Here is a 57,671-nt window from a genome sequence, read left to right on the forward strand (position 1 = left end):
AATTGTTTGTCTGCACCACTGTGTTGATCGATTTCTGGGTGTTCATTCAGTTCAAACCAATAACCCACTTGGGTATCACGCACAGTCGATTGTGCACTGAATTTTTTCGATTGTAGCTCGTGGTAGCGCGTTAGGTTTTGATTCAGTTTTTCAATTTGGCTATTGGATGAAGCCGTAGCTTGGTCTTCGCCTTTTAAATCTTGCATCCATGCAGGGCTGATATGCCATGCTTGCTCCAAACTTAAGCTGGCATTGTCTTGGCTTTGGCTATGCTGATGTTTGCTTTGAACTGAACCTGCGCCTTCTTCTTGGTTTAGTCCATCGGCTTGCCAGCGCTGCACATGGACCGCAGTCGGTTGAATGCTACGCTCACCGATCAAGCTGGTGATGCTGTCTTGTTTTTCAGTGGCGCTAGAACGATGAAAGCGGATACTACGACGGCTGAGCGCTTGATATTGGCTATTGTCATCAATCAGGCGGAGTTTTTGTTTTTCAATTNGNGCTGAGGAATGCGGCACTTTCAACTGTGCTTCATCNATGAGCCANTTAATGCCTTCACTGCGCCAAAGTCGCGTTAAAAAGTCATAATCGCTTTCATTCGACTGCATGATGAAAGGTCGTACATCATAGTTTTGGCTTAAACCGCTTAGATCTAGCGTTAGACTGGCAGCAAAGAGCGGACTTTTGCTTTGCCATTCTTTAAAAAGAGTTTCACTGACATCACGCACCGATTTGTTCATAAACACACGGCTGTTCCTGCGTTTATGCCACAGCGATGTTGCATCTTCTAAAGTGAGTTTATACAGCGTGAGTGAACCGTCACTCTGCCCTTGGGTGGCTTCGGTAATAATACCCGTGGTACGGAAGAGTTCGCCCTGATCGGTCACTTGATCAACCGCGACCTGTGCGCCAATAAATTGTTTTAGTGGAATAAGGGCATTGGTAGATAGGCAAATCAAAGTCGCTTGCACGCCTTGGTTTAAGACATGCTCTCCATCAATACGTTGAATAAAAAGCTCGTCATTCAACGCAGGGTTGGAAAATTGCACATGAATGGCACGTTTTTGGGCGGATAGACCCAATTGTTCTAATACAGCAAATATTTTGCCTAACATAATAAAAATTCTAAATTGTAATCATGGAAATAATTTTGCTGCTAGTTTAGTCAAATTCATCAATAAACTTAATGCTTAAAACCATAGAAGATGTTTCGTTATGTAAAATCCACGATTAAAAAATTCACTTAAAAATAAAAAGCTGAGAACCCACGCACTAAATACTTATTGCATATAAAATATTCAAAAAATGGTCTTAGACCATGCACTTGCATCCAACACGTAGCGTCACTCACATAAATGTAAAAATAGTTTTATCATCTAATTTACATCGAGCTTAATGATCAATTTTTTAATATTATCTTTAAAAATAGTGGATTAATTTAAACTTAAGCTAGATTAAAAAACACACAAACCTTTCTTTCCTGTCTTGTAATTCACCTAAGATCCCCTATAATTCAAAAAAAACAGACAAGTCTGTCTATTTTGCTGCAAAAACCGAATGAATTTAGCATTCAGAGGGTAAAAATATAAATGAGAGAAAACGTATAAAACGTTCGAAAATCAAATCATTGACTTAAGCTAACAAAGTGAATGATTTGAACGCACAATTGTCAGCAAAGCGCGATTACCCCAAATAATCGCGCTTTTTATTTTCTTAGAATCTTAAAGCATGTGAAAAAAATTGATGGTTAATCAATACAAATATGTCGTCTCTAGATTTAAAACCCAGATGCCTACAAGCAAATTTTAAGCGGCCAATTCCAAACGAATTAAGGTTTCAACTCGCTTCCAATAATCTGCTAAATGCACTTGGTTGGGGTCAATTTGGGCTTGAATGGTCATGCCATCCAAAATACTACTCAGAAATGCAGCAAGTTGTTCAGTTTGCTGAATGCCCAGATTTTGCAAGGCAGTACTTAGTTTTGATTTAAGCCACTCTTTATAGTCGATCGCAGGTTGCAATGAAGACGGATAAACTTTAGATATTTCTTCTACTGCTTTTTGAAACATACAACCATTAAAATCTGCGGTATGAAACCAAGCATCGTACCAAGCAAAAATGGTTTTAATATGCGAAAGATGGTCTTCTGGATCACATTCTGCAATAGCAGCTTCAAGTGATTCCTGTAAATTAAGATTTCGAATCACGAGACATTCTTCAATTAATTTGGCTTTAGAGGGGAAATATTTATAAAACGTCATTTTAGCAACGCCCGATTCCCCAATAATTCGATCTATACCAATCGAGTTATAGCTATAAGAATTGAAGAGTTGGAGCGCAACGTTAATGATGTCTTGCTTTTTCGACATTTAATTTACCTGATGCACCAATGGGGCCTAAACATAAAGCTTTTAAGGTAGAAAACCTAATTTTTAAACATGATTTTCGCGCGCTATTGTAAAGCATAACTTAATTGGAGTCTGCAGATAAAACCTCAGCATCCCATTAAATATCGTCTGATTTCAGAAGATTTATCGATATAGCAGTCAGGAAAATTTCGTATAAAACTGACGGCTATTTTAATTTCAACTAGCGATTTAACGTCTATTCATCTGCGTTAAAAACATGGATAAAATGAATGCCATTAACGGTGGATTTAAGAGCAAGGGGTACTCAGAATATCTTTTTGCTTACGCTCTTGCAGTGCTTTTCGAATCACCTGATAACCGCCCGTTAAACCTAAAATCGCCATGATTGCGGCCACGATCAAATCTGGCCATAGACTGCCTGTACCAAATACCCCAACAGCCGCCAAGATCACCGCGACGTTACCAATCGCATCATTACGGCTACATAGCCAAACGGATTGCATATTGGAGTCACCTTCACGGAAGGCATATAAGACGTATGCACAGATGACATTAGCGGCTAAAGCCAAGATACCAATCACCCCCATGGTGATCGGTTCAGGTGCGATCCCATTTGCATAGGCATAGAGCACTTTGGCAATCACAACGATCCCAAACGCTGCCATGACAAAACCTTTCACCAAGGCAACTGTTGCACGCCAATATAAACTGGCGCCTAGCACGGCTAATGAAACTCCATAATTAACAGCATCACCAAAGAAATCTAACGAGTCCGCCCAAAGCGCAGAAGAATGTGCATAAGCCCCGCCAATCAGTTCCACCAAAAACATCATGGCGTTAATGATTAAGGCGATCCAAAGCGCGATACGAAATTTACTGTTGGGTTTGCTTGGTGCTGGCTCATGACTACATGTACATGCCATAAATGTGCTCCAATTTAAAAATCAATGGATATGTATTATTCTTATTCAAAACTATGGACTCACTCCAAGGTCAAGCATGAACGTACAAAAACATTATTTGATTAAAGAATTGTCCACCAAATCTGGGGTAAGCGTTGACAGTATTCGCTTTTATGAAAAGAAAAAACTGCTGAAACCTAGCTTCCGCGCAGACAACAATTATCGCTATTATGATGAAGAAATGTACAAACGTTTGGTTTTTATTAAGCGCTGTCGAAACCTCGATATTTCTCTCACCGAGATTCAAACCCTGCTTGAACTTGAGCAATCCCCTACACAAAGCTGTCATGCTGTGAATGAATTAATTGATAATCACATTCGTCAAGTTTCTGAAAAAATTAAAGAATTAGAAAATTTTAAAATACAGTTAAGTAAGCTCCGTGCCAGTTGTAATGAAACCAGCCAAATCAATGATTGCCAAATTTTAAAACATTTGGAAAACGGAATATCTTGAAAACCCAACTAAAATACTTGGTTGAATCCTTTTTTTAGATCACTACAATAAAGCCATAAATTTTTTATGCCTTTATTGACATGACGATTCAACACGTAACCGAACTCCTCTCACCTGCTGGCTCATTGAAAAACATGCGCTACGCATTTGCTTATGGCGCAGATGCCGTGTATGCAGGTCAGCCGCGATATAGCTTACGTGTGCGCAATAATGCTTTCGACCATGACAATTTAAAAATTGGCATTGAAGAAGCTCATGCCTTAGGTAAAAAGTTTTATGTGGTGGTAAACATCCAACCGCATAATTCAAAACTGAAAAATTTCATCCGTGACCTTGAACCTGTGGTTGCCATGAATCCTGATGCACTGATCATGTCTGACCCTGGTCTGATCATGATGGTGCGTGAACATTTTCCAGAAGTGTCCATTCATTTGTCTGTACAAGCCAATGCGGTGAACTGGGCAACGGTTAAATTTTGGAAAAATATGGGACTGACACGTGTCATTTTGTCACGTGAATTATCAATCGAAGAAATTGAAGAAATTAAACACAATGTACCTGATATGGAAATTGAAGTTTTCGTACATGGTGCATTATGTATGGCTTACTCCGGTCGTTGCTTACTTTCTGGCTACATGAATAAACGTGATGCAAACCAAGGTGCATGTACCAATGCATGCCGTTGGGATTATAAAATTCACGATGCAGTTGAAGATGAAACTGGTGATGTTATTCCAGTCACACAAATTGAAGAATCATCATGCTGCAATAATAAAAATGCCGATGAGCAACACGCCCTAAAACAACACCAATTCGGCGAGCCGGTTTTATTACAACGCAATGAAGAAGACATGTTTGCTGCCGAAGAAGATGAACATGGCACTTATTTCATGAACTCGAAAGACTTGCGTGCTGTACAGCATGTTGACCGTTTAACCAAAATGGGCATTCATTCTTTAAAAATTGAAGGCCGTACCAAGTCTTACTTCTACTGTGCGCGTACCGCTCAAATTTATCGTAAAGCCATCGATGATGCCCTTTCTGGTAAACCGTTTGACCCTGCTCTCATGTCTCAGCTTGAAGGTCTTGCGAACCGTGGTTATACCGAAGGTTTTCTACGCCGCCATGTTCATAGTGAATATCAGAACTATGAAACCGGCTCTTCACGTTTTGATCATCAACAGTTTGTAGGTGAAGTTTTAGAACGCAATGGCGACTCTCTTAAAATCGAAGTGAAAAACCGTTTTGTTGTAGGTGATTCTTTAGAACTGATGACCACTTCAGGCAACATCACCTTCGTTTTAACTGAAATGAAAGATAAAAAAGGTAATCTAATTGACGATGCCAAAGGTTCAGGTCATATCGTGGATATTCCTGTGCCTGCCGATGTCGATATGCGCTATGCCTTACTGATTCGTAACTTACCCAATTCGACAGTGGATATTTCGGCTTCGTCTTTAGCGTATCAGGCTTGAGTTCGCTTTATGGCTTTGTTGATTACAGATAAATGCATCAATTGTGACATGTGTCTACCTGAATGTCCCAATGATGCCATTTATGAAGGCTCAAAGATTTATGAAATTGATGTCGCACGTTGTACTGAATGTGTCGGTTTCTATGAGCACCAAACTTGCGTTTCAGTTTGTCCGATTGAGTGCATTATTCCGCATCCGGAGCATATCGAAAGCCAAACTGATTTATTGGAGAAGTTTAAGGGTTTGAATTTATTTAAATCTTAAATGCTTGGTGTGATTGGCGTAAGACTTGCTTAATCCACTTTATATAGAGAAACAACCTTGGGGAAAGTATAAAAATAAGGTTGTAAAACAAAAATAGCTGGGCAACGAATAGGATTCAAAATGTGTGGGGACATTTTTGAATCCTAATTTTGCAGACAAAAAAAGGAACTCCGGTGTTAGCGTCCAAAGTTCCTATAAAACGAGAATATTAAGAAAAATAATATTCTAATGACAACATTCAGCGCGGCCAGCGTGTTTCTCGAAACACACTGGCCTTTCTTTTATTGACCCGAACGGATGATGTAATCAAAAGCAGACAATGATGCTTTCGCGCCTTCACCTGTTGCAATGATGATTTGTTTGTAAGGTACTGTTGTACAGTCACCTGCGGCAAATACACCTTTCACATTGGTTTCGTTACGTTCGTTAATTACGATCTCACCACGGTTTGAAAGTTCAACTGCTGTTTCTTTTAAGAAATCAGTGTTTGGTAACAAACCGATTTGTACAAAGATACCAGCCAATTCAATCGTTTTGATTTCATCAGTTGCACGGTCTTTGTAGTTCAATGCAGTCACTTGTGAACCATCACCGACCACTTCTGTAGACAATGCATTCATGATCACAGTGGTATTCGGTAAACTGTTTAACTTGTCTTGAAGGACTTGGTCAGCACGAAGCTTAGTATCAAACTCAACTAGCGTTACATGTTCCACAATACCTGCAAGGTCAATCGCCGCTTCGACACCTGAGTTACCACCACCGATCACTGCAACACGTTTACCTTTAAACAATGGACCGTCACAGTGTGGACAGTATGCAACACCACGAGTACGGTATTCTTGTTCACCCGGAACGTTCATTTCTCTCCAGCGTGCACCTGTTGAAAGAATCACTGTTTTAGATTCAAGTTTTGCACCATTCTCCAAAGTCACTTCAACTAAGCCATTGGCTGTTTGGTCAGCACCTTTGATGTCAGATACACGTTGCAAGTTCATTATGTCCACACCGTATTCACGTACATGTGCTTCCATTTCAGCAGCAAACTTAGGACCTTGAGTCTTTTGAATCGACGTGTAGTTTTCAATGTCCATGGTATCCATCACCTGACCGCCCATGCGTTCAGCCACGATACCTGTTTTGATACCTTTACGTGCTGCATAGATTGCAGAAGTATTCCCTGCAGGACCACCACCAATCACAAGGACATCAAAGGCTTCTTTGGCATTTAACTTTTCAGCATCTTTTGCAGAAGAGTTAGTGTCTAATTTGGCAATGATTTCTTCCAAGGTCATACGACCTTGACCGATGTGATTGCCGTCTTGGAATACCATTGGTACAGCCATGATTTTGCGTTCTTCCACTTCGTCTTGGAAGAATGCACCATCAATCATGGTTGCAGTTGTACCCGGGTTGTAAATTGCGATCAAGTTAAGTGCTTGAACCACGTCAGGACAGTTATGGCAGCTTAAAGATACAAACACATCAAAGTCAGTTTTAAGACCTAGACCTTTGATGGTGTTCAGTACTTCGTCAGAAACTTTCGGTGCATAACCTGAAGTTTGTAGCAAAGCTAGAATCAAAGAAGTGAACTCGTGGCCCATCGGTAGACCTGCGAAGAATACACGTGGTGTTTCACCTGCTTTTGCAATACCAAAGCTTGGCGCACGGCTGTTGTTACCGTCAAAACGTGCAGTCACTAAATCAGATAAAGCGGCAACTTCGGTCACCAATTCTTTAATTTTGTCTGATTTGTCCGTGCCGTTTAAAGTCGCGACGATTTCAATCGGGCCTTCAAGGCGTTCAAGTAAGGTTTTTAATTGAGCAGAAGTATTTTGATCTAACATTGCTAACGTCTCCAGAGGAGTAAATTTATTTGATGAGAGAATGATAGAACAAACCATTAAATAGGTGAAACGGTTTGTTTTTATAAAATTAATCGGTTTTACAAATCAAATGATTAAATTTCTTTCTAAATCATAAATATATGGTCGCATATTAACATTAAAATGATTTGTTCATACACATATATCGTGACAAATTCCTCATTTTTTTCTTTTTTATTGAAATCACACCAAGCCTGCGCAAGACCCACTTACGCCCTGATCAATTACAAAATCTTTATAAAGCTTTAAGTTTCAATTCAGCAAGTCGGCATTAAATCAAATGAAATATCAGGTGATTTGACTGCTTTTGAGATCCATCAATAAAGCCGCAATCTATTCCTTGCATCAATCAGCCATCGATCTACATGTATAAAAATCAACAGTGAGCAGAATAATGAAAATTGAATTTGTCTTTGATATTGTTTATCCCATGAGTTATGTGGCGTTTCAAAAGTTGAAGCAAAACTGGAATGAACATACCGCAACGCGTGTAGAGCTATTGCCGATTCAGCGTGTTCCTGAAATTCCTGAACAAGGCTTAGATGTGCTGCAGTATTTAACCGATAAGTATGGCGCGAGTGCCGCAAATCGAAAACTCGAAATGACAAAGTTTGCCGCTTATAGCGAAGATGTGATTGTCAATATTGAACACATGAAACGTATGCCAAACAGTCAACTGGCACATCAAGCTATATTGGCCTTGGACAATATTCTGGACCAATATGCCCTGACCCAAGCCCTATTCCATGCATTATTTGCACACGGTCAAAATATTGCTGATATTCACGTTTTAAAAAGCATCATTGAAGGCATTGGTTTAGATGGCTCAAAAGTACTGCGCTCAATTCAACATAAAGATATTGCAGACCGTCAGCATGAAATTACACAGTATGTAAAATCAAAGGGACAGCACCCGATTCCTTTTTACCTTGTGGATGGCGAAGTGAATGATCAGACTTTTTCTACACAGGAACTTCGACAACTGTTTCATCGCGCAAGTTAATCTACCCAAGATCAAAAATCCCCATACAATGTGATGGGGATTTTATTCGAAGACAAATTACTTATCTGAAAAGAACGCCACTATTTGTTAATGAAGTCCCTGCTCAATTCGAATAATCCGTGATTTGAACTGCTGAGAAAGCAGATACAAAATTAAGCTCAAAATCAGCGTGAGTACTATCACGACGATCAACACCCAACGTACAACAACTTCTACTACATTGGCTTGCTGAACTTGTTTTTCCACGCTTTGCGCCATCGGTGTCATGGTTTTATCAAATAGCTGATTTTGCATCGCCCAGAGCTGTTCAGGCTGAAAACCGTATTCACGGAATTTTGCTGGATTTTGTTGCTCGGTATTGATTAAGGATTGCACCAAAGGAATTGCTGTCGCACGATCTACAGGCTTATGCATCAAAGCAGCTTGTGCAAGTAAATAGGCTTGCACGGGTTTTGCCAATTGTGCATCTTCCATTTCGAAAGCCAGCTGGCTTTCCTGAATATTTTTTTCATAATGTACCAATCTTTGATCTGCTGCACGATCATCATGATTAAGGTCATATTGCACATAGGTTAAGCCTGACCAAAGCACAATAAACGATAAAATCCAGCCGACAAATTTCAATACAAAAGATTGGAATCGAATTCTAAAAAATTGAAATTTTTTTAGAAAACCAACCAAGAAAAATGCGCCAATAAATGAAACGATGAGTTTTAGAAATAACCAACCAATAAAGGATAAAAAGTTTAAAAAATAGTCGGAAGACTCACCAAGTTGATATGTCAAATCACCTGCACTAACGGGAATATGCAGTTGCTGTACGCTAGAACTTAGGCCAAAAAAGCTATAAACCATATCATGCTGAATAAACAACATCACAGCTGAAACGATCAGCACAGAAACACTGGTTAAGGTCAATAACGTCAAATTGCGTTGACGCTTCTTAATGGTTTGAAGCCCTGTTTCCAGTTGCTGCGGATTTAGCGCATATTCATCAATGGGAGGCAAAGACATACTCCTTCAGATTATATTTTCACCTCCCTCACCGTTTATGAAGAAGGGTTTGAACCACTCGATTCAATTACTAAATGATTCAAATTGTTTTGTAAGGCACGAATACGTGTCGTCGCTTCTTCACGCTTTTGTACACCTTCTTTCTGAATTTGAATCACATCATTAACGGTTTTAATGAGGGTATTTTGCACATGTTCAAGTGTTTCGATATCAATCACTGAACGCTGATTGGCTTTTGCTGTATCGACAGAGTTTTGATGCAACAAATCTGCATTGCGTTTTAACAGGTCATTGGTCGCATCATCAATGCTATTTGCCAATTGCACGCTGTTCTTTTGTTCTTGCAATGAAATCGCCAAGCTAATTTGGTTTTTCCAAGCCGGTAATGTGATGTTTTTAATTGCATAAAACTTATCGACCAACATCAAATTGTTGGATTGAATAATACGAATCATCGGCAAGGTCTGCATCGCAGACTGTTGCAAGATCTGTAAATCACTCACACGTTTTTCAAGATTATTTGCCAAATGATTGAGGTCATAGATTTTTTGCGTAGTGGTTTGATCTTGAACTTGAGTGGTTAAGCTTGCAATTTCCTGTTGAATTTCTTGCTCTTTCAACTTACCTGCGGCGATATACACCCCTAATTGTTTATATTCGTCTTGTACGCCTTCAAACATTTTATCTAAGGTATTTACACGCGCTTTTAAGCCATTTTGCGAAGTTTCAATTTCTTTGACCAAAGCATCAATTTGCTCTTTGGTGGTATTAAAGTGCTGATCAAAACTTTGCTTGGCACCTTTAAATTTACTCAGTAACCCACCAAAAAATCCTGAGCTTTTAGATTTATTTAAAATGCTCGTAGTGTTTAGCTGCTGTGCGACTTGTACCACCTGATTGAGCTTTTGACCTGTCGCATCTAGATCTTTATTTTGCACCAAATTTAATAATTCATCGGTATAGGTCGACGTCTTGGTGGCAATGTTTTTACCATATTCAGCAACACTATTATGACTTAAATCTGCCAATTCCTTACGTGCAGCTTCGACTTCGTGAAAATCGGAAGTTTGTAAGCCAATTTCCTGCAAATTGAGTTGCTGAAACTTTTCTTCAGTCAATTCTTTGCTAACTTCAACGGGTAAATTTTTGGCATCTAAATCGGTCATAACTCACCTTATATTTCTAAGACTTAGAGGAGTTCTCTAATGATTTTTTTAAAGTTTTAATCAAATTTTCACGGCTATTATCAAGCTTTTCCAATGAACTTGTCGAGTTACTTTGACGACTTTGTTTCACATGATATTGCCATGCTGGAATCAACACCTGCTGAGCTTCCTTATATCGATCTAATAATTCAAAAGAAAGCTGCTGAGAAAGCTGCATTTGCGTAATCGCAATATCATTACTGGCTTGTAAGGTTTGCAACGTATTCACCTTTTTCGATAAACGTTCTGCAAAGTTGTCAAGCGGATGCTGATTTTTCACAAACTGTGGGTATTCCACCAAGAACTCTTCAGCCGCGACGATATAGCGCGCCATTTGCTCACGTAAACCCTGCAATTGATTAAAACGTGCTTGGGACTTTTGAATTTCTAACTGTAACTTTTGGCTCAGATGATTTGCCCGATCAAGTAATTGATCTAGATTTTTATAATATTCAACTTGTCCGGACCCATATTCCAAATCGATGCCTAACCATTTTTGCAGGGCATTAAATTTGCGTGTCTTTAAATATTTTTTTGAATTGGCTAAGGCTTGAATCAGCTGCTCAATGGTTTGACTAAGTTGTTTCGTCAACTGAGGGTCAACACCGTCTAGCAGCACCGACTGTGCTTGAATTAATTGATCTGCATAATGATTTAGACGATATTGATCGGTCAGTAATGGCACAAGGTCATTCCGCTTAATCGAAAGCACTTCCGCCCGATCTACCGTAATATCCTTTAACGGCACCAATACATCAATTTGTGACATAGCCAATTAAACTCAATAAAATCATTTTTATACTACAAGTTCTGCCATAAAAGTCTTGTAGTATTTTGCAAAAAATACATCTATTTCATCGGTCAAATTTCGTTATTAAATTCAACCGTTGCATATAGAACCGCCAAAGCAGCCATACAGCTTCATTTCTACTGATATGATGACCTACACAGATGAATTCAAGCTTAAGATACCCAAAGATTCAATCTAGATTTAAATTAAACAACTGACTCTACATGAATTATTATTAAAATTTAATCCATATACTTTAGAACCAAATATTAGATCAATAATTTTAGAGGCTTAAATGGAACGTTTTTTCCATAACACAATGTATGCAGCACGTTGGATTCTGGCTCCCGTGTACTTTGGTTTATCCTTTGCACTGCTACTGCTCGCGATTAAATTTTTCCAAGAAGTCATTCATGTCCTTCCGCATATTTTAGAATATTCAGAAGCTGACCTGATTTTAGTCATCCTCTCTTTGGTCGATATGACTATGGTCGGCGGACTGATTGTGATGGTGATGTTTTCTGGCTATGAAAACTTTGTTTCCCAACTGAAAATAAATGAATCGACCAATCGCTTGAACTGGCTCGGTACTATGGATGCCAATTCATTAAAACTCAAAGTTGCAGCGTCAATCGTGGCAATTTCTTCGATTCATTTATTACGTATTTTTATGGATGCGAAAAACATCCCCAATGACAAAATCATGTGGTACATCATCATGCATTTAACCTTTGTTTTTTCTGCTTTTATGATGGGATATTTGGATAAAATCAGTAAGCACTAATCTAGATAAGGTTAATGAAGCCATTTGCGATAATGGCTTCTCGTCAAATTTTAAATCTAGTTATTCATCAAGTTCACTCATTCGCCTTAAACGCCCAAGATCCAAGATCACGATTTGTCCATAATTCCACGCGATCACCTGTGTTTGAACAAATTGCTGCAGATGTTTATTCAACGTTTGGCGTGAAATATTAAAAGACTCTGCAAATTCCTGCTGACTGAGTCTCAAAGGAATTTCCTGCCGACAGCCATATTGTTCATAGAGTCGAATCAAATGTCTAGCAATACGCTGCTCTAGCGTTGCTGTTCTCAAATAACGATTATGCTCAAACATCAAATACATGCGTCGACTGAGAGATTGCACGACATTCCAAAGCGCCTGTGGATCTCGCTGTAAAACCGCTAAAAACGTTGTTCCAGAAATGATCGCCACCTCGACGTGTGTCGCAGCAAAATAATCATAATTCAAAGGCTTTTGTTGTAAGAGTGCGACAAAATTAAATACCGACTGGCGACGGATATAGTCATTTACAATCAATTCACCATTATTTTGCAACCAACCAATTTGTAGCGTACCTGAAAGCAAAATATAAATATCTTGCACGATTTGTTGTTGTTTTAAGATGTGCTGCTGCGAATGAAACCGTGAATATTTCACCTGTTGCACAAGCTGTTCTAAAGTCTGATCGCTAAAGCCCTGAAAGATGTCTTCATTACGCAAAATTTGCAACAAATGTTGTTGGGCGGTGTTCTTTTGATCGCTCACGTCTATAAAAAAATGCCTAAGATCTCATCGATCTTAGGCAAGTGCTGAAAAATGTAAAACTATTGTTTTTCGCATTATTTATCTGTTTTTATGCTGTTTTAAATGACGCTCTCATACTTAAGATGCTTTCTCATAAATACGACCAGCTTCAGAACGCAAGTTTGAAATATCCGTGTTTTGAATATTTTTCAGCACGGTACTCGGCTGACCATTTACATCGACAGGTACATCGCCCTCGATAGTGACACGTGAGGCGATACGTAGCTCATCACCATAGTCATTGATGGCACGGTGCTGCGTCGCACGATTATCCCAAATCGCAACATCACCAACCGCCCAGCGCCAACGCACAATATTTTCCCATTGCACGATTTGCTCTTGAAACAGTTCAAATAGGCGTCGTGACTGTGCCGGACTATATCCACTGAAGCGTTTAAAGAAGTGACCCAAAACCAAACTTTTTTCACCTGTTTCAGGATGTACACGCACCAAAGGATGCTCAGTTTCCACTTCTACCGCGGTACGGAATAAATGGCGACCTTCTTCATTGTACTGACCTTTCGGCGCCGCATAGTCATAACTATTACTATGCACCACGCGTAATTGTTCCGCCAACTTTTGCAGCTCAGGACTTAAATCTTCATAAGCGGTCACGGTATTGGCCCAAACTGTATCGCCACCATGTTCAGGTGCAACTACATTTCTTAAAATTGTGGCTTTAGGATAATTGGGCAAAAACGTAATATCGGTATGCCACGAATCTGCGCGCCCACCACGTGAGTCAATTGACAACGTATGTGCTGTACCATCTTTGAGTGGCACACTTGGGTGATTCAACGGATTTCCTAAAAGTCGTGCAAAGGCTTCTTGTTCTAAATCTGTGAGATCTTGCTGTCCACGCACAAATACAACTTTATATTTTAATAGTGCATGATTAAATTCATCGACCACGCTTTTGTCTAAATTTCCAGACAACTGAATGCCAGAAATTTCCGCACCAATACGACCGGTTACAGGTTTTACTTCAATATGCTGATATTGATAGTCTGGATTGTAATGATTCGATTCTAATTGTGTCATAGGGCTCTACCTTATTCTTCAAATTATTAAGCAACGATGGTGTTGTTGAAATAAAGTGTGCCGACTTCGTGCCCATGACTCTGTCAATTATTTGACAGTTTTCCCAAGTTAAACTGCTATGGTTGTAATGAAATCTGCTTAACAACATTTGCACATTTCATATCTAAAAATGCAATAAAGAAAAAATAAAAAAGCCATCGGTATCGATGGCTTTGTGTGCGGATTTTATCTGTATATCACAGCGGAATTATAGATAATTCCCTTCACGCTCAGGTTGATAGAGCACTTTAATGATTTTGACTTTCATGGTATGACCATCAGGCTGCGGCCATTCTATTTCCTGCCCTTCAGCCAAACCTAAAATGGCAGCGCCCACTGGAGCCAAAACATTGACTTGACCTTTATCGCCACGAAAATCATGTGGATAGACCAGTGTAATTTCGGTTGCTTCTGTCGCAGGTGCAATGTTAATGAGAACTTTGGCATTCATACTCACCACATTGGCAGGGACATCTTGTGGAGCAACCACTTCAGCGCGCGCCATCTCATCTTCCAAATGCTCCATTGTCGGCGTCAACTTAGACTGATGCTCCAACATGGTTTCTAAGCGATGTAAATCTTGTTCTGAAAGAATAATATTGGGTTTTTTCATATAAAGTTCCTTTGCGACCTTGCCAACAGATCTATAGCGATGGGCAAATTTTTTGTTATCTCTTATTCCGTTATATCAGAAATATAAATGTTTAGATAACTTTTGAATTTTTCTGATGACATAAAAAAAAGCCCCCTTGAGGGGGCTTTCTCAAGTCAGACTTATTTTGCGTAAACTGGGAATTTAGCGCAAACAGCAGCAACTTTTTCTTTCACTGCAGCAATCACAGCTTCGTCACCTTTACTGTCTAGAACGTCAGCGATCCAGCCTGCAAGGTCACGTACTTCAGCTTCACCAAAACCACGTGTTGTTACAGCAGGAGTACCGATACGGATACCAGAAGTCACGAATGGAGAACGTGGATCGTTTGGTACTGAGTTTTTGTTCACAGTAATGTGAGCAGCACCTAACCAAGCATCGGCATCTTTACCAGTAATGTCTTGTTTAATTAAAGATAATAAGAACAAATGGTTCTTAGTACCGCCAGAAACAACATCATAACCACGTTCGATTAGAACTTCAGCCATTGCTTGCGCATTCTTAACAACTTGTTGTTGGTAAGCTTTATATTCAGGCGCCATTGCTTCTTTGAAGCAGATCGCTTTAGCCGCTACAGCGTGAACTAAAGGACCACCTTGATTACCAGGGAATACAGCTGATTGTAATTTTTTCTCGATTTCTTCATTTGCTTTCGCAAGAATTAAACCAGAACGTGGACCACGAAGTGTTTTATGTGTAGTCGTTGTAGTTACGTCAGCAATTTGTACTGGGCTTGGGTAAACACCAGCAGCAACTAGACCAGCTACGTGAGCCATATCTACGAATAAGTAAGCACCAACTTTGTCCGCGATATCTCGGAAACGTTGCCAATCAACAACTTGGCTATACGCAGAGAAACCAGCCACGATCATTTTTGGCTTGTGTTCTTCAGCTAAACGTTCAACTTCTTCATAGTCGATTTCGCCAGTTTCTGGGTTCAAACCGTATTGAATTGCGTTGTAAGTTTTACCAGAGAAACTAACTTTAGCACCGTGAGTCAAGTGACCACCGTGAGCCAGGCTCATACCTAAAACTGTATCGCCTGGGTTAAGTAGCGCAAGGTAAACTGCAGAGTTTGCTTGTGAACCAGCGTGTGGTTGAACGTTTGCATAATCAGCACCAAACAATTCTTTAGCACGGTCAATGGCCAATTGTTCGATCACGTCTACATACTCGCAACCGCCATAGTAGCGTTTGCCAGGGTAGCCTTCTGCATATTTGTTAGTAAGTTTTGAACCTTGAGCTTCCATTACTGCAGGTGAACAGTAGTTTTCTGAAGCGATTAACTCAATGTGCGCTTCTTGGCGAGCATCTTCATTCGAGATCGCTTGAGCTAATTCAGGGTCAAATTGAGCAATAGAGGTGTTGGCAAACATTAGCGAGGTCCTATTAAATTAGGGCTTTTAAGCCGTGCTAAGATTGGCGCGTATTGTAGCATGAAGTTTTAGAAATGAGAGAGGGAAGTTTGTGCTGTTTTTAAATAAATAATGCCCGTGTTGAATCTGCACGAGCACTATTTAAGTCAAATCAACTTATTGATTTGGCATGAGAGTCTCTACATCTTGCACAAAATTTGCCAGATTATCGGTATAAATACTAATATGATCTGCTGTCGCTTGCTCACGATAGTCAATCGATGTTCCCGGCTTAGCAAGGCTAATCATAAATTTAGTCGCATCTGCTGGAATGGTTTGATCGGCTTTACCTTGATAAATGATGATCGGCGTTTTCACCGCTGTCGTTAAAGGCTGTGAACCTTCACTCATAAAGTTTTGGATTGGCTTTAAAGTTAAGAAATCAGACTGCGTGCGGCCATAGTTATCCAAAGTCGTGTTCTGACTCGCATAACTGAGCATGTCATCTTGAATTAACTTGGTTAACTCGCCTGAACACACTGTTTCAGCCTGAGGTGCAATCGCAGCCAGATGTCCACTAAATACTTTTGAATAATCCACACTGTTTTTATGCCCTTGCATACCCGCAATGATCTGCGCAGTAAAACTGTCTAAAGGTGCATAAATCATACTTTGCACGGTTGCAGGTTTACCTACTGCTAACTTCTCGCCTGCGTCAAGAATGAGCGCAAGATTATTTGCAGGTGCTATGGCAATCGTTCCCTTATAATTTAAGTCAGCACGCGATGCGAATTCAGCTGCACCTAATACGGCTTGACCACCTTGAGAATGTCCGATCGAAAGCCAATCCTTCGACACCGTTTTACCTTGACTGGTTAAGTAACTTCGAGCAGCGACAACGGCATCGGTAATCGAAAAGGCTTCACTTTTTAGATTCAGATAAGGATGGTTTTCACGTCCACTAGGTTCCCCTAATCCTTCATAATCGGGTGCCACAACGACATAACCCTTTGCCAATAACATTTGCAATAAATATTCAGTGCCTTGCAAACCTTGTCGGCTCGGAGCGCATTTATCAGCCACACCGGTCGTTCCATGTGCCCAAGCCACAATTTTCCAACCACCTGCCGGAGCAACTGTTTTTGGGGTAAAGACTAAGGCTGTGGCTTGAACAACTTTGCCATCTACTCCTAGCATTTTATAAGTCATCAATCGGCTGTCTGCACTCACAGCAGGCATATTGTCTTGACTATAGGCTGTTGTAGTTACCACCGGATTTTTGATCTGATTGAGATCAGCATTTGTTTCAGGATTACTAAATTGTTGGTCATTACTATCATAACCGCAGGCTGCTAAAAATAGCATACTGCTGACTAAAACCGTTAAACGCAGCATTTTCATTCCATGATCCTTTTGTTTGTTGTTTTAAAGTCAATTTTTCATTGAATATGAATCATTAAATACATGGAACAAACTTTTGTTCAAGCCTAATTTTTAAGCAACTACTCTTATTTTAATTTATCAAATTTAAATAGAACTAAAACTTTGTTTTAGCTCGATATGTATTAATAGCATTCAAATACATCAGCCACCCTGATCTCAGAAAAATGGCTGAACTTATATTTCTGATCATTGGATACAGATTGGGCTATTTTTCGGAGGTTAAAGCAAAATGTAAAATCAACAAAAATGCTGTCCCCCCTGCCAACTACACAATCATATGCACAAAAGTAAAGCCGAAAAACCACCATGCCATTGATCGTAAACATATTCTAGTGCTTAATCCACTTAGCGACATTTTTGGATATCACGATGGACAAAAGCCTTTAAAATAAGTCGATTTAGAAGATGGTTTAGCTTTATCCCGCTGTAAAGGTTTTATTTCGGCAGATGCGATAAAAGCAGATTATTTAAACACTGCGCAGCCATCTTCATAATATTCCTACAAATAATCACAGCATGGGTTTGTCAGTGTGGATGTGATCATGTACATTCATAAACATTATTCAACATGCTGGAACTGGACATGCAAGCCATCATTCTCGACACAGAAACCCATACACTAAATGGACAACCCATCGAGATTGCCTATGCTCCAATTCAGGTGGCAGATGCCAAAATCACCTTAGATAAATCTAAAATTTTTGATCAACTATATCGTTGTGATGAAGCTATTTCTTTTGCAGCGATGGCTGTTCATCATATTTTAGAATCAGATCTTGAAGGTCAGCCCCACTACAGCAGTTTTGAACTCCCATCAGAGACGACATATATCATTGGGCATAATATCGACTACGATATTCGAGCGCTCGAAAAATGCGGTGTAGATAGTTCAAAAATCAAAGCCATTTGTACCCTTGCGCTAGCTCGTCGTGTTTGGCCTGATGCAGAAGCGCATAATATTTCTGCCTTGATATATATGATCACCAAAGGCAGTGAAAAAGCCCGTGAAATGATCCGTAAAGCTCACCGCGCAGATATGGATATTATTTTAACTGCCAATATTTTGATGCATATTGTGCATCACTTAAAAATCAACAGCATCGAAGAATTATACGAAGCTTCGGAAGATGCTCGCATTCCACGCAGTATTAATTTTGGTAAACACCGTGGTACCGCAATTGCAGAATTACCTGCGGACTATGTGCAATGGCTATTACGTCAAGATGACTTAGACCCTTATTTGCGTAAAGCTTTAGAAAACTCTGCTGTCATTACTCTATAAATCATTGATTGTTTAATATTTTCTTAATATTACTGTCATTATCACTGCATAGGATTGCCTTAATTCTTTTGAGCTATGGAATTAAGGCATGTTCAACTATCAAAAAACTGAGCTGGGTTTTCAAACTTTAAAAGACCGACAGCTTGCATTAAATGCAAGACAACGTCGTCTGCTACTCTTAATTGGTAGTGATGACTTTAACCAAATGCCAGTGCATTATCAGCAGCGGATTGCTGAAGTGTCCTTGCTCGAGCAACTGATGGAACTTGGGCTGATTCAGCCAATTACAGCACATGATCATCAACGCCTTCAAAAATCCGATTTTTCTGCTTTTAATACACCTAAAATAGCGTCAACAAAAACATCCGATCGCATAGCGCAAGAAAATGTCACACTTGATAAAATTTCAATGCCAACGATGGAAGTTCCTCATACTCATTCACAGCACGAAATAACTGACTCCCTGCCAATGGATGCAATTGGCTTTATACCCCATCAATTTAATCAAGCCATACCTGAAAACATAACATCAAACAACCCTGTATTAGCAGAACAAATCATTAATTTCATCGAACATGATTTTGATGAGTTACAGAATTTTATGTGCAGTTACTTACAGCGTTATTGTGGACTGATGGCAAAAAAATTAATACTTAATATTCAACAGGCCACGGACATTGCAGAATTAAAAGCCTGTCAGATGCAATGGATCACCTGTCTAAATGAATCCAATATTCAACCTAAACTCTTACAACATGCATTACAGCAAATTAATTACAGTCTAAAAAATCTGCAACAACTGATTTAACTTAGAGACTTTTCCTCACTTCTCATTCAAAAAACAACTTAATGAGGTGAGTTATTCTTCACACATATCAATATAAAGAATTGAATTTTATTAACTTTATCGATTCACTTATTTCATTTATGGTTTTAACTGCTGTTTTATACGACCTTCCCCTAATGTCAATCAACAGTAAAAAATCGCAAGAATAAAACCGATCTCCTAGCGTTTGAGCATGTCAATGTCACAACAGTTTTGTTTAGAATTTGATTCTTTCGATAATCCTATGCAACTCAGCAAAATTGGCAATTGGGTATTTACCTTCTTAACCTCACAAGACGAATTGCCTAATGTTCAATTGGCCATTACCTATGTCTTGCCACGAAAAATTAGTGATGACTTACAACCTCGACGTGTGGTCATTCAAAATACAGCCATTGAAACAATTTGGCGTATAGAACAAGTCGAATGCTTTAACAGCCAAACGAACCAAGAACTCACCTTTACAGCAGCGGAACCTCAAGCTCAATTGATTTTAAACAGTATCATTGAAGAATTTGCCCGTTATGATGTCCCATTGCTATTCAAGCCGCTTTAATTTAAAGCGAATTCCAACTTATTTTTCATAAAGATTTAAGCTGTCTCAATGATTTAACCAAAGTTAGCTAGATAGACATTAAATGAAAAATAATCCATACAGATTATTGTTGCTCAATTCATATACACTATTCCTGCTCAATAATTTTTGACCATGGATAATAAAAATGAATTTAGCCAATTATTCTAATGATCAGGCACTCATCCTTTTCAACCTATATAGCAGCCTTGAACAATGTCTAGATGCGATTGGACATCTGCACCTTGGACCAAAACTAGTGCTGACCGACCATGATGTATCAAAAGATCATATGATCGTGCAACGTTTTCAAGCTGGAGTTTTAACTCAAGAAATTCAAGTGCGTAAACAAGACGTTGAACTGTCTTCTAGCAATCCGATGACGCGATATCAGTTACTCTCTTATATTTTGAATCAATTTAAAGTAGATCAAACAACTTAAATTTTTAACTCTAAAATAAAAAAACTCACCATAAGGTGAGTTTTTTATTCATTCAATTTATGCTTCTAAAAGTTTGTAAATACTGTCCGATTTTTGACTTTCAAAAAGTAGTTCGATACTGGGTAGGATGATTTCACCTGCAATAATGATATGTTCAATGCGATGAAACAGCGCTCTTGAATCTTCTTCTGAAGGATTACGCACCAAAGCTTGTGCTTCATAAACCTGACTAAATTGGTCCTTCACTTTAATATCGATCATCTGTGTCATAGTGACGTCTCTACTTGTTTTAATAATTGAATTTTTTATATCACACCTTTACGCAACAACCTGCTTTGTAAATGTTAGATTTCATGGCAATGTAAACTTATTTTACTTTAGTAAATATATATCAATAACATAGGTTGACTATTTAATTATTGTTTGACAAAAACACTATATTTTCACATTTTGAAAGACATTAAAAAGCCCGCATTGCTGCGGGCTCTATGTTGGAAGGCTAGTGCTGATTTATTGTCTGCAATATCTTAAGACTAAAATATTACGAAACTCAACGAGCTGTCATTGATCCGTCCAACTTATTGGTAGCGTCGTTTTATGACCTACCGTGATTTAAATATAGCACTTTCAATTCTCTTGCCAAGCCTTGCTAACACTTCAAAACAATTGATCAAATAAAATACAATTGAATATCTCATCTTATAAGAAAATAATATGTTCTCAATTGGATGTCTTAACTAATATTTATGCAACCATTTGTTTTTAAACATCAATCATTTTAAAAAATGCTAAATGTTTAGCCTGGGAATATTCCTCGCTCTTTACGCGCTTTCAAGATACGTTCACATGCCAAAATATAAGCTGCTGTACGTAAGGTACAGCTATTCTCTATAGCACATGACCATACATCTTCCACCGCTTGAATCATCAATTTATCTAAACGGTCATTAATTTCGGCTTCACTCCAGAAATAGCTCGCCATATCTTGTACCCATTCGAAGTAACTGACTGTCACACCGCCTGCATTACAAATTACATCTGGCACAATCGTAATTTGACGTTCAGTTAAGATATCATCCGCTTCAGGATAGGTCGGTCCGTTTGCTCCTTCCAAAATCATTTTGGCTTTTAAACGCTGTGCGCGTTCTACTGTAATCTGACCTTCTAAAGCTGCAGGAATGATAATGTCCGTCTCAATATCCCAAAATGCTTCATTGTCAATTTTGTCTGCACCGCTAAAGCCTGCAACGCCTTGGGTTTCCTGCACATAAGTGTGTAGAGCATTTAAATCTAGTCCACTTGCGTTATAAATCGTTCCAGTATGATCTTGAATACAGACAATTTTCGCATTCGATAAATAAAATAAATTGGCTGCTTCACTACCGACATTACCAAAACCTTGAATGCTCACTTTGGCATTTTCGATATTCAAACCGATTTTTTCTGCTGCCTGACAGCCTGTAATATACACACCGCGACCTGTAGCCTTTACACGGCCTAAAGATCCACCTAAATGTACAGGCTTACCTGTAACCACGCCAGTAACTGTATAACCTTGACCCGATGAATAGGTATCCATCATCCAGCCCATAACATTTGGATTTGTACCTACATCTGGTGCAGGAATATCCTTTTGCGGCCCAATAATATGTGCAATTTCACTGGTATAACGACGAGTTAAACGCTCTAGCTCACGTGCTGATAGTTTACGCGGATCGACGCGCACCCCCCCCTTTGCACCACCAAAAGGTAAATTTAACACCGCAGTTTTAATGGTCATCCACGCTGAGAGCGCCATCACTTCGTTTAATTCAACTTCTGGATGAAAACGGATACCGCCCTTGCCCGGTCCACGTGAAAGGTTATGCTGTACACGATAGCCTTCAAAGTGCTGAATAGATCCATCATCCATAATAATCGGCACATCGACAATTAAGGCACGTTTGGGGCGTTTTAACGTATCAACATAATCGGCCAGATCTTCACTTAAATAAGGCGCCACGCGGTCTACCTGCGCCAAAAAAGTTTGCCATGCACCGTTGCCGCCATTAGCGTAAGAGAGATTAGACATTATTGTTCCTGTATTTTTAAATTATTGTGGGTTAAATATATAACTGTAGGCAATGAACGCTGCAAGCCTTGCTGTCATTGCATCCTGATCGTATTTTGGATTGCATTCTGCAATGTCCAACAACTTGATTTTTCCACTGCCCTGAATATGCCGCATCAGCTGTTCAAACATTTTTAAATCTATGCCTCTGACCGCCGGCGCACTGACACCCGGCGCAATCGATGCGGCAAAAACATCGAGATCGACCGTGACATATAGCCAATCGACCTCTTGTATAAATTGATCAATTTTAGATAAAACATGTCCCAGCTGAGCTGCTTCAAGCTCATGATCAAAAATACACTGACTGCCTAAACACGCCGCTGTATCAAACAACTTTTTGGTATTGGAATGCTGTGCTGCGCCAATGCAAAGATAGTGAAAAGATTTAGCGTGCTGTTCGCTGAGCTGAGCCGATTGTAAAAACGGTGTGCCAGAAGTTGCATGCACGTCTTCACGTAAATCTAGATGCGCATCAAAATTGATAATGCCGATGTTTTTTTCTGGATGCGTATTTTGTGCATATTGGAAAATGCCGCTAAAACTGCCAAATGCGATCTCATGTCCACCGCCAAACACGATTGGTTTTAAGCCTTGCTGTAAAGACATTTCGACTTGTTCGGCCAAAGCAGCTTGGGCATTTTCCAAGTCACCATTGGCACACACCACTGTACCCAAGTCACGAATTGAAACTTGTGAGTGCACAGGCAAATTTGCCAATTGTTTACGGATTAAATCTGGTGCTTCTGCTGCGCCGATACGTCCACGATTGCGGCGCACGCCTTCATCTGAACTGAAGCCTAAAATCGCAAATTCGGCTGAATCGGATTGATTAACGGTGTGGAAAATACGCCGATGTTCTGCGCCTTCTCCATCCTGCCGCCCTTGCCATTGAAAAGAATGATCCATAATGAATACCGTCTTTAAATCTTCAACGCTTTAAAATAAAAAACTCAGGATTAAAGCGAAGCTCAAGCCTTGGGTTTAAAAATTGAATGACACTAGAGTTCTTTGAAAAAAAATGATCATTAATCAGTATTTAAATTATCAATGAAAATCCCTTCTCCCTTTGGGATGAGGAGTATGCTCCGCAATAGGATGAGGGACTTTAAGCATAAAACAACCTCTCCCTAACCCTCTCCTGAAAGGTGAAGGAACTAACATCATTATTTTTAAAAGTTCTAAAAATCATTTATGAAAGAAGTCTCCTATTCCATTCAAACCTAGATCTGTACCTGCTGGCCTTTATAGATCACTTTTTGATTAAGATCTCCGCCTAGCCAATAGGTAATTTCAGAAGGATGCTGAATATCCCACGCTACAAAATTGGCGAATTTTCCAGCCTCTAAACTGCCATGCATCTTGTGTAAACCAAGCGCTTGCGCAGCATGAATCGTGACTGCCGCCAAAGTTTGTTCTGGCGTCAAACGGAACAAGGTACTGCCCATATTCATCATTAAACGTAGTGACAAAACAGGAGAAGTTCCTGGATTCAGATCTGTCGAAATCGCAATTTTCACCCCATGTGCGATTAAGCTTTCTATGGGCGGAAATTGTGTTTCTCTAAGCAAATAAAATGCGCCCGGTAACAGCACGGCAACAGTGTCTGAGGCCGCCATAGCTTTCACATCATCTTCAGTCATATATTCCAAATGATCTGCAGATAACGCGTGATACGTAGCCGCTAAACTCGAGCCGCCTAAGGCAGACAACTGTTCAGCATGCAATTTAACGGGGAGATTCAATGCTTGTGCGGTTTGAAAAACACGTTCGACTTGTTGGGGGCTAAAAGCCAAATGTTCACAAAAAGCATCCACCGCATCAACTAAGTTTTCAGCATGCAGCTGCGGCAACATTTCACTGCAGATGTAATCAATATAGTCATCGCTGGCATTTTTAAATTCTGGCGGTAAAGCATGTGCAGCCAAACAGGTGCTTCGTACCGTCATTGGTAAAGCTTCCCCTAACTGACGAATCACTTTCAGCATTTTGCGCTCATTGGCTAAATCCAGCCCATAGCCCGATTTAATTTCAATCGCGGTGACGCCTTCACGCTGCAAGTTTTGAATCCGCTTATAAGCAGATCGATACAGTTCAGCTTCTGTCGCCTCGCGTGTTGCGCGCACCGTACTGGCAATACCGCCGCCATTTTTCGCAATTTCAGCATAGCTCACACCTTGCAAACGCTGCTCAAATTCAACACTGCGGTTGCCACCAAATACGCTATGGGTATGACAATCGATGAGTCCGGGAGTCACCCAAGCACCTTTCAGATCAATGCGTTCTACAAATTCTTCATTTGGAATTTCACTGTGCTTGCCAATCCAGTGGATCAGTTCACCTTCTGTAACGATTGCTGCATCTTCAATACTGCTGTATTGACCATTCTGCATTGTCGCAATATGACAATTCAACCAAAGCTTCATTGTTGTATTTCCTGTTCCGCCGCAGCATTTGCCTTGACGGAAACATGTATAAATTAAGAAGTGTTATATTAAGAGTTGGATTCAAATTGCTGTGCAGTAGAATTCGCCTGATTCAAGTTCATTTTTGGACGTACTTTGACAATGTAGGCAATCCATAGAATCACTAGCCAAGCTGCACCTACATAGATTGCAGGTCGAGAGTCTGGGAAATACGCAATGATGCCTAATACAAACAACATGAAGACCACTGCAAATGCAGGCGCATATGGCCAGCCCACAATAGGGAAATCTAAAGCTTTAATTTCTGCTGTAGATAATTTGCGGCGCATACCCATTTGTGACAGCAGAATCATTAGCCACACCCATACCGTCGCAAAAGTCGCAATTGAAGCAATAATCATGAATACATTTTTAGGAATCAGGTAGTTCAATACGACACCGACTAGAAGTACGCCGGCCATCACCACAACTGTCATCCACGGCACACCATTTTTAGACAGCTTGGTAAATACTTTCGGCGCTTGTCCGTCTTGCGCCATGCCGTACAACATACGTCCCGCACCAAATACATCACTGTTAATGGCCGACACTGCTGCTGAAATCACCACAATATTTAAAATCGTAGCAGCAGACCCAATCCCTAGATTTTCAAAGATTTGTACAAATGGGCTGCCCTGCGTACCAATTTGGTTCCAAGGGAAAATCGCCATGAGCACAAAAATAGTCAGTACATAGAATAATAGAATTCGTACAGGAACAGCATTAATCGCTTTTGGAATAGATTTTTTCGGTTCTGCTGTTTCGCCAGCAGTAATACCAATAATTTCAATACCGCCAAATGCAAACACCACTACAGATAAGCAGGCAATCAAGCCGCCAATGCCATTTGGCATAAATCCGTCATGAATCCATAGGTTTTGTAAGCCCGAAACTGCTGCACCATGATCTGAATGGAAGCCATAAAGCATCAGACCGAAACCTCCAATAATCATGGCAATAATGGCGGTGACCTTGATAATCGATAACCAAAACTCTAACTCACCAAAGACTTTGACATGAATTAAGTTAATTGCACCTAAGAACATAATCAGCGAGAGAATCCAGATCCATCTCGGTACATCGGGATACCAGAAGCCCATGTAGATACCGAACGCCGTGACATCAGCCAAGGCCACGATAATCATTTCAAAAACGTAGGTCCAACCCGTGGTAAAACCTGCAAACGGACTGATGTATTTACTTGCATAATGGCTAAATGATCCTGAAACAGGATTGTGTACAGACATTTCACCTAAAGCGCGCATCACGATATAAATTGCGATACCCGCAACAATATAAGCAATCAGTACTGATGGCCCTGCCATTTGTATGGCACTTGCCGAACCGTAAAATAGTCCTGTGCCAATCGCGGAACCTAAAGCTAAAAATCGGATATGGCGGGTATTGAGTCCCCGCTGTAAGGTAGAACCCTGTGATGCTTCTTGTGACATTTTGATCTCCAATCCATGAGGAAATTTTTATTTGATCGGGCCGCATCATGCGACCCTATTCTCAATCACAAACTTATTTTAGGCTTGGCAATAAACCATCAATGATCAATTCATTTAAGCAGCCGCTTGCCAATAATTCGCTCGCCTGTTCAATGTCTGGCGCGAAGAAACGGTCTTCACTGTAGTACGGCACTTGGTCACGTAGTGCTTTACGCGCGCGTTCCAATTTAACCGAGCTTTTTAAGCCTTTACGGAAGTCTAAACCTTGACATGCGCCCAGCCATTCAATGGCTAAAATACCACGCACATTGTCCGCCATAGACCATAAACGCTTGCCCGCATTTGGTGCCATAGATACATGGTCTTCTTGGTTTGCAGAAGTTGGCAGGCTGTCTACACTGGCTGGATGCGCCAATGCTTTGTTATCACTTGCTAAAGCAGCAGCAGTCACCTGTGCAATCATAAAGCCAGAGTTCACACCGCCATTTTCCACCAAGAATGGTGGAAGCTGTGACATGTGGCGGTCCATCATCATCGAAATACGGCGCTCAGACAGTGAACCTACTTCTGCAATAGCCAAGGCTAAATTGTCTGCTGCCATTGCTACAGGTTCAGCATGGAAGTTACCGCCAGAAATCACATCGCCTTCTTTGGCAAAAACGAGTGGATTGTCAGATACCGCATTGGCTTCTATTTCAAGCACCTCTGCCGCTTGGCGGATTTGAGTTAAGCATGCACCCATCACCTGTGGCTGACAGCGCAGCGAATACGGATCTTGTACCTTTTCACAATCTTCATGCGAATGACCAATTTCACTTTCGTCAGTCAATAGATCACGATATGCAGCAGCTACATCAATTTGACCGCGCTGCCCTCGTACTTCATGTACACGTGCATCAAATGGTGAACGTGAACCAAGCATTGCTTCTATACTTAAACCGCCGCATACAGTTGCAGCTGCAAATAAATCTTCTGCTTCAAATAAACCGCGCAGCGCATAGGCTGTAGACACTTGTGTACCATTGAGCAGTGCCAAGCCTTCTTTTGCTGCCAATGCAATCGGCTCTAGACCTGCGATTTTCAAAGCTTCAACAGCTGAAATCCACTCGCCTTTATAACGCGCTTTGCTTTCACCTAGTAAAACCAATGACATATGTGCAAGCGGTGCTAAATCACCTGAAGCTCCTACAGAACCTTTTAAAGGAATATGCGGATAAACTTCAGCATTAATAAGTGCCAAAAGCGCTTCAATGACTTTTAAACGAATACCTGAAAAACCGCGCGCCAAACTGTTGGCTTTGAGCAGCATAATCAAACGCACCATTGAATCATCGAGCGCTTCGCCTACACCTGCGGCATGCGATAAAACCAATGAACGCTGTAATTGCTCTAAATCTTCTTGCGCAATTTTAGTTGAGGCCAATAAACCAAAACCTGTATTAATGCCGTAAGCCGTGCGGCCTTCACGAATAATTTGCTCAACACAATCGACACTGGCTTGAATGGCTGGAATGGCCTGCTGATCTAGCTTAACTTTGATCGGCTTTAAAAATGCTTCACGTAATTCTGCTAAATTAAGTTTGCCTGGTTGAATTAAAAGTTCCATGTGTACAGCCCTGTTTCCTATTTTTTATGCGCTGCTGACTCATCAGGAGAGAGTTGAGATGAATCAGCAGTTGTCCTTTTTACGGCTTAGCCAGTAATCATCGGCAGATTTAAGCCCTGTTCTTTTGCACAGTCAATTGCTATATCATATCCAGCATCTGCATGGCGCATTACACCTGTCGCAGGGTCATTGGTCAGTACTCTCGCAATACGTTCTGCTGCTTCGTCTGTACCATCACACACAATTACCACACCTGAATGCTGTGAAAAGCCCATGCCTACGCCGCCGCCATGATGCAATGATACCCAAGTTGCACCGCCGGCTGTATTGAGCAAAGCATTCAGTAATGGCCAATCTGATACTGCATCTGATCCATCTTGCATCGATTCAGTTTCACGGTTTGGACTAGACACAGACCCCGAGTCTAAGTGGTCACGGCCAATCACCACGGGTGCAGATAGTTCGCCTGTACGTACCATTTCATTAAATGCCAAGCCAAGTTTTGCACGCAGGCCTAGACCTACCCAGCAAATACGCGCTGGCAAACCTTGGAATGCGATTCGTTCACGCGCCATATCTAACCAATGATGCAAATGCTCATCATCTGGAATCAGCTCTTTCACTTTTGCATCAGTTTTGTAGATGTCTTCTGGGTCACCAGAAAGCGCAGCCCAACGGAAAGGACCAATACCGCGGCAGAATAATGGACGAATATAAGCAGGTACAAAACCAGGGAAATCGAATGCGTTTTCTACGCCTTCTTCTTGCGCCATTTGACGGATATTGTTGCCATAGTCAAAGGTTGGAACGCCCATTTTTTGGAAGTCCAGCATCGCTTGAACATGAACAGCCATAGATTGCTTCGCGGCTTTTACCACTGCATCTGGTTCAGTTTGCGCGCGTTCACGGTATTCTTCCCATGTCCAGCCAATTGGCAGGTAACCATTTAATGGGTCATGCGCACTGGTTTGATCCGTCACCATGTCTGGATGTACACCGCGGCGTACCAGCTCAGGTAAAATTTCTGCAGCATTGCCATGCAACGCAATTGAAATGGCTTTCCCTTCTTTGGTATAGCGCTCAATACGTGCTAAAGCGTCGGCTAAATCGGTTGCTTGCTCATCTACATAACGGGTACGTAAACGGAAATCGATGCTGGCTTGCTGGCATTCAATGTTTAAAGAACACGCGCCTGCCAAAGTTGCAGCCAATGGCTGTGCACCGCCCATACCGCCTAAACCTGCTGTTAATACCCAACGTCCTGTTAAGTCACCGTTGTAATGCTGACGGCCTGCTTCCACAAAAGTTTCATAAGTACCTTGCACAATGCCTTGGCTGCCAATATAAATCCATGAGCCTGCTGTCATTTGACCATACATCGCCAAACCTTTGGCATCCATTTCATTAAAATGCTTCCAGTTTGCCCAATGTGGTACAAGGTTTGAGTTTGCAATTAATACACGCGGTGCATTTTTATGGGTTTTGAACACCCCTACTGGCTTACCAGACTGAACTAGCAAAGTTTCGTGGTCTTCTAAATCTTTTAAAGTTTCAACAATTTTGTCATAGCATTCCCAGTTACGCGCTGCACGGCCAATCCCGCCATACACCACCAATTCTTTTGGGTTCTCTGCGACATCTGGATCCAAATTATTCATCAACATGCGTAGCGGCGCTTCTGTTAACCAGCTTTTTGCATTTAACGTTGTACCGCGAGGGGCGCGAATTTCTACATCACGAAATTTTGTAGTTGTTGTCACCGTTGGACTCCTTCCATTCAACAATCTGTTTTTTCTAATGACATCCCTTCAGCACTAATACAAACATGTGCTTACTTGTATATACATGTACATATAATATGCATGTCTACCGATCTTTGAAAAGACCTCACTATTGAAAAAAGTGAAATTAATATATAAACGAATGTTTTAATTGATTTTAAAGTTTGATGACTTTAGTTGTAGTATGAAAATTTATGCGATATATTTGGCATTTTTAAAGACGTCAACTGAATAAAATAGCTCAATGAAACAGCAATCCTTCGCTGTATCTTGTGGTAATTCGATCTTTAATGTTTCATCTTGATTGGCAATTTTTAGACATTCAAATGCTGCCAAATGATACATTTTTTCATGAATGGAAATCTGTAACTGATCTGCCATATTAAAGATCAGGATGTCTTGTGCTGCAGATAAAACCGTCTGTTTTTCACACCCTGCCATCCTCTGCATACGTGGCCTTACTTTTTGTGCATTGTAAATCAGGTTCAAGTCACGAATGGGCCCATCGATTAATTGGCAAAATACTGCTAACTCGCCATCAAAGGAAAATAAGTCACGTGCGCAAACATCGACATGTGATTGCTTGGCAATTTGCAGCCGCATTCCAGCACCAGATAGCGTAGAAATAATGCGCTTTTTCCCTTCAAAATAAGAAAAATCACCATCATTTTCCACATCCGCCATAGACACACGCCAATCAAAATCACCTTTAGCTAAGCTAGATTGACGTGCAATTTCAAAGGTAGAACCTAGACCATTTTTCCATGGCATTTTTTGATAATCATGCAGCTTCAATACTTGAATCATTGCACGAATTTTCCTTCCAAATAATAACGGCTGCCCGGATATGTTAAGCGTGCACTAGAAATTAATTGTTTATTTGACCACGTACGGCGACGTATAAGCAGACACGGCTCTTGTTTGGTAATTTTCAGCCATTTGCATTCCTGCGCATTGGCTAAAACGGCTTCTACTATGTGTTCACCTTCATTGACCGGTGCCTGCGCCATTAAATAGGCATTGGGGGTAAGCTTGCTAAAGTCCTGCTGTAAATAGTCAGGGATTAATGCTGCATTCACCAAACGGTCTTCAATTTGTACAGGTACTTCATTTTCATAATGAATAATGATGGAATGAAAAAGTGTCTCGCCTTCTTTGGTTTGCATAAACAAGGCTTGCTGCACATCCGCCTGTACTTTTTCTAGTTTTAGAACTTCAGCGCGATGAATATGGTTCCGTGCCACAATTTCATCTGCAATATTATGAATTTGAAATAAGGCCGAATGACCTTGGCCTTCTGCGACAAATGAACCCACACCTTGTACGCGTACCAAAACTTTATCAGTAGTCAACTCACGTAAGGCACGATTGACCGTCATACGGCTACAATTGAGTAATTTGACCAATTCGCTTTCAGAGGGAATTTTGTCATTTACTTTCCATTCACCGCTATAAATTTTGCTTTGAATGTACTGCTTCACCTGAGCATAAAGCGGTGATGGCGCTTCTATCCCTTTTGTTTCTTCTAAAACTGAATTTGATAACATCTGCTTCTCTTCAATCACAATCTTTATTTATCTTTAGATCAACAATCTTGCAAAAGTAGATCTAATATGATTTCTAAGATAACTACATTAAAACATTAGAATAAAGAGCAGTATAAGCCAAAATCAACTTGTATATACAAGTATTTTAATTCATCTTTAAAATAAAGAAATTGACCTTGAATCTAACTCATCTTTTATAAACTTAACTAAAGTCATTTCATCTTAATTATTTTTTATCGCCTGCCCAGTTTTACCCCAAATATTCCTATATCGAGTTTTTACAGCTCCCTTTATATTCTTTGACAACTTTTGTATATAAATTGCTTTTATTCAAAAAATTTTCACAAAAAAAAAGCCTCTGTATCACTACAGAGGCTTTTTTGAATATGGCGGAAGCGGTGAGATTCGAACTCACGGAGGACTCGCGCCCTCGTCGGTTTTCAAGACCGGTGCATTAAACCGCTCTGCCACGCTTCCATGTGCGCCATAATACGGAGGTTTTATTCATCTGACAAGTAAAAATTACAACTAAACCATTCAAATGAATATTGTTTCGCCAAATCCTTAAAGTTTAGCCGCAAGCTCCGCACCTTCACGTATTGCGCGTTTCGCATCTAACTCTGCTGCTAGTTTTGCACCACCAATAATATGGTAATTGGCAAGGGTTTTCTCACCCTGTTCTGGCATCAAATGCTTCACCGATTCCTGACCAGCACAGACAACAATCGTATCTACACGTAATAATTGATCATGCCCTTCATATTCAACCCAAAGACCTTCATCAGTAATGGCTTTGTATTGAACACCACGCAGCATACGAACCGCATTTTTCTTTAATTGTGCACGATGTACCCAGCCTGATGTTTTACCTAACCCAGCACCAATTGCAGTTGTTTTACGTTGTAATAAGTAGATTTCACGAACAGGAGGTTCGATCTCAGCAGCCTGCATACCGCCTTCTGTTACATAGTTCGGATTTGGATCAACACCCCACTCCCGCTGCCAATCCGCTAAAGGCATTGGTTGTGGCTGATGTGGTGGTTTGAGTAAAAATTCAGATACATCAAAGCCAATGCCGCCTGCACCAATCACAGCAACTTTATTGCCCACAGCTGCGCCTTTCAGCACTTCTGCATAAGACAAGACATTCGGTGCATCACTACCTTCAATTTTTAAGCTGCGAGGAACCACACCTGTTGCAATAACAACTTCCTCAAACCCTTCACGTTCAAGCTGTTCACGGTTTACACGCGTATTTAAACGCAAATCCACACCCGTTTTTTCGATTTGAACTTTAAAGTAGCGAATCGTTTCATGAAATTCTTCTTTGCCGGGAATGACTTTTGCCAAATTAAATTGACCACCCACCTCTGCACCAGCTTCAAATAATGTCACCGCATGGCCTCGGCTTGCTGCAACCGTTGCAGCAGACATGCCTGCCACACCACCACCGATGACTGCAATGCGCTTCGGTTTTTTGGTCTTTAAATAAACCAATTCAGTTTCATATGCCGCTCGTGGGTTGACCAAACACGTCGCACGCTGATTTTTAAAAGTATGATCTAAACAGGCTTGGTTACAGGCAATACAGGTATTAATTTCATCGACACGGTTGGTCGCAGTTTTATTTACCCAAAACGGATCTGCCAAGAATGGACGTGCCATTTGCACCATATCTGCCTTGCCTGAAGCTAAAATTTCTTCAGCTGTATCTGGCATATTGATACGGTTGGACGCAATGACAGGGATCGCAACATGTTTTTTGACTTCAGCGGTATAGTCCACAAACGCTGCGCGAGGCACTGAGGTTACAATTGTCGGAATACGTGCTTCATGCCAACCAATCCCCGTGTTCAATAACGTCACACCTGCAGCTTCCAATGCTTTAGCAACAGTAATGACTTCTGCCATGGTGTTCCCATCATGAACCAAATCAAGCAATGACAAACGGAAGCAGATAATAAATTTCTCACCCACTTCAGCACGTATTGATTTCACAATATCAACCGCAAGGCGCATACGATTTTCAATTTCACCGCCCCAACGGTCTGTCCGTTGGTTGACATGACGACTTAAAAACTGATTCAGCAAGTAGCCTTCTGAACCCATGATTTCAACACCATCATAGCCGGCCTTATGTGCAAGGCTTGCCGTTTTGACATAATCATCAATGGTTGAAAGAATTTGTTTGTCCGTTAATTGACGTGGTTTAAAAGGTGAAATCGGAGATTTAATCGGACTTGCTGACACTGCAAAAGGCTGATAGCCATAACGCCCAGCATGCAAGATTTGCATTAAAATTTTGGCACCATGTTTATGTACTGCATGGGTAACCAAGCGATGTGGAGCAATATCACCTAAAGTATTCATGGTACCGCCAGCAGGTAACAGCCAACCTTGACGGTTTGGCGAAATACCGCCTGTAATAATCAGACCGACACCACCTTTCGCACGCTCACCAAAATAAGCCGCAAGCTTAGGATAATTATAAAAACGATCTTCCAGCCCACTATGCATGGACCCCATCACGACACGGTTTTTAATCGTGGTAAAACCCAAATGTAAAGGCTTTAAAATATTTGCATAGCTAGTCGTTGTCATGCTGAATCCTTATTTTGGCTTTGCAACTTGTTGCATAACACTTTAGCGGTTTTTTTATATTTTGGGATGACAATTTAGAAAATATTCTTCGCCTTTATGGTCAATACCTCCGGATATATTAATCCTTTAACCATAAAAAAAGCCGTGAACTTTCATATCACGGCATGTTGTTTTTAAAGCATTATTTCCAGTTTTTCAGCTTGCTGGTTTGTCCAATCCCCACATTAAAGCTATTAGTCGGATCCAGCTTTTGATAATGATTTTTTAATGCAGGCTTCGCCACATACAAATGTCCAACATTGTGTTCCGCAGGATATTCAGCGCCACGATCATCGAGTAAATGCCACATTGCATGTTCCATTGCCAAAGGATCTACACCTTTTTTCACAATATAATCTTGATGAAACACATGGCAGAGAAAATGTCCATAATAGAGTTTATGGATAATTTGCTCATTCATGGCTTTTGGCAAAGTTTCGACCCATTCACGATCATTGCGACGTAATGCAATATCTAAAGCCACTATATCTTCAACTTCTGAACGATGCGTATCACGATATCGAATGGCAGCACCTGCCACAGCAAAACGATGTAAAAATGCCTTGCGACCTTCTTCATCCGTACATTTAAAATAATTGCCTGAGGTTTTATCTAAAAAATACGTTTTCAAATACGCACCAACTTGATCAACATCCTGATTTTCAATACGAATCATCAAATGATGTTCATATAAATCACGAAATTCATTCATACGTTTTGGCAGATGATTCGGCATAAATTTAGTGACAAGTTGTAAAACTTTATCCGACAAACCTCGCAAGCCCAGTTTTTCTAAATAGCCATCGACTTTATCTTTCATGGCAAAAGCAGCAGGAACTTTTGCGGTGCCGAATTTTTCAATAAATACAAAAGAATCTTTACCGTATTCAGCCCCAATATCGTATGCCACGCGATGAATGTACTCACCCGCAATCGGGAGGCGTGCAAGATCTTTTAATAGAAAACGACGAATTTCTGTTAAATCATCTTGCGAATTGGTTCCCACATAAAACACCTGACTAGGAATTTTTTCAAAGGTATCTAAACGTACTGCAAAGACGCAGACCTTACCTGCTGAACCCGATGCTTCAAATAGTCGACTCGGATCTGCATTAAAACGTGCAGGTGTATTTTCATCGACTTGTTTAACGTCATGTGAGTAGCGTTGATCTGATGCACAGCAACTTGAATTATTCACAATGTCATTGATTTGATAATTTTTATTTTCCAGCGCTGTGAGGATTTCTTCAGGCGTATTGCCAAGATTGACACCTAGATGATTGACCAACTCTAACTCACCTGACTCATTCACTTTTGCATACAGTGCAAGCTCTGTATAGGCAGGACCGCGGCGTACCAAAGCACCCCCTGAGTTATTGCATACGCCGCCCAAAACCGATGCCCCAATACACGAAGAACCAATCACCGAATGAGGTTCACGATTATATGGCAGCAAATCTTTTTCAAGTTTGTCTAATGTCGCACCCGGTAGACAAATCACTTGCTTGCCTTCATTAATCACTTGGATGCCAACCAAACGACGAGTACTTATCAGCACCACAGGACGGTCATAGTCATCACCAAAAGGCGTTGAACCACCTGTCAAACCGGTATTGGCGGCTTGCATAATCACAATACAATTTGCATCCACAGCCGCTTGCAACACATGCCATTGCTCAAGTAATGAGCCCGGTGTAACCACAGCCAATACTTTTCCTGCACCATAACGGCGACCTTGGCGGTATAAACGTGTGTCTTTATCTTCAGTTAGAACATGTTGCTTACCGACGATGTTGATAAGGTTTTGAATGGTTTGTGATGATTGAGTTTGCATGCTCGTAGAATTTTCCATTTTCAATTTTTTCTCTCCTCGCTAAAGAGGAATTGCATTGTTGTGCAATGAAAAAATATTGATTTAAATAATTTTAAACAACGTAGGTTTATTTGCACATATCAAAAGTTTTTAGTCATTGTTATTAAAATCTATAATGAATATCCCTTCTCCCTTAGGGATGAATAGCAATGCTACGCAAGAGGGTTAGAAGAATTATTCAATAAATACCTCTCCCTAACCCTCTCCTACAAGGAGAGGGAACTTTCATTTTTTAATTTTTTTTGATGACGAATAACTTTCCCAAGAGATCTATTCAAAAAATCACCCAGCCAACTCTTTCTCTAACTTCACCAAACAATCAGATGTAATATCCGCAATGGTTTTTGCACCAGTTAAGGTCATCGCAACACGCATTTCTTTATCAATCAGTTCTAGAAGATTGGAAACACCCTCACCACCTGCTGCACCGAGTGCATAAACAAATGCGCGACCGAGCATACAGGTATCTGCACCCAAAGCCAGCATACGCACCACATCTAAACCATTTCGAATACCTGAGTCAGCAAGAATTTTAATATCGCCTTTTACTGCATCTGCAATTGGCGGTAATGCACGCGCTGAAGATAAAACACCATCGAGCTGACGACCACCATGGTTTGACACCACGATGCCATCTGCACCAAAACGCACAGCATCTTTGGCATCTTCAGGGTCAAGTATGCCTTTAATGACCATCGGGCCATCCCAAAATTCTCGAATCCACTCAAGGTCTTTCCATGAAATTGATGGGTCAAAGTTATTGCCCAACCAGCCGATATAATCTTCCAAACCTGTTGGTTTGCCCAAGTATTTAGAAATATTCCCTAAGTCATGCGGACGACCTAATAAACCCACATTCCACGCCCAGTGTGGGTGGAAACACGACTGCATATAACGGCGCATGGCAGCATTTGGGCCGCTCATCCCCGAGTGTGCATCACGGTAACGTGCGCCCGGAACAGGCATATCCACGGTAAACACCAGAGTTGAACAGCCTGCTGCTTTGGCACGTTCTAAGGCATTTTTCATAAAGCCACGGTCACGTAGCACATACAACTGAAACCACATGGGACGCTGAATCGCAGGCGCCACTTCTTCAATTGGACATACTGAAACGGTAGACAGCGTAAATGGAATGCCCTTTTTATCTGCGGCAACGGCTGCTTGAACTTCGCCGCGGCGTGCATACATCCCGGTTAAACCCACAGGTGATAAAGCCACTGGCATCGATAAAGTTTCATTAAACAGTTGGGTTTCTAGACTCAGCTGTGACATGTCATTCAGCACACGTTGACGCAACGCTATTTTTGATAAATCTTCTACATTACGCTTTAAGGTATATTCGGCATACGCCCCGCCATCGATGTAATGAAATAAAAATGGCGGTAAACGACGACGTGCCGCTTCACGGTAGTCATTGGCAGAAGAAATAATCATGCTTATATCCTGTTTAATCGACTGGCACGCTGACGTCGAGCTTCTTCTTCATCAATCATACGCACCTGTTGTACTACAAACTCAATGTGTCCACAGACTGCTTTACGTGCAGCTTCAGGATCACGACGTTCAATTGCATTCATGACTTGAAAGTGCTGATCATGCAATTGATCAAATCGGTGTGCTTCGCTATAAACTTTTCGACGACCTAAAACGACATTAAATTGCAACAGATCAAATAGACCACGCATCATCTGAATCAACACTAAATTATGTGAAGCTTCAGCAATTGCTAAATGAAATTTGGCATCTGCACGCGCTGCTTCATCGTCATTGCCTAAAGCCTGAAAATGATTGATCTGATCATAATAATGTCGGATATGTGCCAAGTCCTCTGCTGTAGCACGTTGTGCCGCATACCATGCGGTACCACCTTCTAAAATAATGCGCGCCTCTTGCACATCAAAACGGTAGGCAGGGTCTTCACTAATCAAACTGCTGATGGGCTGCACAATTTGATAACTCGACCAAGTCGCAGGTAATTGCTTTAAAAAAGTCCCCGCACCGACTTTACTGACCAACACGCCCATGCTGGTCAATTGAGAAATCGCTTCGCGTAAAGAGGTGCGTGAGACGCCAAGTTGTTCACACAGTTTCCGTTCAGCAGGCAGACGATCTCCAACTTGCATATTGCTTTCTTCAATCAATACACGAAGACTTTGAACAGTTTTATCAGAGACTTTCATCTGCTTTCCTTAACGTTGTTACACAATGCGTGTTATGGAATCATCCAAGGGAACACATAAGCTTGTAGGGTGATTAAAATCCCCATCATGATTGTGAACGTTATACTGTGTTTTACGGTAAAACGGAATAAATCAGACTCTTTACCTACCAAGCCAACTGCCGCACATGCAATTGCAATTGACTGCGGAGAAATCATTTTTCCAGTCACACCACCACTGGTATTGGCAGCAACGAGTAATACTTCTGGCACACCAATTTGCTGTGCAGTAGTTGCCTGTAATGCAGCAAATAGTGCATTGGCTGACGTATCTGAACCCGTAAGGAAGACACCAAGCCATCCTAAAAATGGCGAGAAGAAGGTAAAGGCTTGGCCTGTATGCGCAAGTGCCAATGCCAATGTTGCCGACATCCCTGAATAGTTGGCGATAAATGCAAAAGCCAAGACCATTCCAATCGAATAAATTGGAATTTTTAATTCATTAATAGTTTCACCAAAGGTCACAATTGCTTCTTTAGGCTTCATTTTTAAGAAAATAATCGTAATGATCGCAGCGATAACAATTGCCGTACCTGTTGCCGAAAACCAATCAAATTTATAGATGGCATCGTAGTCCTTCATTTCAGGTACGACTGGCGGCATCTTTTGAACTAATTGGTGTAAAAATGGCACTTTGATCGAAATAACCATGTCATGCAGCGCGCCATCTTTGGTAAATAAATCCTTAAACGGTTTAATACTCCAGATCGTAACCATCATCGTTAAGATCGCAAATGGCGACCACGCTTTTGCAATTTGACCTAAGCTATATTTTTGCTGTTTTTGTGCAGCAACATCTTCACTCATCGTCGCATCTTGATCTGCAAAGCGAAAAATATGTTTAGGCTGCCAATATTTAAATAAAATCGTTAATGACACTAAAGAGGCAATCGCCGCGGTAATATCTGGTAATTCAGGACCGACAAAGTTCGAGGTTAGGTACTGTGCAATCGCAAAGCTACTCGCGCCAACCACAACTGCAGGCCAAGTTTCCTTCACACCGCGCCAGCCATCCATAATCGCCATAATCCAAAACAGTACAATCGGCACCATAAATGGCAGCTGACGGCCGACCATCTGACTGATTTCCATTGTATCAACACCAGACACTTGCCCAGCAACGATAATTGGAATACCCATCGCACCGAAAGCCACTGGCGCTGTATTTACGATCAGACAAAGACCTGCCGCATATAAAGGCTTAAAGCCTAAACCTACCAATAGTGCTGCGGTAATCGCCACAGGGGCACCAAATCCCGCCGCACCTTCGAGGAAAGTACCGAAAGCAAAGCCAACTAACAGCATCTGTAAACGTTGATCTTCAGTAATCGAAAGAATCGAAGAACGGATGATGTCAAACTGCCCTGTTTTGACAGAGATTTTATACAGGAACACCGCACCAATAATGATCCATGCAATCGGCCATAAACCGTAGAAGAAACCGTAGACCATCGAAGCCAATGCCATAAGCGCAGGCATGTCATAGGCAAATAAAGACACCAAAAGTGCCAGTACAACGGTGATCGTACCTGCCACACTGCCTTTTAAACGAAATACAGCAAGCGCCAAGAAAAAAAAGATAATCGGAATGAGCGCAATTAAACTTGATATCCATATATTCCCCATTGGGTCATATATTTGCTGCCATTGAAGCATTGTCATCTCCTTGAAATGCTTACTAAGATTTAATTATTGAGCAATATCAGCATGTGGTCTTTTTTCATTGGTATGACCAATATAAAAATCAAAGACATAAAAACTCATACTATTGCTGAAATACTCTGCAATTTTTAAATATTTCAACTCAATCATTCAAGCTTTTCTTGTTTTTGGTATGACCAATACTCTATGCGAAAACGTTATTTTCCAGTTTGAATTTTTAACAACAATTTTTTAAATATCTGTTTTATAATTATTATTTATGAATAAATTCTATAAAATATACTTTAGTCTAATAACCAAGCTTTGTTTGACTTCAGTCTCATTTCAGCGAAAAGGATAAAAACCAAATCAACCCAATATTGGTATGACCATTTATTTAAATCAAATAGATTTCTTTATATTTGCATCCTATTTCTTTCAGAAAATGCATTTTCCGCCTGCAAAAACTAGATGAAGTATTCAACAATAGATTTCAACGATCATTTTTTTCCACTTCATCGCTTGTATCTCATGATTTTTTAGAAAAACCGTGCAGAAAAGTGCTACAATCGCGCACATATATGTATTCTTTCAGGCCACCCATTCTCGGTGCCTATATTTATATCGTTAGGATTAACAATGACTGATAATGCAACTATCTTGCAGAATGTCCCAGTTGGCAAAAAAGTTGGTATTGCCTTCTCTGGTGGTCTAGATACTTCAGCTGCGCTTTTGTGGATGAAACAAAAAGGTGCGGAACCTTATGCTTACACAGCAAACTTAGGTCAACCTGATGAAGACGACTACGATGCGATTCCAAAAAAAGCGGAAGCGTATGGCGCAGTTAAAGCTCGCTTAGTTGATTGTCGTTTACAACTTGCTTTAGAAGGTATTGCGGCTATTCAATGTGGCGCTTTCCACATTTCAACTGGTGGTATGCCTTATTTCAACACGACTCCTCTTGGTCGTGCAGTTACAGGTACGATGCTTGTAACCGCGATGAAAGAAGATGACGTAAACATCTGGGGTGACGGTTCGACTTATAAAGGTAACGACATTGAACGTTTCTATCGTTATGGTCTATTGACTAACCCAGCACTTAAAATTTACAAACCGTGGTTAGACCAAACCTTTATTGACGAATTAGGTGGCCGTGCAGAAATGTCACAGTTCCTAATCGACAACGGTTTTGACTACAAAATGTCAAAAGAGAAAGCGTACTCAACTGACTCAAACATGTTAGGTGCGACTCACGAAGCAAAAGATCTTGAATACCTTAATGCGGGTATCAAAATCGTAGACCCAATCATGGGCGTTGCTTTCTGGAAAGATGACGTAGAAGTAAAAGCTGAAGAAGTTTCTGTAACTTTCGAAGAAGGCTTCCCTGTTGCATTAAATGGCAAACGCATCGAAAACCCAGTTGAGTTCATTCTTGAAGCTAACCGTATCGGTGGTCGTCATGGTCTAGGTATGTCTGACCAAATCGAAAACCGTATCATTGAAGCAAAATCTCGTGGTATCTACGAAGCTCCGGGTATGGCACTTCTTCATATTGCTTATGAACGTTTAGTGACTGGTATTCATAACGAAGACACCATCGAACAATACCGTATTAACGGTCTGCGTTTAGGTCGTCTTCTTTACCAAGGTCGTTGGTTCGATTCTCAATCATTAATGCTTCGTGAAACTGCGCAGCGTTGGGTTGCTAAAGCAATCACTGGTACGGTGACTTTAGAACTTCGTCGTGGTAATGACTACACTATTCTAAACACTGAATCTCCTAACCTCACTTATGAAGCTGAGCGTTTAACTATGGAGAAAGGTGACTCTATGTTTAGTCCTGCTGACCGTATCGGTCAATTGACTATGCGTAACCTAGATATCACAGATACTCGCGCTAAATTAGGCATCTACACAAATTCTGGCTTACTTGCAGTAGGTACAGGTTCTGCAGTACCTCAATTAAAAGACAAAAACAAATAAGATTTGTTGAGTCATAAAAAACCGCGCAGGTTGCGCGGTTTTTTATTGCCGATTTCAGAAAATTACACTGACAAATTAAACATTAAGCCACATGCGCTGAACGAATCGACTGATAGTAAATTTGATTCCGGCCTAATTGTTTCGCACGATACAACGCCTGATCGGCAATATTTAACAGTTCATCCTTCGTCATATTTTCAGCACGATATACCGTAATACCCAAACTAATAGTGACGTGATTTGAAACCTGTGATTTAGCATGTGGAATTTCTAAACGATCGATTGCTTTATAAATATTTGACGCTACCGCATAAGCACCATGCGCATCGGTTTCAGGCAATAAAACCACAAATTCTTCACCACCATATCGCGCTACAAAATCCATATGTCGAATGGCATTTTTAATGGTTTTGGCAATGGTTGAAATTACATCATCGCCTTTTTGATGACCGTAAAAATCGTTATAGTTTTTAAAATGATCAACATCGATAAACAGCACAGCAAGCGAGGTGTTATTACGTCGAGATTGCTCATAAAAGGTATCGAGCATTTCATCAAAAGTACGTCGGTTTGAAATCTTGGTTAATTCATCATGCTGACTTAGATGCAAAAGCTCTGTGGTATGAATACGATGGATTTTTTCACTAATATCCGCGCGCAGCATATTCAAAAAAATCATCCGTTCACGTGCACAGAGCATCTTACTGATTGCAAAACCCAATACACAGCTTCCAATCAGTACACGCCCCAACACCATTACATCAAATTTCACTTCTAATGAAAAAAGCATCAACATGGTGACCACAGCAGCCAACAAGCCAGACATTAACATTTGGACTGGTTTCACCCCCGTCAAAATATAGCTCAAGATATAAATCATACAAAGGATCATCATGGCCTGATGTTTAAGTGCTTCGGTATACACAGTCATGGTGAGCCAAGACATTGAAATAACAGCCCAAAACACTACAAACATACTGGCATGTGAAAAATAAGGCTTCAGCCGGTCATAACGGGCAAAGGTATATAAAGCCAAAAGACACAGCGCACCATTGAGCTGACCAACCAAACAACGAATAAAATCATGCACAAAATGCTGTTGATTAATTATCCAGTAATCTCCGGGAATGATCAGCATCGTGAGCACAAAGTAGATCAACACTCCCATCCAGAAAAAATGACGTATGTTGGTTTGCGCACGATCGAGGTTTAAAGTCCAAAATTGTGTTTCCAGTTTTTTAGGAAACATTTCCCCTACACGGCGAGTTTGCCGTGTAATCAGTTCCTCTATTTTTTCTTTATCGTATTGCAACTTTGCAAGGTTATACTTGTATTCCATTTCCAAGCATTTATCTAATTCTTTTAGTCATTTAAAAATACCACAGTTTTATTCTTAATTTATATCTGTTCAGTCATTTGTACATAAATCTCGTTACCATTTTCACATTATTTGCATTATCATTTGTTTTATTTCCAAGCTTGGAATCGCTGTGAATACGATTACTCTTCTTCAGCCAGATGATTGGCATGCACATTTACGTGACGGTCTAGCCCTAAAGCGTACAGTTCCTGATTTAGCACAACAATTCTCTCGCGCGATTTGTATGCCAAATACCGTACCACCGGTAAAAACCATTGAAGAAGCAAATGCATACCGTGAACGTATCATGGCACATGTTCCTGAAGGCGTTCACTTTGACCCGCGCATGGTGCTCTATTTCACAGACAACACACCTGCTAGTGAAGTTAAAAAAATTAAAGAGTCTGAGCATGTTAATGCCATTAAGCTCTATCCAGCGGGTGCAACCACGAACTCGGACAGTGGTGTCAGTGATATTAGTAAAGTCTATGGTGTGATTGAGCAACTCGAAGAACACCAAGTGCCATTACTGTTACATGGTGAAGTGACGCATAACCATGTCGATATTTTTGACCGTGAAAAACGTTTCCTTGATGAAGTGCTTTCTCCACTGTTAAAACAGTTCCCTAAATTAAAATTGGTGCTAGAACACATCACTACTAGCGAAGCTGCGCATTTTGTATTAGAACAAGACCGTAATGTCGCTGCGACAATCACACCACAACATTTATTGTTTAACCGTAATGATATGTTGGTGGGTGGTATTAAACCGCATTTCTATTGCTTACCGATTTTAAAACGTCAAACCCATCAGCAAACTTTGCTCGAAGTCGCGACCAGTGCGAACCCTAAATTTTTCTTAGGTACAGACAGTGCGCCGCACTCAAAAAATGCTAAAGAAAATGCATGTGGCTGTGCAGGATGTTATAGTGCACCAACAGCAATTGAGCTATACGCTCAAGCATTTGATCAAGTCGGTAAAATCGACCGTTTAGAAGGTTTTGCAAGCCACTTTGGTGCAGACTTCTACGGACTCCCTCGAAATACCAATACCATTACCTTGGTAAAAGAAGATCAAGTGATCCCTGAAAGTTTAGACTACTTGGATGGCGAAAAAATTATTCCGTTGTATGCGGGTAAGACCATCCAATGGAGAAAAGTGTGACAGATGAAACTCGACCAGTCATTGGTCAACGTTTCCGTGGATTCCTACCTGTTGTTGTCGATGTCGAAACAGCAGGTTTTAATTCACAGACCGATGCCTTACTGGAAATTGCAGCTATTCCTATTGTGTATGATGCAGAAGGTAACTTTGTACCGGGTGAAGCCCACCATGCACATATCAATCCGTTTGAAGGTGCCAACCTTGACCGTCGCTCACTGGATTTTATTGGTGTAGATCCATTTAATCCGATGCGTATGGCCATGGCTGAAGATGAGAAATCAGCATTAAAACGTATTTTTAAGTCAGTGAATGAAGTACGTCGTCAACAAAACTGCACTCATGCGGTTTTAGTTGGTCACAATGCCCATTTTGATTTAGGGTTTGTACAGGCAGCTATTGCACGTACAGGAACAAAAAATCAAAATCCTTTCCATAGTTTTTCCGTATTCGATACAGTGACTTTGAGCGCTGTAATGTTTGGACAAACTGTGCTGGCAAAATCATGTATTCAAGCTGGTATTGAGTTTGATGGTAAAGAAGCACACTCTGCACTTTACGATACTCAGAAGACCGCTGAACTGTTCTGTTATATTTTGAACAAACTCGGCCCTCACCTACTTGACACTATGATGGCGGATCAATAAGATACCGCCATCTTCTAAACGTCCCTATCGTCTAGAGGCCTAGGACATCGCCCTTTCACGGCGGTAACCGGGGTTCGAATCCCCGTAGGGACGCCAATTCTTATTCAGACTTTCTCCAAGCTGAATATTCAAGTCTATTGAATACACATCACCATCTCTCCTGATTATTCAAAATTTTCATTGAATTTGTTGTGTATTAAAAAATCACTTATTGCAAATAATTCTCATTTCTATTGATTATTCTTGTAAAGTTAATGATAATCGCTATCGTTTTTATCTGCATAATTGTTGACAGCCATGCGCTTTGCCTATTCTCCCCTTAATATCGCAATTTTGACTGCTTTAGCATCTCAAACGTATGCAAATGAAAGCCAGATCTCCGAAGAAATCAAAACCAATACGGTGTCGATGACACCTATTGAGGTTGAAGTCAAAGCCAAGCCAGAAGTAGGTAAAACCGTCTACACCAAAGAAGATTTAGAAAAAACGCCGAATAGCTCAAAAAATATCACAGACTTTTTAAAAGTTAATCCAAATGTGCAGTTTAGCCGTGAACAACGTTCTGCAGATTCACAGGCTGAGCTACGACCATCCGAGATTTCTATTAATGGCGCGCAAACTTACCGAAATAAATTTGTAATTAACGGCGTCAATACCACCAATAACCTTGACCCTCTGGCAAGCGGCAACTCCTATTCAGGCAAGCTTGATGGTGGCTCACAAGGGATTGCCCTAAATACCGATTTAATTTGTAAATTAGAATTGATCGATAGTAATGTTTCTGCAGCATACGGCGAATTTACAGGTGGTGTAGTTAATGCTGAAACTTGTGCACCAAATACTGAAATTGGCAAAATCCACGGCTCCGTTACTTACGACTACACGGAAAGTGATTGGTCACGTTATCATTTTACCGATGAAGAAGAAGCTGCAGAGTTTGAAGATCCAACATCATCAAATAATAAAGAATATAAAAAACACGGCCTAAGCCTGAATCTATACAGCAAACTCTCTGAACAATGGGGCATCAATAGTTATGCCTCTAAACGTGAATCCATCGTTCCAGTAATGAGTGGTTTAGAAGATCGCAGTAAAGTCAAAAGCGAGCGTAATAATATCAACTTAGGGACTACCCTTTTTTACACACCTTCGGACACAATCAAAGCGAAGTTTGGCTTTGATTTAGGGGATTTGGACAGTCTAAATTTCGTTGATAAGCGAATAAATTCAAAAAGTATTAGCAATACAGAAACGCTGACATTTTTTGGTGAATTAGAAAGTAAACTCAATAATTCAACATTAAAACAAAATATTAGCTATCAAACGCTAAGCCAAGCACGTGAAAATGATTCAACTACCGGCATTCTTTGGAAGCAAACACCAACTAAAAACTGGAGTTCCAATCCTGGTGAAGGTGCCACAAGTAGTGATATTGAATTACACCAAGATACATTTTCGTATAGTCTAAAAAATGCGTTTGATACCATTCAGATTGGCAACAGCATGCAACAATTAAGCTTTGGTATGGGCTATGACTATTCTAAAGTTGCATGGGAACGGCCTAACGATGCCTATATGTATAATCAGCCTAAAACTTTTACATCTAGTTCAGGCATTAGCTGTACGGCAGATGATATTCTTTGTGATGAAGCAACGGATGAAAATAACTATCAAGGCCAATATCAAACAAATGGCAAGTATTATCAAAAAGGTAAAGTTAATATTGACCAACAACGTGTGCATACCTTCATTGAAAACACATCGACTTGGGATAATTTTTCAGCGCGTTTAGGTTTACGTGCAGATTATGATAGCTTATCGAAAAATTTAAATATTGCACCTCGTACTGCCTTTAACTATAAACCGCTAAAAAATGATCTTCTGTCCTTCACTACGGGATGGAATCGATATTATGCAAACTATACCTTAGCCACTGAACTGCAAGATCAACTTGCATTTTTGGAATACAATTTAAAACGCACAAAAAATCAAACTGAAGATTATTGGACTCAAACTGGGTTATCAGATTTAATATTAGCTAATTCCAATGTTCAACGTGCCAATTTAAAGACCCCTTATGCTGACGAAATTGTGTTTGCCATTAATAGCCAAGTTAAAAACTGGAACCTTGGTCTGAAATGGGTGAATCGCGATAACAAAGATGAAATCACAAAAAATCGTTTTATTGATCCAACCACCAGCAATACCATCGATCATTTTGAATATAGTAATAGTGGTAAAGCAAAAGCTGACATTTACACACTCACACTCAGAAATACGCTGCCAGTCGTATATAAAAACTCTCTGCACGGGTTTAACTTTGGCTTTGATTACACTGAATCAGAAAAAAATTATTTAGACTATTCTGAGTCATATAACGTTAACAGTAATACGGCTGCTGAAGATCGCGATATTATCTTTAACGGCAGCCTCATCCAATTTAATGAACGTCCTGTTGAAAATTTCAATCAGCCTTGGACTGCTCGTTTTGGTTGGGACATTGAGTTTTCAAATTTACCATTAAAGATTAATAACTTCTTAAGCTACAAATCTGAATATAAAGATACGTATAAACTAAAAAACAAAGTTGAACATGATGGTGTCCTGTTGGAAGCCTATGCTACAGATACGATTAGACCTCGATTTAGTTGGGATATGCGTACCACTTATGATTTCAATTTCGCTAAAGACCTCAAAGCAATATTCGGTTTAACCATTAACAATATTACCAATCGACATAATATCTATACCACCCCAGGTATTAGTGAGTCGACCAACAGACTTAGATCTGAAATTGGGCGACAGTTCATTGCTGATGTCACATTTAAATTTTAAACTTCCCCTATCAAGAGCGCCTAAAAACGCTCTTGATTCATTTTCAAATAGAATAAAATATGAAAAAAATAATCTTACTCTTTGGCCTGTGTATTGTATCTCTTGGTATCTTCATCTACATTTTTAGACCCGAAGCCAGCCTACCGATAAATCATTCAAATACTGTTGAGCACGATGCCAATCATACAAATCAAACAGCATTGAATGATGACCAAGAATCTTCTATTCCCAAAACCAACGATCGTGACACTCAAATACAAGCGAAAAAACCCAAAAAATTGAGCGAAGAAGCAATACAGTATTATCGAACAGCAACCAAATACGGTTGGGAGTCAATCGTTCGTGATTTTGAAAATGGAACCATTCTAAAAAGTAAAATGCCTAAAGGGGAAAAAGAAAAACTTTGCGAAATTGCACTGAGTCTAAGTACTGCCGATCAAACCAAACGCTTATTTAAAGCAAATTGCAAACCACTCAATGGCCGTTCATCCTCTATGATTATTAATGGCGCATTAACCAATGCAGAAGGCAAAATAGGTCAAAACGAAATCATTGAAAAATTAAAATTCTACAAATCGGAAAATGTTTTACAAACTCACGTTACGTATAAATTTGGCCCGTATGAAGAAAAAAGCTCTTTGCAATCTAACGCAATTGGTTGGGGACTAGAAGACGTTTCTGATTATTTGCTGAGTATTGGTGTCGATTACACGGGCGTGGATGGTAATTTAATTTTAGACAATATCAAAGGCCGTAACCCTTCTGTGAGTTTGGTTCAAAAACTACTGAATGCAGGAATCGAACCCAATAGTAGCGTCTATAAACAAATAGAACAGAATGACTTTTCCACCATACATCCTGACGTTTACAATTTATTAAAAACACATAAACCATGAAAAACATCGTTATTACCAGCTGCCTGCTAATGAGTATGCATTGCTTTGCAAATGCTCCAGTGCCACAAAATCACGCTACCAATGCACCATCAGTGAAAAACATTCACGACTTTAAAAAGATCAAAGGGATGACAAATGATGCTTCTCGTTATTATAAATTTATAAACATATATGGTTGGTCAGCCATAGTGCAGGAATTTGAAAATAAAAAAATTCAAAGCAGTAAAATGAAAAATAAAGAAATTAAAAAAATGTGTGACACAGCACATCTTATACTTCCACTTCAAGATATCAAGCGACTGATTGCTGCTGATTGCAAACCCAGCTCAAACGATGTGACTTTTAACACCATCAATAGGATTTTAAAAAATGGCGATGGTTCTATTAATGAACAAGAAATTATTGCTAAATTAGAATTTTATAATGCATTAGGATTATTAAAAACACATCAAACATACGGCCGTGGCTATCGTGCAGAAACATATAATTTACTCTACAAAGCTGCCGGTTTTGGTTTGCCTGATGTTTTCGATTATCTCCTGAATATCGGACTCACAGTAAAATATACCGATGGTAACTTACTAAATACACATTTTGATGGTCGCTCCCCACAGCTCGCTTTAACCCAAAAAATTTTAAAACTGGGTGTCGAGCCAAATGCCTCAACCATTACGATCATGCAACAACGGAACTTTAAACAACACTACCCTGACATTTACCAAGTTATCCTATCCAATCTAGAACAGAAAAACCGTAAACTTTAATTAATTACAGCCTGACTGGTTTTGTTTATACTTCAGCTTGATCTATTTTGATGTAAGAACACCCTATGTTTAAAAAGTTGCTCTTGGTTTTAGCCATCTTATTTCCATCTGCACTCTATCTGTATATTGTGAGCCGCGATGACAACAAAGCCCCTGTAGCTGAACAAACTCAAGTACCTGCAACTTCTGAAGCTGAGTATCAAACTCCTGACCATTAATCCAATGGTCAGTGCTAAAGATTTAAATTTTAGATCAGTATTATTACATTATAAGAAAAATTCGATTTATCAATCATTTCACTGCATTCAATCATAAAATATACCTTTCATTCAATTTTCTTTTCACTATGCAATCTCCCTCTGAACCTTCGCAACACTCGTCTGCTGAAGGTAAAAGTCCATCGCTTAAACGTGCGATGACGACTCGACACCTTGTGATGCTCTCACTTGGTGGTGCAATTGGTACTGGTTTGTTTATGGGTTCAGGTGAAGTTATTTCACAAGCTGGGCCTTTGGGCGCTGTACTTGCCTACATTATTGGCGGCCTAATCGCCTACATGGTTATGCTCTGTTTGGGTGAGCTTGCCGTACATTTACCTGTTTCTGGCTCTTTTGGTGCTTTTGCGACAAATTATATTGGCCCGGGTACCGGCTATATGGTGTCTTGGATGTACTGGTTGGGCTGGTCTGCCACCTTAGGTACAGAATTTACTGCTGCTGCTATATTGATGCAGGAATGGTTTCCACAAACCTCTATTTGGTTATGGACACTGATCTTTGCAGCTGGTGTACTAATTTCTAATTTAAGCTCTACACGCGCATTCGCAGAGTCAGAATTTTGGTTATCAATGGTGAAAGTTGCAACAGTGTTGATTTTCATCATCCTTGGTTTTGCCTGCATCTTTGGTTTCGTGCCTTTCCAAGGCTATGAATCAGCTCCAATGTTCCACAATTTGACAGAACATGGTTGGCTGCCAAATGGTTTGTTCCCTCTGTTTGCCACGCTATTGATCGTGAACTTTGCCTTTAATGGTACGGAGATGATTGGTATCGCTGCAGGTGAAACTGAAAACCCTGAAAAGAATGTGCCTAAAGCCATTCATGCTGCGGTATGGCGCTTAATCATTTTCTTTGTCGGCACTATTATCGTCATCAGTTCCCTGTTGACCTATACCGATGCAGGTTTAAATGTTGGTGGACATGGCGGCTTAAGTAGTAGCCCATTCGTTTCCGTATTTAACCTGATGGGCATTCCCTATGCAGAAGACTTAATTCGTTTCGTCATTATTACGGCTTTACTGTCTACAGCTAACTCTGGTTTATATGCTGCATCACGTATGATGTGGGCGCTGTCCGCACAAAAACAATTACCACGTGCTTTCGGCAAATTAAGCAAAACTGGTGTGCCTTATATTGCTGTATTGGTCACTATGATCGGTGGTTTACCGGGTCTATTGTCAGAACAATTTGGGGCAGATGTCATCTTCAAGAACTTGATGGGGGTTGCTGCCTTCACCATGGTGATCGTCTGGATGAGTATTTGCTGGAGTCAATTTAACTTCCGTCGCCAATGGCTGAAACAAGGTCATAGCGTGTCAGAACTTAAATTCCGTACACCATGGTTCCCACTGGTTCCAATCCTTGGCTTTGTCTGCTGTACCGCAACAGGTTTAAGTATGGCTGCAGATCCTGAAATGCTTTCAGGCTTTATTGGCTGCCTGATCTTTATGGCAGCATGTTATGCAGGTTATTATTGGTTATATCACGATAAATAAAATAGTTAAGGTGGCTCATTAGCCACCTTTTTTTATGAAACTATTTCTCTTCCCTATGAGAGAATAATTAGGGTTTCCATATAAATTCAAAAATGATTTGTGGGAGCAGTTTAATCCACAAAAACCACTGTACAGACTATAACTTAAGGAAATCGTTCAACTGCTTTTCGTTAATGAATTTTTATTCTCGCTCAACACCAAGATATAATCCCATACTTTCAACTCCAATGAGTCCTTTTCGGATTTTGCCCCTTTAGAAACATTAGCTAAAAGACACGCAGCTACTATTGCTAGAAATATTTGGATAGATACTCTCAAACTTGTATTAGATATTAATTCAACAAAAGTAAAGTTAAAAACTATTAATGAAAGTGGCAAAAGCACCCGGCTTGAATTCATCTGTTTTTTAAATTCAGGAAAATCACGATTAATAACCAATAAATTTTGTTTGTCTTTACTCCACAACATTGGCTCAAAACATACATCCAATTTTTTTTCTAATTTTTCAAGTTCTACATCATCACTAGACAACTGATATCTTCGAACCTTTAAGATTAAATATAATTTAAAAAAGCTCTGGATATCTAAAAAATAATGAGAATTATCTAAAGATTTAAGGTGATTATACGTAATTCTACTTTCCCCATCTAAATCCCTAAATAAAAGTTCATCAATAATTCTTTCAAACTCTGATTTACTAATATACGAAGAAAAATTATTTGTATAAATTTCAAACCAATGCAAATAATTCAATAAAACTATATAGAATCTTTCATGGACTTTGCCCACATTAAATTGATTGATTTCAAATAAAATTCCAGAAATAAACTCATTAAAATTATTTTTCATTAAAAAAATTCTGTTTTTGTTTCATTTATATACATTTAGAATATAACAATGAAACTCTATTTTGACAAATATAGATGGGCTATGTACTATACACCCACCTCAAAACGTCCCTATCGTCTAGAGGCCTAGGACATCGCCCTTTCACGGCGGTAACCGGGGTTCGAATCCCCGTAGGGACGCCAATTCTTCTGTCAGCTCTGACAAACTTAAAGTTTATTTATCTATAATTTATATTAATTGATTGCATCATCATTGCATTCTTCTCTACAATTACTCGCTTCATTATTTGATTCTCCTTTTTCTCTATGCAGTCATCACATTCTCCGAATGATGCTTCGCATCAGGGCAATTCTGCGCCGTTAAAACGCGCTATGAGTACTCGACATCTGGTGATGATTTCGCTTGGCGGCGCAATCGGTACTGGTTTATTTCTTGGTTCGGGTGAAGTCATTGCACAAACGGGGCCTGTAGGTGCCATTATTTCGTATTTTTTAGGCGGTATTATCGCCTATATGGTGATGCTTTGCTTAGGCGAGCTCGCGGTACATATGCCAGAATCTGGTTCATTTGGCGCTTATGCTAAACGCTATATCGGACCGGGTACGGGTTATACCATCACTTGGCTGTATTGGCTGACATGGTCAGTAACGCTAGGAACTGAATTTACTGCTGCTGCACTTTTAATGCAGGAATGGTTCCCAGACAGCTCTATGTGGATGTGGACCTTAATCTTTGGTGCTTTTGTATTCTGCTTGAATATGATTTCAACTAAATGGTTTGCTGAATCTGAATTTTGGCTAGCCTTAGTCAAAGTGATTACCGTTGTAGCCTTTATTATTTTAGGTCTATTGGCCATTTTTGGTGTTTTAGGCTATCAAGGCTATGAAGCTGCACCGCTGTTTAGCAACCTCACTGCACAAGGCTGGTTCCCTGAAGGTTTGTTCCCAATCTTCGCTACAATGTTGATTGTTAACTTTGCATTTTCAGGTACTGAACTGATTGGTGTTGCTGCGGGTGAAACCAAAGATCCAGCGAAAAATGTGCCTAAAGCCATTAACACGGCGATTTTCCGCTTATTGATTTTCTTTGTGGGTACCATTGTTGTTATTACTGCACTATTACCACACCAAGAGGCCGGCTTATCTGCCGAAGGTGTAAGTAGTTCACCTTTCGTAACGGTATTCCAGCACATTGGTATTCCTTATGCAGAAGACATCATCCGCTTTGTGATTATCACAGCGCTACTTTCTGCTGCAAACTCTGGTTTATTTGCTGCATCTCGAATGATGTGGTCATTGTCCTATAGTAAGCAATTACCTGCAGTGTTCTCTAAAGTGAACTCACGTGGTACTCCTTATGTTGCAGTAATTGTGACCATGATCGGTGGTATGCCGGGCTTACTTTCTGAGCAATTTGCACCAGAAACCATCTTCAAAAACTTGTTAGGTGTTGCGGCATTTACCATGGTGGTGGTGTGGATGAGTATTTGTTTAAGCCAATTTAACTTCCGTCGTCAGTGGTATAAAGAAGGCAAAACTGCAAAAGATTTAGCTTTTGCTGCACCACTCTTCCCAATCGTGCCGATACTCGGTTTTGTATTCTGTCTGATTACCTGTATTAGTATGGTATTTGACCCAGAAATGTTGACTGGCTTTATCTGCTGTATGATCTTCATTGTGGCGTGTTATATCAGCTACTACACCTTGTATCACAACAAAGATTGATCTGCGTTGTCATACAAAACACGATAAAAGAGTAACTTCGGTTGCTCTTTTTTTATGGCTATATTTTAATAAAAGTAGAATAAAAACTGGTCCGTCGATGAGGTGCAATATGCAGATCATCTTTATCCATGGCATGAATCAACAGCAACAAACTGCACGTTCGCTTGAACAGCATTGGCTTGCACTGTTGTCTCAAGGCTTAAAGCAAAGCCATCAAGAGACTTTTTTATCGTATATACAGCACCATATGCGCATGCCTTTTTATGGAGACTTACTCACGCGTTATCATTTGCAGAATATGCTTCAAGCCAGCACCTTGACACCTCAAACGTGGCCACATTTTCCGTTTATCCATCGCACTGAACTCCCAGAAAAATCACCAAAAGTACTTGAGCATCATGCCGTACAAAACAATCTACCTGACATCACCCTCAATGATGCTATTGGATTGAGCCAGTCATTCAAATCGATCACTGCACTTGGCAAAGATCTTGCCCTACGCGATTTTGCAGTTTTAATGAATTATTTCCCAAAATTACATGCCACACTTTTGCATAAATTTTTGGTCGAAACTTATCTCTATTTATCCAATCCACACTTTATTCAGGCAGTTCATACTCGTCTGCATGAGCAATTACATCAAACGAAACCCACCCTGTTGATTGCACATTCGCTAGGTAGCGTGATTGCGTATCATTTTTTACTGTTACATCCTGAACTCAACATACAGCGCTTTATTACCTTGGGCTCACCTTTGGCTTTTCGTGTCATCCAAGCCCACTTACCTCAGCCTTTACAGCGACCTGATGCAATTTCAGGCGATTGGTTAAACTTTTATTCACATGATGATTTTCTCAGCGCTTTTCCACTGAGTCAGGCACCATTTGATTTTCAACCCGCCATTATCAACCAGCAAATTCAGACATCGATTGAACACCCACACGATATTGCTGGATATTTAACGCATCCAGAAGTTATTGCTACAATCTTACAAGTGTTGAAAAAACCGACATAAATAATGTATTTTTCAAACATTTTTAGCAAATTGTTTTAATTTTATGCACTCAACAACAAAAACTGAATTTATTTATAGAAAAGCGTTTGACACCCCCCGATTTTCACCCTAATATACGCCCACCTCTGAAACGTCCCTATCGTCTAGAGGCCTAGGACATCGCCCTTTCACGGCGGTAACCGGGGTTCGAATCCCCGTAGGGACGCCAATTTTCAGAAGTACATTTTATTAAGTCCCTATCGTCTAGAGGCCTAGGACATCGCCCTTTCACGGCGGTAACCGGGGTTCGAATCCCCGTAGGGACGCCATTATTTAGTCTAAAAACTTAGACTGAAATAAACGGTTTTAAAATTTGCTTTCTGTACTGTCCCTATCGTCTAGAGGCCTAGGACATCGCCCTTTCACGGCGGTAACCGGGGTTCGAATCCCCGTAGGGACGCCATATTCGAGTTGGTTTTAACCACTCATTAAAAAGCTCAAGCATTGCGACTTGGGCTTTTTTATTGCCTTAATTTCTAAATATTTCTTTTAAAAGTTTTGAATCATAAATGGCCTTAGGGGCAATCACCTGCTCATTTAGCGGAATATTTTGACCATAGCGCTGCCGCATTAGGCGCTGCACTTCATATTGTTTTAAATCAAATTGTTTCAGTTGTTGTAATGGAGAAAGTTCGATTCCTAAAGCATGCTGATAAGCTTTCCAAACAATTTCAGAACAGTAAATTGCACGGTCATCCCATTCAAAATATATATCATAGGGTTTGCCCAAGTACTTTTCCGCATGTTGCACCAGCTTCGTTTTCTGCTGCACATTTAAGGGTTGTTTGAGCCTTTTCACCACATAGTGAGCATTCTCCCCACGTGCGATCCATTGATTTAAAGCGGTATATTGCACAGGTTGAATAGCTTCAAGCACCCAGGTTTGGTTATTTTTATTTACGATCATGCCCATGTGACTATAGGGCGAATGTGTGGCCTTTTGAATGCTTAAACTTTGTTGTGACTTTGAGATATGAAAAATGATATCTCCCGTCTGAAATACGGACTGGGCATAGAGGGCAGAACTGAGCCCCGAAAGAATGACTATTAATATTAAAATTTTAGACATTTTTATTGTAAGCAATATTGATATGAATGAAGGCAACCATAACATGGATGTATGCCGATTGCCCTTATTCTAATAATTCAATGATTGATTAAGCCGACTTACGTGAATTGACTTGCCCTTTAATGACCGCTGTTAAATTTCCTTTAAGATATTTAAAAAACACTTTTAACGGTGAAAGTTTAGGATTTGGCTGTTTGCCTTCACCAATCGATTTAAACTGAGCGGCATACCAAATAATTTCCATAATCGCCATTTTATCAATCATCGGTATGCCAGTTTTAATTTTGTCCACACCGTAACGAACATCCTGCCCCGCCAATAAACGATCAGCCAAATCGACTTCTACAGCGAAAGGACGTGCAATACCAATAAAATCACAAGCTCCACTGCCTAGTGCAGCATTCATGCCTTGCACGGTTCTAAACCCGCCGGTAACCATTAATGCGCATTTCACTTCTTTACGGATATTGTCCGCGAAATCGAGGAAATACGCTTCACGAGCAATGGTACTGGCTTTACGTTTTTCTTCTTTAGCACCCGCCATCGCTGGCGCTTCATAGGAACCGCCCGAGATTTCAATCATATCAATCCCTGCGGCATCTATTGCTTTAAAGACCTCGATCACATCTGCTTCGCTAATTCCGCCGCGTTGGAAATCAGCAGAGTTGAGTTTGACCGAAATGATAAAATCATCGGTCGTCGCTGCACGAACTGCCTTATAGATTTCAAGCAAAAAGCGCATGCGATTTTCATTTGAACCACCCCACTGATCTTGACGTTTATTGGTCAATGGCGACAAAAACTGACTAATTAAATAACCATGCGCACCATGCAATTGCACGCCTTCAAAGCCTGCCTTTTCACAAATGTGTGCGGCACGTGCAAAACGCTGAATGATATCCAAAATTTCATCTTCACGAAGTTCGCGCGGTGTTCCAAACGTTGTGGCTAGCATCGGACTAAATGGTACAGCGGACGGCGCAACCGTTTCCTTATTTAAACCTTTAGGACATTGACGGCCCGGATGTGAAAGTTGAACCAATTGCACCATGCCGTGCTTTTTCCCTAGCTCAGCCCACTGTTTTAATTGCGCTAAATCTCGCTCTGTTTCAGCGACAACAACCCCCGGCTCATTTTTAGCACGAAAATCCACCATGACATTACCGGTAATGGCACAGCCTAAACCACCCTTCGCCCAAGCTTCATATAATCCAAAATGTAAGTGATTGGGTTGGCCTGCGGTATTGGCCAATGCTTCACTCATTGCACCTTTGATGATGCGATTTTTAAATGTGGTATTACGAATTATAAAGCTTTCAGCTAAATGGCTCATGGCAATATCCAAAATGAAATAATAAGTCCTGAGTATTTACTCTAATTATTATTTTCTAAAGGTCAAGGATATTTTGACAATGACACTTGTCAAAATATCCATAAGTTTGATTTTAGTATTGGCTGGCTTCAATTAATTTACGGGTATACTCCGTTTGTGGTCGCGCAAATAAATCTGCGGTGTCTTGAAATTCCATGACTTTGGCATGTCGTAGTACCAAAA

50 protein-coding genes and 6 tRNA genes (1 of these 56 running past the window's edge) are annotated in these 57,671 nt (G+C 40.3%); 24 read left to right on the plus strand and 32 right to left on the minus strand.

The window, feature by feature from the left end:
* The 3 genes from M5F03_RS00050 to M5F03_RS00060 form a co-directional block, all read right to left on the minus strand.
* A partial coding sequence (locus M5F03_RS00050) for a phage late control D family protein (protein WP_249705777.1) occupies positions 1-1,115 on the minus strand: 1,115 nt, incomplete at its 3' end.
* Positions 1,116-1,805: 690 nt separating this feature from the next.
* On the minus strand, positions 1,806-2,369 hold the full coding sequence (locus tag M5F03_RS00055; protein WP_180102989.1) for a TetR/AcrR family transcriptional regulator: 564 nt from the start codon (positions 2,367-2,369) through the stop codon (positions 1,806-1,808).
* A 287-nt stretch (positions 2,370-2,656) separates the two neighbouring features.
* On the minus strand, positions 2,657-3,292 hold the full coding sequence (locus M5F03_RS00060; RefSeq protein ID WP_180077517.1) for a cation efflux transmembrane domain-containing protein: 636 nt from the start codon (positions 3,290-3,292) through the stop codon (positions 2,657-2,659).
* Between the two features lie 76 nt (positions 3,293-3,368).
* On the opposite strand from M5F03_RS00060, the gene M5F03_RS00065 reads away from it, so the two are divergent.
* The 3 genes from M5F03_RS00065 (at position 3,369) to M5F03_RS00075 (ending at position 5,524) form a co-directional block, all read left to right on the plus strand.
* On the plus strand, positions 3,369-3,785 hold the full coding sequence (locus tag M5F03_RS00065) for a Cd(II)/Pb(II)-responsive transcriptional regulator (RefSeq protein ID WP_180089094.1): 417 nt from the start codon (positions 3,369-3,371) through the stop codon (positions 3,783-3,785).
* A gap of 80 nt (positions 3,786-3,865) precedes the next feature.
* Positions 3,866-5,260 carry a prephenate-dependent tRNA uridine(34) hydroxylase TrhP gene (trhP, locus tag M5F03_RS00070; RefSeq protein ID WP_249705778.1) on the plus strand — a complete coding sequence of 465 codons (1,395 nt, stop codon included), beginning with the start codon at positions 3,866-3,868 and terminating at the stop codon, positions 5,258-5,260.
* 9 nt (positions 5,261-5,269) lie between these two features.
* Positions 5,270-5,524, plus strand: coding sequence for a YfhL family 4Fe-4S dicluster ferredoxin (locus tag M5F03_RS00075; protein ID WP_078194533.1), 255 nt, complete (start codon positions 5,270-5,272; stop codon positions 5,522-5,524).
* Between the two features lie 281 nt (positions 5,525-5,805).
* On the opposite strand, the gene ahpF is transcribed toward M5F03_RS00075, so the two are convergent.
* Positions 5,806-7,371, minus strand: a complete 1,566-nt coding sequence (gene ahpF, locus M5F03_RS00080) for an alkyl hydroperoxide reductase subunit F (RefSeq protein ID WP_249705779.1) — start codon at positions 7,369-7,371, stop codon at positions 5,806-5,808.
* A 433-nt stretch (positions 7,372-7,804) separates the two neighbouring features.
* Here ahpF and M5F03_RS00085 point away from each other — a divergent pair, with 433 nt between their 5' ends.
* Positions 7,805-8,413, plus strand: a complete 609-nt coding sequence (locus M5F03_RS00085; RefSeq protein ID WP_078192895.1) for a DsbA family protein — start codon at positions 7,805-7,807, stop codon at positions 8,411-8,413.
* A gap of 87 nt (positions 8,414-8,500) precedes the next feature.
* Here the strand turns inward: M5F03_RS00085 and M5F03_RS00090 are convergent, their stop codons facing one another.
* The 3 genes from M5F03_RS00090 to M5F03_RS00100 are packed head-to-tail and all read right to left on the minus strand — an operon-like array spanning position 8,501 to position 11,401.
* Positions 8,501-9,421 carry a hypothetical protein gene (locus tag M5F03_RS00090; RefSeq protein WP_249706023.1) on the minus strand — a complete coding sequence of 307 codons (921 nt, stop codon included), beginning with the start codon at positions 9,419-9,421 and terminating at the stop codon, positions 8,501-8,503.
* A gap of 41 nt (positions 9,422-9,462) precedes the next feature.
* Complete coding sequence (locus M5F03_RS00095) at positions 9,463-10,593, minus strand: toxic anion resistance protein (protein WP_111885756.1); 1,131 nt, start codon at positions 10,591-10,593, stop codon at positions 9,463-9,465.
* Positions 10,594-10,609: 16 nt separating this feature from the next.
* The gene (locus M5F03_RS00100) at positions 10,610-11,401 is read right to left on the minus strand and encodes a tellurium resistance protein (protein ID WP_078192897.1); all 792 of its coding nucleotides are present in this window, start codon (positions 11,399-11,401) and stop codon (positions 10,610-10,612) included.
* 316 nt (positions 11,402-11,717) lie between these two features.
* On the opposite strand from M5F03_RS00100, the gene M5F03_RS00105 reads away from it, so the two are divergent.
* Positions 11,718-12,206, plus strand: coding sequence for a TIGR00645 family protein (locus M5F03_RS00105; protein WP_078189122.1), 489 nt, complete (start codon positions 11,718-11,720; stop codon positions 12,204-12,206).
* A 60-nt stretch (positions 12,207-12,266) separates the two neighbouring features.
* Here M5F03_RS00105 and M5F03_RS00110 read toward each other — a convergent pair whose 3' ends face one another.
* The 5 genes from M5F03_RS00110 to M5F03_RS00130 form a co-directional block, all read right to left on the minus strand.
* Entirely contained in the window at positions 12,267-12,971 is a 705-nt protein-coding gene (locus tag M5F03_RS00110) for a Crp/Fnr family transcriptional regulator (protein ID WP_249705780.1), read from the minus strand.
* Between the two features lie 117 nt (positions 12,972-13,088).
* Positions 13,089-14,051, minus strand: coding sequence for a TauD/TfdA dioxygenase family protein (locus tag M5F03_RS00115; RefSeq protein ID WP_249705781.1), 963 nt, complete (start codon positions 14,049-14,051; stop codon positions 13,089-13,091).
* A gap of 247 nt (positions 14,052-14,298) precedes the next feature.
* Positions 14,299-14,703 carry a nucleoside diphosphate kinase regulator gene (rnk, locus tag M5F03_RS00120; protein WP_078192900.1) on the minus strand — a complete coding sequence of 135 codons (405 nt, stop codon included), beginning with the start codon at positions 14,701-14,703 and terminating at the stop codon, positions 14,299-14,301.
* 161 nt (positions 14,704-14,864) lie between these two features.
* A complete protein-coding gene (glyA, locus tag M5F03_RS00125) occupies positions 14,865-16,118 on the minus strand; it encodes a serine hydroxymethyltransferase (protein ID WP_111885761.1) in 1,254 nt (417 codons plus the stop codon).
* A 156-nt stretch (positions 16,119-16,274) separates the two neighbouring features.
* Positions 16,275-17,498, minus strand: coding sequence for an alpha/beta fold hydrolase (locus M5F03_RS00130; RefSeq protein ID WP_249705782.1), 1,224 nt, complete (start codon positions 17,496-17,498; stop codon positions 16,275-16,277).
* A 625-nt stretch (positions 17,499-18,123) separates the two neighbouring features.
* Between M5F03_RS00130 and M5F03_RS00135 the strand changes: the two genes are divergently transcribed.
* From M5F03_RS00135 to M5F03_RS00150, 4 genes are all read left to right on the plus strand, one after another.
* Complete coding sequence (locus tag M5F03_RS00135) at positions 18,124-18,822, plus strand: 3'-5' exonuclease (protein WP_180004204.1); 699 nt, start codon at positions 18,124-18,126, stop codon at positions 18,820-18,822.
* 88 nt (positions 18,823-18,910) lie between these two features.
* Complete coding sequence (locus tag M5F03_RS00140; RefSeq protein WP_249705783.1) at positions 18,911-19,630, plus strand: hypothetical protein; 720 nt, start codon at positions 18,911-18,913, stop codon at positions 19,628-19,630.
* Positions 19,631-19,847: 217 nt separating this feature from the next.
* Entirely contained in the window at positions 19,848-20,204 is a 357-nt protein-coding gene (locus M5F03_RS00145; RefSeq protein WP_249705784.1) for a hypothetical protein, read from the plus strand.
* A gap of 166 nt (positions 20,205-20,370) precedes the next feature.
* Positions 20,371-20,664, plus strand: coding sequence for a hypothetical protein (locus tag M5F03_RS00150; protein WP_078192906.1), 294 nt, complete (start codon positions 20,371-20,373; stop codon positions 20,662-20,664).
* Between the two features lie 57 nt (positions 20,665-20,721).
* Here M5F03_RS00150 and M5F03_RS00155 read toward each other — a convergent pair whose 3' ends face one another.
* The 15 genes from M5F03_RS00155 to lldP all read right to left on the minus strand — a co-directional run bounded on the left by M5F03_RS00155 (position 20,722) and on the right by lldP (position 40,020).
* Positions 20,722-20,934: a hypothetical protein gene (locus M5F03_RS00155; RefSeq protein WP_078189132.1), complete on the minus strand. Its 213-nt coding sequence runs from the start codon at positions 20,932-20,934 to the stop codon at positions 20,722-20,724.
* 526 nt (positions 20,935-21,460) lie between these two features.
* The gene (locus M5F03_RS00160) at positions 21,461-22,735 is read right to left on the minus strand and encodes a Glu/Leu/Phe/Val family dehydrogenase (protein WP_249705785.1); all 1,275 of its coding nucleotides are present in this window, start codon (positions 22,733-22,735) and stop codon (positions 21,461-21,463) included.
* A 21-nt stretch (positions 22,736-22,756) separates the two neighbouring features.
* Positions 22,757-23,683: a formimidoylglutamase gene (gene hutG / locus M5F03_RS00165; protein ID WP_249705786.1), complete on the minus strand. Its 927-nt coding sequence runs from the start codon at positions 23,681-23,683 to the stop codon at positions 22,757-22,759.
* A 314-nt stretch (positions 23,684-23,997) separates the two neighbouring features.
* Positions 23,998-25,200 carry an imidazolonepropionase gene (gene hutI / locus M5F03_RS00170; protein ID WP_249705787.1) on the minus strand — a complete coding sequence of 401 codons (1,203 nt, stop codon included), beginning with the start codon at positions 25,198-25,200 and terminating at the stop codon, positions 23,998-24,000.
* Positions 25,201-25,268: 68 nt separating this feature from the next.
* Positions 25,269-26,690 carry an L-histidine transporter HutT gene (gene hutT / locus M5F03_RS00175; RefSeq protein WP_180121785.1) on the minus strand — a complete coding sequence of 474 codons (1,422 nt, stop codon included), beginning with the start codon at positions 26,688-26,690 and terminating at the stop codon, positions 25,269-25,271.
* Between the two features lie 73 nt (positions 26,691-26,763).
* Positions 26,764-28,296 (minus strand): histidine ammonia-lyase, encoded by a 1,533-nt coding sequence (gene hutH, locus M5F03_RS00180; protein WP_249705788.1) that lies wholly within the window; start codon positions 28,294-28,296, stop codon positions 26,764-26,766.
* Between the two features lie 86 nt (positions 28,297-28,382).
* On the minus strand, positions 28,383-30,056 hold the full coding sequence (hutU, locus tag M5F03_RS00185; protein WP_249705789.1) for a urocanate hydratase: 1,674 nt from the start codon (positions 30,054-30,056) through the stop codon (positions 28,383-28,385).
* A gap of 213 nt (positions 30,057-30,269) precedes the next feature.
* Entirely contained in the window at positions 30,270-30,884 is a 615-nt protein-coding gene (locus tag M5F03_RS00190; protein WP_249681379.1) for a HutD/Ves family protein, read from the minus strand.
* Complete coding sequence (gene hutC, locus M5F03_RS00195) at positions 30,881-31,624, minus strand: histidine utilization transcriptional repressor HutC (RefSeq protein WP_249705790.1); 744 nt, start codon at positions 31,622-31,624, stop codon at positions 30,881-30,883. The genes M5F03_RS00190 and hutC overlap by 4 nt, the downstream gene beginning before the upstream one ends.
* A gap of 387 nt (positions 31,625-32,011) precedes the next feature.
* Positions 32,012-32,101 (minus strand) — tRNA-Ser (locus M5F03_RS00200).
* Positions 32,102-32,188: 87 nt separating this feature from the next.
* Positions 32,189-34,225 carry an NADPH-dependent 2,4-dienoyl-CoA reductase gene (locus tag M5F03_RS00205; protein WP_249705791.1) on the minus strand — a complete coding sequence of 679 codons (2,037 nt, stop codon included), beginning with the start codon at positions 34,223-34,225 and terminating at the stop codon, positions 32,189-32,191.
* A gap of 181 nt (positions 34,226-34,406) precedes the next feature.
* Complete coding sequence (gene dld, locus M5F03_RS00210; protein WP_249706025.1) at positions 34,407-36,098, minus strand: D-lactate dehydrogenase; 1,692 nt, start codon at positions 36,096-36,098, stop codon at positions 34,407-34,409.
* Between the two features lie 321 nt (positions 36,099-36,419).
* Positions 36,420-37,574 carry an FMN-dependent L-lactate dehydrogenase LldD gene (lldD, locus tag M5F03_RS00215; protein WP_078192909.1) on the minus strand — a complete coding sequence of 385 codons (1,155 nt, stop codon included), beginning with the start codon at positions 37,572-37,574 and terminating at the stop codon, positions 36,420-36,422.
* Between the two features lie 2 nt (positions 37,575-37,576).
* Complete coding sequence (gene lldR, locus M5F03_RS00220) at positions 37,577-38,320, minus strand: transcriptional regulator LldR (protein WP_078189144.1); 744 nt, start codon at positions 38,318-38,320, stop codon at positions 37,577-37,579.
* 32 nt (positions 38,321-38,352) lie between these two features.
* A complete protein-coding gene (gene lldP, locus M5F03_RS00225; protein WP_180133650.1) occupies positions 38,353-40,020 on the minus strand; it encodes an L-lactate permease in 1,668 nt (555 codons plus the stop codon).
* A 618-nt stretch (positions 40,021-40,638) separates the two neighbouring features.
* On the opposite strand from lldP, the gene argG reads away from it, so the two are divergent.
* Positions 40,639-41,982 carry an argininosuccinate synthase gene (gene argG / locus M5F03_RS00230; RefSeq protein ID WP_078192912.1) on the plus strand — a complete coding sequence of 448 codons (1,344 nt, stop codon included), beginning with the start codon at positions 40,639-40,641 and terminating at the stop codon, positions 41,980-41,982.
* 82 nt (positions 41,983-42,064) lie between these two features.
* Here argG and M5F03_RS00235 read toward each other — a convergent pair whose 3' ends face one another.
* Positions 42,065-43,321, minus strand: coding sequence for a GGDEF domain-containing protein (locus tag M5F03_RS00235; RefSeq protein WP_249705792.1), 1,257 nt, complete (start codon positions 43,319-43,321; stop codon positions 42,065-42,067).
* A 151-nt stretch (positions 43,322-43,472) separates the two neighbouring features.
* Between M5F03_RS00235 and pyrC the strand changes: the two genes are divergently transcribed.
* From pyrC to M5F03_RS00275, 8 genes are all read left to right on the plus strand, one after another.
* The gene (gene pyrC, locus M5F03_RS00240; protein WP_249705793.1) at positions 43,473-44,507 is read left to right on the plus strand and encodes a dihydroorotase; all 1,035 of its coding nucleotides are present in this window, start codon (positions 43,473-43,475) and stop codon (positions 44,505-44,507) included.
* Positions 44,492-45,151, plus strand: a complete 660-nt coding sequence (gene rnt / locus M5F03_RS00245) for a ribonuclease T (RefSeq protein WP_078192915.1) — start codon at positions 44,492-44,494, stop codon at positions 45,149-45,151. The genes pyrC and rnt overlap by 16 nt, the downstream gene beginning before the upstream one ends.
* A 20-nt stretch (positions 45,152-45,171) precedes the next feature.
* Positions 45,172-45,247: transfer RNA gene (locus M5F03_RS00250), tRNA-Glu, on the plus strand.
* A 201-nt stretch (positions 45,248-45,448) separates the two neighbouring features.
* On the plus strand, positions 45,449-47,986 hold the full coding sequence (locus M5F03_RS00255) for a TonB-dependent receptor plug domain-containing protein (protein ID WP_249705794.1): 2,538 nt from the start codon (positions 45,449-45,451) through the stop codon (positions 47,984-47,986).
* 59 nt (positions 47,987-48,045) lie between these two features.
* Positions 48,046-48,882: a hypothetical protein gene (locus tag M5F03_RS00260; RefSeq protein WP_249705795.1), complete on the plus strand. Its 837-nt coding sequence runs from the start codon at positions 48,046-48,048 to the stop codon at positions 48,880-48,882.
* Positions 48,879-49,646 carry a hypothetical protein gene (locus M5F03_RS00265; protein ID WP_249705796.1) on the plus strand — a complete coding sequence of 256 codons (768 nt, stop codon included), beginning with the start codon at positions 48,879-48,881 and terminating at the stop codon, positions 49,644-49,646. The genes M5F03_RS00260 and M5F03_RS00265 overlap by 4 nt, the downstream gene beginning before the upstream one ends.
* 65 nt (positions 49,647-49,711) lie before the next feature.
* Complete coding sequence (locus M5F03_RS00270) at positions 49,712-49,864, plus strand: hypothetical protein (RefSeq protein ID WP_168379378.1); 153 nt, start codon at positions 49,712-49,714, stop codon at positions 49,862-49,864.
* Positions 49,865-49,992: 128 nt separating this feature from the next.
* Positions 49,993-51,420, plus strand: a complete 1,428-nt coding sequence (locus M5F03_RS00275) for an amino acid permease (protein ID WP_078192919.1) — start codon at positions 49,993-49,995, stop codon at positions 51,418-51,420.
* 156 nt (positions 51,421-51,576) lie between these two features.
* Here M5F03_RS00275 and M5F03_RS00280 read toward each other — a convergent pair whose 3' ends face one another.
* Positions 51,577-52,269 (minus strand): hypothetical protein, encoded by a 693-nt coding sequence (locus M5F03_RS00280; protein ID WP_180130986.1) that lies wholly within the window; start codon positions 52,267-52,269, stop codon positions 51,577-51,579.
* Between the two features lie 106 nt (positions 52,270-52,375).
* On the opposite strand from M5F03_RS00280, the gene M5F03_RS00285 reads away from it, so the two are divergent.
* The 6 genes from M5F03_RS00285 to M5F03_RS00310 all read left to right on the plus strand — a co-directional run bounded on the left by M5F03_RS00285 (position 52,376) and on the right by M5F03_RS00310 (position 55,450).
* Positions 52,376-52,451: transfer RNA gene (locus M5F03_RS00285), tRNA-Glu, on the plus strand.
* Positions 52,452-52,574: 123 nt separating this feature from the next.
* The gene (locus M5F03_RS00290) at positions 52,575-53,993 is read left to right on the plus strand and encodes an amino acid permease (protein WP_180024170.1); all 1,419 of its coding nucleotides are present in this window, start codon (positions 52,575-52,577) and stop codon (positions 53,991-53,993) included.
* 109 nt (positions 53,994-54,102) lie between these two features.
* On the plus strand, positions 54,103-55,008 hold the full coding sequence (locus tag M5F03_RS00295) for an alpha/beta fold hydrolase (RefSeq protein ID WP_111885776.1): 906 nt from the start codon (positions 54,103-54,105) through the stop codon (positions 55,006-55,008).
* Positions 55,009-55,140: 132 nt separating this feature from the next.
* Positions 55,141-55,216 (plus strand) — tRNA-Glu (locus M5F03_RS00300).
* 24 nt (positions 55,217-55,240) lie between these two features.
* Positions 55,241-55,316, plus strand: a tRNA-Glu gene (locus M5F03_RS00305).
* 58 nt (positions 55,317-55,374) lie between these two features.
* A tRNA-Glu gene (locus tag M5F03_RS00310) sits at positions 55,375-55,450 on the plus strand.
* A 66-nt stretch (positions 55,451-55,516) separates the two neighbouring features.
* Here the strand turns inward: M5F03_RS00310 and M5F03_RS00315 are convergent.
* The 3 genes from M5F03_RS00315 to M5F03_RS00325 all read right to left on the minus strand — a co-directional run.
* Entirely contained in the window at positions 55,517-56,161 is a 645-nt protein-coding gene (locus M5F03_RS00315) for a YiiX family permuted papain-like enzyme (protein ID WP_249734670.1), read from the minus strand.
* A gap of 43 nt (positions 56,162-56,204) precedes the next feature.
* Entirely contained in the window at positions 56,205-57,449 is a 1,245-nt protein-coding gene (locus M5F03_RS00320) for an NADH:flavin oxidoreductase/NADH oxidase family protein (RefSeq protein WP_249705800.1), read from the minus strand.
* 112 nt (positions 57,450-57,561) lie between these two features.
* A protein-coding gene (locus M5F03_RS00325; RefSeq protein ID WP_180171900.1) for an ABC transporter ATP-binding protein crosses the window boundary here: on the minus strand, positions 57,562-57,671 show its end. The gene runs 1,492 nt beyond the window's last position; the window shows 110 of its 1,602 coding nt (coding positions 1,493-1,602); its start codon lies beyond the right edge, outside the window; its stop codon occupies positions 57,562-57,564.

This window comes from Acinetobacter amyesii, from assembly GCF_023499985.1.
Classification (GTDB): Bacteria; Pseudomonadota; Gammaproteobacteria; order Pseudomonadales; family Moraxellaceae; genus Acinetobacter; species Acinetobacter amyesii.

Excerpts from the sequence above, each read along its gene's own strand:
- M5F03_RS00075 (WP_078194533.1), top strand. The coding sequence starts at position 5,270 with ATGGCTTTGTTGATTACAGATAAATGCATCAATTGTGACATGTGTCTA.
- M5F03_RS00160 (WP_249705785.1), bottom strand. The coding sequence starts at position 22,735 with ATGTCTAATCTCTCTTACGCTAATGGCGGCAACGGTGCATGGCAAACT.
- M5F03_RS00315 (WP_249734670.1), bottom strand. The coding sequence starts at position 56,161 with ATGTTATGGTTGCCTTCATTCATATCAATATTGCTTACAATAAAAATG.
- rnt (WP_078192915.1), top strand. The coding sequence starts at position 44,492 with ATGGAGAAAAGTGTGACAGATGAAACTCGACCAGTCATTGGTCAACGT.
- dld (WP_249706025.1), bottom strand. The coding sequence starts at position 36,098 with ATGCAAACTCAATCATCACAAACCATTCAAAACCTTATCAACATCGTC.
- M5F03_RS00140 (WP_249705783.1), top strand. The coding sequence starts at position 18,911 with ATGTTCAACTATCAAAAAACTGAGCTGGGTTTTCAAACTTTAAAAGAC.
- M5F03_RS00290 (WP_180024170.1), top strand. The coding sequence starts at position 52,575 with ATGCAGTCATCACATTCTCCGAATGATGCTTCGCATCAGGGCAATTCT.
- M5F03_RS00260 (WP_249705795.1), top strand. The coding sequence starts at position 48,046 with ATGAAAAAAATAATCTTACTCTTTGGCCTGTGTATTGTATCTCTTGGT.
- M5F03_RS00265 (WP_249705796.1), top strand. The coding sequence starts at position 48,879 with ATGAAAAACATCGTTATTACCAGCTGCCTGCTAATGAGTATGCATTGC.
- M5F03_RS00115 (WP_249705781.1), bottom strand. The coding sequence starts at position 14,051 with ATGACACAATTAGAATCGAATCATTACAATCCAGACTATCAATATCAG.
- M5F03_RS00130 (WP_249705782.1), bottom strand. The coding sequence starts at position 17,498 with ATGAAAATGCTGCGTTTAACGGTTTTAGTCAGCAGTATGCTATTTTTA.
- lldP (WP_180133650.1), bottom strand. The coding sequence starts at position 40,020 with ATGACAATGCTTCAATGGCAGCAAATATATGACCCAATGGGGAATATA.
- lldD (WP_078192909.1), bottom strand. The coding sequence starts at position 37,574 with ATGATTATTTCTTCTGCCAATGACTACCGTGAAGCGGCACGTCGTCGT.
- M5F03_RS00135 (WP_180004204.1), top strand. The coding sequence starts at position 18,124 with ATGCAAGCCATCATTCTCGACACAGAAACCCATACACTAAATGGACAA.
- lldR (WP_078189144.1), bottom strand. The coding sequence starts at position 38,320 with ATGAAAGTCTCTGATAAAACTGTTCAAAGTCTTCGTGTATTGATTGAA.
- M5F03_RS00100 (WP_078192897.1), bottom strand. The coding sequence starts at position 11,401 with ATGTCACAAATTGATGTATTGGTGCCGTTAAAGGATATTACGGTAGAT.
- M5F03_RS00275 (WP_078192919.1), top strand. The coding sequence starts at position 49,993 with ATGCAATCTCCCTCTGAACCTTCGCAACACTCGTCTGCTGAAGGTAAA.
- M5F03_RS00065 (WP_180089094.1), top strand. The coding sequence starts at position 3,369 with ATGAACGTACAAAAACATTATTTGATTAAAGAATTGTCCACCAAATCT.
- M5F03_RS00280 (WP_180130986.1), bottom strand. The coding sequence starts at position 52,269 with ATGAAAAATAATTTTAATGAGTTTATTTCTGGAATTTTATTTGAAATC.
- M5F03_RS00095 (WP_111885756.1), bottom strand. The coding sequence starts at position 10,593 with ATGACCGATTTAGATGCCAAAAATTTACCCGTTGAAGTTAGCAAAGAA.
- M5F03_RS00235 (WP_249705792.1), bottom strand. The coding sequence starts at position 43,321 with ATGGAATACAAGTATAACCTTGCAAAGTTGCAATACGATAAAGAAAAA.
- ahpF (WP_249705779.1), bottom strand. The coding sequence starts at position 7,371 with ATGTTAGATCAAAATACTTCTGCTCAATTAAAAACCTTACTTGAACGC.
- M5F03_RS00055 (WP_180102989.1), bottom strand. The coding sequence starts at position 2,369 with ATGTCGAAAAAGCAAGACATCATTAACGTTGCGCTCCAACTCTTCAAT.
- M5F03_RS00295 (WP_111885776.1), top strand. The coding sequence starts at position 54,103 with ATGCAGATCATCTTTATCCATGGCATGAATCAACAGCAACAAACTGCA.
- M5F03_RS00150 (WP_078192906.1), top strand. The coding sequence starts at position 20,371 with ATGAATTTAGCCAATTATTCTAATGATCAGGCACTCATCCTTTTCAAC.
- hutT (WP_180121785.1), bottom strand. The coding sequence starts at position 26,690 with ATGTCACAAGAAGCATCACAGGGTTCTACCTTACAGCGGGGACTCAAT.
- M5F03_RS00145 (WP_249705784.1), top strand. The coding sequence starts at position 19,848 with ATGTCACAACAGTTTTGTTTAGAATTTGATTCTTTCGATAATCCTATG.
- glyA (WP_111885761.1), bottom strand. The coding sequence starts at position 16,118 with ATGTTTGCCAACACCTCTATTGCTCAATTTGACCCTGAATTAGCTCAA.
- hutC (WP_249705790.1), bottom strand. The coding sequence starts at position 31,624 with ATGTTATCAAATTCAGTTTTAGAAGAAACAAAAGGGATAGAAGCGCCA.
- M5F03_RS00060 (WP_180077517.1), bottom strand. The coding sequence starts at position 3,292 with ATGGCATGTACATGTAGTCATGAGCCAGCACCAAGCAAACCCAACAGT.
- M5F03_RS00105 (WP_078189122.1), top strand. The coding sequence starts at position 11,718 with ATGGAACGTTTTTTCCATAACACAATGTATGCAGCACGTTGGATTCTG.
- M5F03_RS00320 (WP_249705800.1), bottom strand. The coding sequence starts at position 57,449 with ATGAGCCATTTAGCTGAAAGCTTTATAATTCGTAATACCACATTTAAA.
- M5F03_RS00155 (WP_078189132.1), bottom strand. The coding sequence starts at position 20,934 with ATGACACAGATGATCGATATTAAAGTGAAGGACCAATTTAGTCAGGTT.
- hutH (WP_249705788.1), bottom strand. The coding sequence starts at position 28,296 with ATGGAACTTTTAATTCAACCAGGCAAACTTAATTTAGCAGAATTACGT.
- argG (WP_078192912.1), top strand. The coding sequence starts at position 40,639 with ATGACTGATAATGCAACTATCTTGCAGAATGTCCCAGTTGGCAAAAAA.
- M5F03_RS00190 (WP_249681379.1), bottom strand. The coding sequence starts at position 30,884 with ATGATTCAAGTATTGAAGCTGCATGATTATCAAAAAATGCCATGGAAA.
- hutI (WP_249705787.1), bottom strand. The coding sequence starts at position 25,200 with ATGAAGCTTTGGTTGAATTGTCATATTGCGACAATGCAGAATGGTCAA.
- M5F03_RS00255 (WP_249705794.1), top strand. The coding sequence starts at position 45,449 with ATGCGCTTTGCCTATTCTCCCCTTAATATCGCAATTTTGACTGCTTTA.
- hutG (WP_249705786.1), bottom strand. The coding sequence starts at position 23,683 with ATGGATCATTCTTTTCAATGGCAAGGGCGGCAGGATGGAGAAGGCGCA.
- M5F03_RS00270 (WP_168379378.1), top strand. The coding sequence starts at position 49,712 with ATGTTTAAAAAGTTGCTCTTGGTTTTAGCCATCTTATTTCCATCTGCA.
- trhP (WP_249705778.1), top strand. The coding sequence starts at position 3,866 with ATGACGATTCAACACGTAACCGAACTCCTCTCACCTGCTGGCTCATTG.
- M5F03_RS00205 (WP_249705791.1), bottom strand. The coding sequence starts at position 34,225 with ATGACAACGACTAGCTATGCAAATATTTTAAAGCCTTTACATTTGGGT.
- M5F03_RS00085 (WP_078192895.1), top strand. The coding sequence starts at position 7,805 with ATGAAAATTGAATTTGTCTTTGATATTGTTTATCCCATGAGTTATGTG.
- rnk (WP_078192900.1), bottom strand. The coding sequence starts at position 14,703 with ATGAAAAAACCCAATATTATTCTTTCAGAACAAGATTTACATCGCTTA.